The following is a 55,149-nucleotide window of genomic DNA, read 5'->3' on the forward strand; positions in this document are numbered from 1 at the left end:
GTTGCGCACCAGGACCGTGCCGAGGTAGAGGCCGGCGTCGTTGCCCAGCCAGGGCAGTTCCTCCGGGTCGTCGCGCCAGCGGGGCACCAGCTGGTCGAGGGCCGTCAACGAGGCGGGGCTGTCGTCCAGTTCGATGCCGTGCTCCCCCACCCGGACCCGGAGCAGCTCGCACTCGGCGAGCAGTTCGGCCACGCCCTCCGGATCGGCGTCGGCGGCGCCCGCGAGGCCCGTCTTCGGCGTCCCGTCGCGACGCTTACGCCAGTTGTCCAAGAAAGGGATGTTCATACCACTCAGAATCGCATCCCGGCGCGCCCGCGCACCACAGGGCGCGCGGCCTGTCGTTCGAGCGCCGAACACCGCACGGTCACCGCGCGTTCACGGAACGCGCCCGGGCCCCGGCTCAGAGGTCGAGGTCCACGACCACCGGGGCGTGGTCGGAGGCGCCCTTGCCCTTGCGTTCCTCACGGTCCACGTAGCTGTCCTTCACGGCGGCGGTGAAGGGGGCGTTGCCGTAGACGAGGTCGATGCGCATGCCCTTGTTCTTCGGGAAGCGCAGCTCGCGGTAGTCCCAGAAGGTGTACGGCCGGTCGTACTTCAGGGGGCGGGGCATGACGTCGGACAGGCCCTCGGCGCGCAGGGCGGCCAGGGCTTGGCGCTCGGCGGGCGTGACATGCGTGGCCCCCTCGAAGAGGGCCGGGTCCCAGACGTCCTCGTCGGTCGGGGCCACGTTGAAGTCGCCGAGCACGGCGAAGGGGGCCGCCCCGGCGGCGTCGGCGGCCACGGCCTCGCGCAGCGCCTCCAGCCAGCGCAGCTTGTACGCGTAGTGCTCGTGGGCGACCTCGCGGCCGTTGGGCACGTACACCGACCAGAGGCGCACCGGGCCGCACGTCGCGCTGATCGCCCGCGGCTCCTGCGCGGTCTCGTAGGCCGGCCCGCCGGGCAGCCCGAGGACGATGTCGGAGAGGCCGGCACGGGAGATCAGCGCGACCCCGTTCCACCGCCCGTTGGCGTTGACCGCGGACTCGTAGCCCGCCTCGCGGAGTGCGTCGGCGGGGAACTGTTCGGCGGTGCACTTGGTCTCCTGGAGGCACAGCACGTCGGTGCCGCTGCTCTCCAGCCAGGCCAGCAGCCTCGGCAGACGGGCGGTGATCGAGTTGACGTTCCAGGTGGCGATGCGCATGTACGCAAACCTAACGCCTGCCACTGACAGCCGCCGGGGCGGCGGCCGTCACAGGCCCGTCGAGTCGCCCGGCGTCATGCGGCCGTGGTCGGAGCCGCCCAGCTCACCGATCTGCCGGTCGTAGATCGGCCGGGCCAGGTCGGTGAGGAGCGCGTCGTGGATGTCGATCGCGCGGCGCGGCTTCACCTCGCGCACGTAGTCGATGACCTCGGAGATCTTGTTCCACGGGGCCATCACCGGCAGCAGCAGCGTGTCGACCGCCCGGCCGGGCACCGTCAGGGCGTCGCCGGGGTGAAAGACCTGGCCGTCGGCCAGGAAGCCGATGTTGGTGACGCGCGGGATGTCCGGGTGGATCACCGCGTGCAGCTCGCCGTGCACCTCGATGTCGAACCCGGCGGCCGAGAAGGTGTCGCCGTGGCCGACCGTGTGGACGCGCCCCGGGAAGGCCGCGCTCAGCCGCTCCGCGACGCTGCGCAGGGTCCAGACCCGGGCCGCCGGGTCGGCTTCGAGACCGGCCCTGATCCGCCCCTCGTCGAAGTGGTCGGGGTGCTCGTGCGTCACGAGGATCGCCTCGGCGCCGATCGCGGCGTCGCCCTCCGAGAAGCCGCCCGGGTCGATGACGAGCGTGCGCCCGTCCTTCTCCAGGCGGATGCAGGAGTGCGACTGCTTGGTCAGGGTCGGCGCGGTGTTCCCGGTGTGGCTGCTCATGGCTCCATCCTGCTACGCGGGCGGCGTGGTTTCCGCCCGAATCACCGACTGCGCGATCGTGAAGGCGGCGCTCGCGGCCGGAACCCCGCAGTACACGGCCGTCTGCATCAGCACCTCGCGGATCTCGGCGGGCGTGAGGCCGCTGCGGAGAGCCGCCCTGGTGTGCGCGGCCAGGCTCTCCATCCGCCCGGAGGCGACGAGCGCGGTGAGGGTGACGACCGAGCGGGTGCGCCGGTCCAGCCCTTCCCGGCTCCACACCTCGCCCCAGGCGTACCGGGTGACCAGCTCCTGGAAGTCCCCGGTGAAATCGTCGGCGGCGGCCAGGACCCCGTCCACCTGCGCGTCGCCCAGCACCTCGCGCCGCAACCGCATGCCCGGCGCGTACGGGTCGGGGCGCCCGCCGGCCACCGCCTCGGGGGCAGGCCCGGCGGGGGCGATCTCCGCGACGGGCTGGACGGGGGCGGTGAGCCGGGGCACGGAGTCGGGCATCGGGATGGCCGCCTGGGTGTCCTGCCAGGCGGTGGAGAAGTGGGTGAGCAAAAGATCGGTGACCGCCCCCGGCTGCTCGACGGGCGCCAGGTGCGAGGCCCCGGGCACCAGCGCGAGCCTGGCGTCCGGGATCCCGGCGACCAGGGTGCGCGCGTCGCCGGGCCCGGTCACCCGGTCCTCCGCCCCGACCACGACGAGGGTGGGGACGGGGATGCGGCTCAGTTCCGTACGGACGTCGAACGCTGCCAGGGCCTCGCAGGCGGCGATGTAGCACCCCGGGTCGGTGGTCCGCACCATCTGGACGGCCCACTCCACGATGGCGGGCTGCGCCGCGGCGAAGGCGGGCGTGAACCAGCGCTCGGGCGCGGTGCGCGCCATGGGCTCCAGGCCGTTCGTACGGACGATGACGCCGCGCTGCCGGAATTCGTCCGCGCTGCCGAACCGGGGCGAGGACGCCACCAGTGCGAGCGCGGCCACCCGGTGCGGGTGCCGCAGCGCCAGGTCCGCGCCGATCGCCCCGCCGATGGAGCACCCCACGTACCCGAACCGCTGGACCCCGACCCCGTCGAGCGTCGCGAGCAGCCGGTCACCCAGCTCCGCCACGGCGGTCGCGGGCCGGGCGGGGGCGCCGCCATGACCGGGGAGGTCGTACCGGAAGACTCTCCAGTGCCGGGTGAGCTCGGGTACCTGGCGGTCCCACATGTGCCAGGTGGTACCCAGTGAGGGGCCGATGACCAGAACCGGGGCGTCTTCCGGCCCGTCAAAGCGGTATTGCAGGGTGTTCGGCGGTGTATCACTCACGCCCCGCACCCTCTCACGTCTCACAAGATCTCACGCAGCCGGGGGAAGCCCGCCGCGATGCATCCGCGGCTCGGCCCGTCGAGCACTGCCGACGCCCTCATCGATCGATGATGCGCCTCCCAGGGGGCACGGGTCCCCTTGACGCAGCGGGTCCCGCCGGCCGCGCTCGCACCTGGTCGACGCGTCGACGCACCGCTTCCTTCGTCCGCGTTCTTCGACAGCCGCCTGCTGCCCAGGGCCGCGCCCCTCTCGCTTTCCGGGCCGGGCCGGCGACACCGCTATCGGCCTGGGCCGGGCCCTCGACGCGTGTGGGGTGGGGCGGAATCTACCGGTCCGCTGTTGTTGATCCGGTGATGTCTCCGGGTGAGCGAACGCAGTCCGTATCCGAGTGTCTTCCGAGCTCACCCACCCCGCGCACCCCGTGCACCGGCTTGACTCGCCGGCGGCGGCTCCGGTCGCTGGAGGCTCGAACCGGCTGCTACCTGTCCTGCCAGGCACCCACGGTCCTCAGGACCGCGGAACCCGTCCACACGATGGCGAGCACCCAGACCACGGGGCGGCCGCCGAACAGCGCCATGTAGCCGAGCCAGCCGACCCCAACGGCCACGAACAGCAAGCCGATGTTGGGAAAGGCGAAGAGGCCCGAGAGCCGCCCGCTCAGCAATGCCCACGCGCCGCCCACCAGGATCAGGCAGCCCAGCGCGAGCCACGGGAGAACCACCTGCTGCGAGGAGGGCGTGTAGAAGTCGACGTGGCCGCGCACCCTCAGCTCCACGACGTCCCCCCGCCACAGCCGGACTTCGGCGTGGTCACCCTCCCTGGCGTCGCGGTACGTCACCCACCCCACGCCCATCCAGGTCGTGCCCCCTGGCCGTTGGACCTTCAGGTCGTGGTTCGTCGTACAGGTCGTACCGCCGCCTCCTCCGCCTGCGGTGGTCCCCCCGCCAGCCGTTGCACCGCCGATGGCGCCACCGGCGGTGTTCATACCGCCTCCGGCCGTGCTGCCTCCGGTGGAGATGCCTACCGTCGTGCCGCCGCTCGTGCCATTGGACGTGCAGTGCTCACCCGTCCGCAGGTCGAGCACCGTGCCCGTCTCACGCCGCACGCACAGTTCCCCCTCATTCCCGTCCCCGTTCCGGCCCACGTCCTGGCAGACCGGTGCGTCGCGGTACTCCATGGTCGTTCCGTAGCCTTCAGCGACCTGCTGACCGCAGAGCAGGACTCCCCACCCGGCCGCGAGGACGAGCAGCCCCCGTAACCAGTGGGGCAGCCGCCCGCGGTACCAAACGTGGCCGTTCCCCCTGCTTTTCACCCAGCTGTCATCCCCGTTAGGACAAGTGCTCATGCGCCGGCCCCGCCACGGAACGGCATACAGGAGCCACACAGGCAGGTTGCCATTCCACCCACCCGCCCCTGTCGCAGCGCCGGGCGTCAGCTCCAGCCGCCGCAGAGCTTCAGTGCTGATGTGCCTGATGTGCCTGATGGCGCCTACGGCGACGCTTGGGCGGACATCCCCACGCCACCGGAACAAGCCCTCACCGCCCACCACGACGTGGTCGGTAACCTCCGCGCCCCTTGCACCGGGCCACCTTCGACCTCGCCCTGGCCCCCTGGGCGGCCGAGCCCACCGACCGCCCCCAGCACGCCGCCCGCACCACTGGGACCGCACTGGCCGTCTCCCGTCCGGTCAGCGCGTCGAACCGACGCCGCACCCGAGGTGAACGGCTGGTGGCAACGCCTCGCACGAGTCCGGCTCCGGACCGGCGCCGCCACGAAGCCGCGCCAGTGCCGGTCCGGACACAAAAGGGCTACTGGGCGGTGTAACCGCCGTCGACGGGCAGCGCGACGCCCGTGACGTAGCCGGAGCCGTCGCTGCAGAGCCACAGGACGGCCTGGGCGATCTCCTCGGCGGTGCCGAGCCGGTCGATGGCCTGGCCGGCTTCGGCCTGCTCGCGGTCGAGTTCGCCCTTGGCGGCCATGGCGTCGACCATGGGGGTGGCGATGGTGCCGGGGCAGACGGCGTTGATGCGCACCCCGCGAGCACCGTATTCGAGGGCGACGCTCTTGGTCAGGCCGATCACGCCGTGCTTGGTGGCGTGGTAGGCGGCGCGGCCCGGGTTGCCGACGAGGCCGCCCAGGGAGGAGCAGTTGACGATCGTGCCGCTGCCCTGGGCGCGCATGTGGCGCAGTTCGTGCTTCACGCTCGCCCAGATGCCGCGCAGGTTGATGTTCTGGACACGGTCGAACTGCTCGGCGCTCTCGTCTGCGGCGTCGGTGGGCGGGGGCATGATGCCGGCGTTGTTGTAGGCCATGTCGAGCCGTCCGAAGGTCTCCACCGTGCGGTCGACGGCCGCGGCCACCTGGTCCTCGTCGGACACGTCGCAGACCAGGGCGAGCGCCCGATGGCCGGCGTCGGTGAGCTCCTTCGCGGCAGCGGTGACGGCGTCCTCGTCGATGTCGGCGAGGCCGACGGCGGCGCCGGCTTCGGCGAAGGCGCGGGCGGTGGCCAGGCCCATGCCCGAGGAGGCGCCGGTGACGAAGGCGACCTGGCCGGTGAATTCGTAGGTGGGGTTCATACCGTTGTTGTCCCGTCGCGAAGTGGGAGTGGGCTGGGGTGGGGTCAGGGAGCGGCTTCCATGGTGATGCGACCTGCTCGCTCGAGCCGGTCGGCGCCCACGTCGAGGTGACCGAGGATGAGCAGGTCGGCCGAAGCGGCAGGCCCGTCCTGGTGGAAGAGCGCCAGATTGCCCCACGGGGCGTAGTAGGCGATGTCACCGGTCCTGGCCGCGGCCGGTTCGGGGGCGTCGACGGTGTCCAGCTTGCGCGGCAGGTCGGCGACCCGTTCGATGCCGTGGAAGTCCGTGAGGTCCAGGGCGAGCGGCAGCAGCTCGGCGAAGTCGCGGGCGGCAGGGCTGTCATTCAGGGTGGCCTCGACAGGGCGGCCGTCGAGGGTGACGCGGATGTCCATGGAGGTGCTCCTTCGGGTGGTGGAGGTCGGGGAGGCCGGTGCGGTGGGGGTTGTCGGCACCTGCCGCCCGGCGGGCTCCGAGGCGGAAGCCGTGGGGGCGGTCGGCGTGGCTTCCCGCGGGTCCCTGGAGCAGGCGGCCGCTGCGAGCAGCAGAGCGGCCGCGGAAGCGGTGCGGACCGGACCGCGAAGGACTGCGGAGCGCATGGGGAGCCTCCTGTGGCGTCGTGCGGCCATGGACGTGGGGCGGGCCCGTGGGTCAGAAGGCCGGGGCAGCGCTGTGCTCGGCGTCGGTCACGGGCGTCAGCCGGTGCACGACGTCGTGGGCGTGGTCGCCCTCGTCGATGGCCAGGTGGACCATCAGCCGGTTCGGAGCGGCACCGTGCCAGTACTCCTCGTCGGCCTCGAACAGGACGCGGTCGTCGCGTCGGATGACCTCGATCGGCCCGCCCCGGCGCTGGCGCAGGCCGATCCCCTCGGTGACGAAAACGGTCTGGCCGAGCGGGTGCCAGTGCCAGTGCGTGCGCGCGCCGGGCATGAAGTGCAACAAGTTCGCGGTGACCCGGTACGGGGCGGGCGCGCCGGCGAAACGGCGTCGATTTAGGCATCCCCGGTGAACCAGTCGTCCGGGCCCTCGACGGCGCTGATGAAGCTGCGGGTGATCTGCATGAGTGTTCCTTCGGGGAATGGGGGGCGATGCAGGGGGTGAGGAGCGTCTTGACGGCGCGGGGCGCGTCCATGGCCCGGTAGCCCTCGGCGACCTCGGAGAGGGCGAGGGCGAAGACCCGGCTCGGGGCGATCCAAGCTCCGCGCATGGGAAGGGCTCCTCTACGTGCCGTGGCAGGCGGCCGCCGGGATCCCGGTGCCGTCGCCGAGTGCTGGGCCGGGTGCGGGCCCGCCGTGGCGGCGGGCGGAAAGCACCACGTCATCCAGGTAACCCGCTCCCGGCGCCCGGAGCGAGGCACCATCAAAGGGTGTACTGCCAGTGCATCCCCGTGGCCGTGCACGGGACGTACCGTCGAACGTGTGGGCAACCAGGCAGAGGTCCGCGAGTGCCTGACCTCGCGGCGAGCGAGGATCACCCCCGAGCGGGCCGGGCTCCCCCGCAGGCCCGCGGCGCCGGGTCCCCGGACTGCGCCGCAGCGAAGTCGCGGCGCCGGCCGACGTGAGCGTCGAGTACTACGCCAAGCCGGAGCGCGGCAACCTCGCCGGCGTCTCCCCGGCCGTCCTGGAGGCCGTCGCCCGCGCACTGCGGCTCGTCGACGCCGAACGCGCCCGCCTGCTCCACCTGGCGCAGGCCGCCGACGGCTCCGGCGCCCTCGCCCGGCCCCGCCGCCGTGCCACCACCCGGCGTGGAAGCCGCACCACACACCAGTGACTGAGGGTCCCCGCCTGAAGGAGGGGCGGAGCCGTCCCGCCGGCGCATGGACGCCGGAGCCCCTCCGCGCCGAGCAGGGCCGGCGGTTCCGGCATCGCGACAGAGCCCCCTATGTGACGCCGCGTCATGTAGTCACTCATGGAACCGCTTTCTGCTGATCCCCGTCGCCGACTTGGCGTCAGGCAGAAGGAATCCAACCGCTCGGCCCGAGCTCATGGAGCCATGACGGTACGGGCCGTCCCGAGGAACGCCACGGACACCGCCTTCCGCAAGGTCAGCCGCGTGATCCGCACCAACCAGCTGCTGCGCCACCTCTCTGACGCCCCGCGTCGCCGGAGGGCGTGCATGAGGCAGGCGGCGGGGTGTCCCGTCTCGGCGGACCAAGTCGTGGCCGGCGTCTTCGTGGGGTTCACAGGTGATCTCGCCTGGTTGTGCCTGTTGTCTGCCCTCTGGCATCGGAATGAAGATGGGCACTAGGTGCCCATGGTGGTGGCTCTCGGAGGCAACTGCTCAAGTCGTCGCTGTTGGCCCGGCCCATCGGTCACTCAACGAACTCAGCAAGGTCCCCGGCCTCATAGATGAAGTCTGTGATGTAGAGGTGGTAGCGGAGTGTGCCGTGGTAGGCAGCGATCCGCTCGGCTGCAAGCGCTGCGACTTGCTGGGCGTGACCGAAGCGGATGACTGGGCCATCCGACGTCAGATGGACCAGCGCATAGAGCGCGATGGCGTCAAGGCTCTCAGCAAATCCGTCCAGGCCCTGCGCGCGCTCGGGCGGGGCCCCGAACTTTCCCTCTTGAGTTGTCGTGCCTTTGACCTGGACGAAGAGCCGTGTGGAGCCCTGCTTCGCGAGAAGGTCGGCGAAGCGGAAGTTCCTCGCCAGTTGGTTGAGGTTGACCACTTCCCAACCTGTGGCAACGAGCGCTGCCTCTGCTGCCGCTTCAGCCACCGCCCCCACTTGCGCCTTCTCCGCCGCACTTTGCATCGGCTTGGCCTCCCCCTGTTTTCCCAGAACGGCCGGGTGCCGCCCCTGAGTCGGTCAGTGTGCCCTGGAGCACTGACAGATCGGTGTGCGGTCCGACGGCCCTGCTTCCCCGTCCGCGCTCGCCGCTTCCCTGACCACCGAGTCGGCCCCGGCGGCGGGAGGGCCGGCCTGAGTACGGACGGCGCAGGCGAGGAAATGGACTCGCACCCGAAGAGTGTCCAGCGCAGGACCTACCTGAGCAGTTTTCTCCGTATGCGCCGGTCTGCGTACGTGGGTGGAGGGGCTTCGTGGGCGTCATGGGGAGAGGTCCCTTCTCGGCCAGGTGTTCGCTGGCCGTCGGGGGAGTGACCCGCGGTGCGTCCCGCGGCAACCCCGCTGCGGCACGCCTTCCAGACCGCATGCGCGCCCTATGAGGGCAGCGGTATGGCGAGCACAGCGAGCGTGAGGATCAGTGTGGTCTGGACGCCACCGAGGAGGACTGAGGCGCATCGGTGCTGCATGGGGGCGACGCGGGCAGCGCCCGGGGCGGCCATGTCTCCTCCCTGATATTTGACCGATCGGTTCATTATGTGGGCCTGCGGGAAGGGAGCCCGGTGGATTCGACAGATGCGAGTCAGTCCAAAAGAGACAGGGCCTGTTCGGCAGCGTCCCGCACCCGGCCGGGATCCATCGACGCCTTGCCGACGATCCGTACCCCCTGCAGCAGAACGAGCAGCATGCGGGCCAGCGCACGCGGATCGCGCCCCTCCGGCAACTCACCCTGAGCCTGGGCCCGCAGGAGCGCGGAGTGCAGCAGGGTCTCGACGTGTTCCCGGCTGATCTCGACCCGGCGGGCCGCCGCGGGGTCGTGCGGCGCCAGCTCAGCCGCGGTATTGGTGACGAAACAGCCGTTCAGCCGACCATCCGGGGAGGCTGCCTCCGCAGCGAAGCGGCGCACTACCGACCGCACCGCAGGCAGTGCGGGGCCCGGCTGGGACAACTCCGCAAGGAGCTCCGGGTCGCGCGACTCGGCGTACCGGTCCAGAGCTTTCAGGTGCAGCTCGTGCTTGGTACCAAAGGTCGCGTAGATGCCGGCGCGGCCGATGCCGAGGTACTCGACGAGATCCGCCAATGACGTGGCTTCGTAGCCGCGCCGCCAGAACAGCTCAAGAGCCGACTGCAGCGCGGCATCCGGATCGAATTCCTTGGTCCTGGCCACGCCGGATCCCTAAGCCCCGGACGTTCTTGGACCCGGCCGGCCCCGGCTCCCTGACGGCGCAGGGTCCGGCGCGCCGGGACCTGCGAGTGTCCGGGCACGGCTCAGGGTCCGGGCACGGCTCAGGGTCCGGGCACGGCTTACCGGCCTGCGGGGGCAGGCGCGGCGCGGCATGTCACCTCCGGGAGGAGCCGAGGTGCCAGACGCGGGCGTGGTCCAGCTTCACCGAGCCGTTCTCGGCGAAGACCTCCACTCCCCGGCTGGAGGGATCGGGGAAGACCTGGTCCGTGATCACCGCTTCGCCGTCGCCGCCGAAGACCTCGACGGACGACCAGTCGACGACGATCCGCAGCTTCACCTTGCCGTTCACGGCGTGCAGGGGCGCTCGCTGGACGCCGGCGAAGGTGTCGCTGAAGTCCACGGCGCCGGATCGGGTCCGGTCGACGTACAGCTGCTGCGTCGTGGTGTCGTATCCGATGACGGTCTCCTCTCCGTCGGCACCCGTGCGCACCTTGAGGCCGAACCGTTCGGCGTCCTCGAGGGAGAAGGTGGCCTCGATGTCGAGGGCCTTGCCCTCGGCGGCGCCGCGCCCCAGGGGCCGTGACGTGCTGGTCACCGTGGTGCCGGCCGACACCGCCGGGCGGCCCTCCCGCAGGGAGGCCAGGCTTCCCACCGGCTCGCTGGTCAGCTTGATCCGGCCGTCCACGGTGCGCAGGGCCATCTGGCGGGGGATGCTCTGTGCGCTGCGCCAGGGGGACGTGGGAATCGAACCGCTGTAGTCCCAGTTGTTCATCCAGCCGATCATGTTCCGCTTGCCACCCGGTGCGTTCTCCCAGGACACGGCCGCGTAGTAGTCCTTGCCGTAGTCGGCCCAGTCGGCACGCTGCACGGCGGACTCGGCGGGCGTCGCGGCAGCGGTGAACCGGTCGGCCATGATCTGGCCCCAGCCACCGGTGTTCATGTCGACGATCTGGATCTGCGCCTTCTTGCCGGCGTACGGGCGCATGTCGATGGAGGCCCAGTCCAGCGTCTCGCTGTTGGAGCCGGTGGCACTGCCGACGACCTTGCCGTCGACGACCAGGTTGACGGCCGTTTCCCGCGAAATGGGCTGGGCCCGGGTGTCGGAGACCACGATGTGGTCGACGTTGATGTGGCCCCAGCCACCCGTGTTCTCGTCGACGATCCGAATCTGCGCCTTCCTGCCGATGAGTTCGCGTACGTCCCATGAGTCCCAGTTGAGTGCCTCACCGTCGTGGCCGGTGGCGCTGCGCTGCACCTTGCCGTCGACGAGGAGTTCGATCGCGGTGGGCTCGGCCTGGCTTGCGGGATGGTTGCCGCCGCCGATGAGGAAGTCGATGTAGTTCCTGTCGATGGTGAATTCCGGCGAGGTGAGGCTGCCGGTCGTGGCGTCGCCGTTGAGGAACGAGTTGGCCAGACCATCGCCGAGGAAGCCGGTGACCTCCTGCTGGCCGGCGTGGCTGCCGGTGGCCGGGGCGGTTCCGAAGGCGTCGCCCGTGACCGTCCAGTTGCCGTAGGTGCCGCCTTCGAAGCCGGCGAGGACCGTCCCCTCGGGCACAGGTCCCCGTTCCTGCACGGTGCCCGCCTGGTGGGGGTGGCGTCCGCCGGCGATCTTGAAGTTGAGGTACGGGCTGTCGACGGTGAAGGGCGGGGAGGAGAGAGTGCCGGTGCCCGCGTCGCCCGCGTGGAAGCTGTTGGCGAGGCCCTTGCCCTCGTAGCCGCTCACGGGTCCCTGCCCGGTCAGCGCCCCGGCCGCCGGCCCCTGGCCGAATGCGGTGCCGGTGGTCGTCCAGGTTCCGAAGTCCGGGTCCTCGAAGTCCTGCATGACGGTGCCGGCGGGCGGGGTGTAGGAGCCCTTGTCGTCGGCGGTGAACTTCGTACCGTCGAAATCACCGACGAAGTACTGGGCGCCCGAGCCGCCGGCGATGCCGCCGGGATTGAGGTTGACGACCAGGACCCACTTGATGTTCTTCTTGTTCCCGTCGACCGCGAGGGGGAACAGGTCGGGGCACTCCCATACGCCGCCCGTCGCCCCGGCCGGCCCGAACTCGCTGAGCAGGTCCCAGCTCTTGAGGTCCTTCGAAGAGTAGAACCGCACCTTGTGCTCGGTGGAGAGGGACACCGTCATCAGCCAGCTCCGGGTCGGCGCGTACCACTGGACCTTGGGGTCGCGGAACTCCTTGGAGCCGATGTCGATGACGGGATTGCCGTCGTACTTGGTGAACGTGCGTCCGCGGTCGTTGCTGTAGGCGAGCGACTGGGCCTGGGTGCCGGTGCTCTTGTCGTAACTGGTGTAGATCGCCACCATGGGCGGGTTCTTCTTCGTTCCGAAGCCGGTGGTGTTGTTCCGGTCGATGACCGCGCTGCCGGAGAACACCATCTCCTCGTCGTCGTGGGACAGAGCGAGCGGCAGCTCCTTCCAGTGCATGAGGTCGGTGCTCACCGCGTGTCCCCAGGACATGTCTCCCCAGGCGTTTCCGTTGGGGTTGTACTGGTAGAAGAGGTGGTATTCGCCCTGGTAGTACACCAGTCCGTTGGGGTCGTTCATCCAGTTCTTCTGCGGCGTGTAATGGAACTGGGGCCGGTAGGTCTCGGTGTACGGCCGGGTTCCGGAGGCGACGGCCTGAGGTGCCAACGAAACGGCGGACATGGCGCAGACGGTCGCCGTCGCGGCGATCATCCGCATGCGGGCATGCCGGGATACGCGTCGTGAGGTCATGGTGTCTCCTGGGCTGCGGCCGTTTCCGCAGCCGGGTGGTTCCCGGCGCGGGGACGGAACGGAAAGAGAAGGCCCTGCCAACGCTGTGGCACCGCGTCGGCCGAGTGTCATCGTTGACTTATGTCAGCGATGACACCGGGTCGGGCCGATGATGGACGCATCACGGCCGACGCGTCAACGGCCGGGACGCGTTTCCCCCACCCGACCGGGCCGTCCGTCATACGACGATCTGCGGTGCGCCCTGCGGCAACTGACTCCGCCACGGGGGGTTCGGACCGGCGACCGCGCAGGTCAGCGCCGCGACATGGGCGGCGAACAGACAGGATTCCGCCACCTCGCCCAGACGGAGGCCGGTCAGCCGCCCCCCGAGAAGTCCCCGCGCGCCCAGGTGGTGCAGCAGACCCGCCGTGAAGGAGTCACCCGCCCCGACCGTGTCGACGACCCGCGCCGTCACGGCCGGCACGTGCACCCGCTCGCCGTCCAGCGAGACAAGGGCGCCCTCGGCGCCACGCGTGACCACGACGAGGCGTGCGCCCGCCGCGTGCCAGAGGTCGCACGCCTGCTCAAGAGGCGTATGTGGCAGCAGGAGCCCGAGGTCCTCCTCGCTCAGCCGCAGTATGTCCGCGAGGTCGCACCAGCGCCGCAGTTTCGCACGGTAGGTCTCGGGATCCACCAGCAGCGGCCGGACGTTGGGATCGATGCTGATGGTGGCCCGGGACGAGGCCGCTGCCAGGAACTCCTCCACCGCCGCCGCCCCCGGCTCCCGGACCAGGGCGAGCGAACCCGTGTGCAGACACGTGGTGGAGGACAGGTCCACACCGGCCAGTTCGGCGCTCGACCACTGCCAGTCGGCCGTTCCCTGCGCGTGGAAGGCGTACGCGGCCTGCCCTTCGGCGTCCAGCTCCGCCACCGCCAACGTGCTCGGCTCCGACGCCACGACGGCGTGCGACAGGTCCACCCCCGACGCCTCCAGGCGGTCCCGGAACAACCGGCCGAACACATCCCCGGACAGCCGCGCGAGGAAGCGGGACGGGGTGCCGAGGCGAGCCAGGGCCACAGCCGTGTTCGCCGGCCCGCCACCCGGCAGTACCTGCAGGTCGAGCTCGTGCGGAGCGCTTGCGGGCCGGGCGAACGCGTCCGCGACGCATTCGCCGAGGACGGTGATCTGACGCGGACTCATGGACTGCTCTTCTCTGACGAACGGACGGGCGAAACCGGGTACGTCGGGACACGGGCGTCATGGCTGTGGGTGGGCGACGGCCGGGGACGTTGCCGATTTGTGACAGCGGCAGGGCATTGACGTGCCCGGGAGACGGAGTCCATCATCCTCGGCAAGCAGTGTCAACGATGACATAAGTCAACGATGACACCCCGGGACGGCATGTTTCGATGCCGGCCGAGCCGCACGCGATCCCGCAGGAGCCGTTCATGCCTCGCACCACTCGTCCGACCACCTCCCTGATCAGAGCCGCCGCATGCCTGGGTATCGCGGCTCTCACCCTGACGGCCTGCGGATCCGGCTCCGGATCGGATTCCGCGGGCGACGGCTCGGGCAGCGTCAAGGTCGGCCTGATCACCAAGACCGACACCAACCCGTTCTTCGTGAAGATGAAGGAGGGCGCCGAGAAGGCCGCCAAGGACAGCGGTGCCCAACTGATCACCTCGGCAGGCAAGTTCGACGGGGACAACGCCGGGCAGGTCACCGCGATCGAGAACATGGTCGCCGCCGGGGTCAAGGGCATCCTGATCACCCCCAGCGACTCCAAGGCCATCGTGCCCGCCCTCGAGAAGGCCCGCGCCAAGGGGATTCTGGTCATCGCCCTGGACTCCCCGACCGACCCGGAGAGCGCGGTCGACGCCCTCTTCGCCACCGACAACCTCCGGGCCGGGGAACTGATCGGCGCCTACGCCAAAGCCTCGATGAAGGGCAGAACGGCCAAGATCGCCACCCTCGACCTGGCGCCCGGCGTCGCCGTCGGCGTCCAGCGGCACAACGGCTTCCTCAAGGGCTTCGGCATCGGCGAGAAGGACCCCGCCATCGTCTGCTCCCAGGACACCGGAGGCGACCAGGCCAAGGGTCAGACCGCGATGGAGAACTGCCTGCAGAAAGCGCCCGGCATCAACGTCGTCTACACCATCAACGAGCCGGCCGCCCTCGGCGCGTACACCGCGCTCAAGGCGAAGGGCCGGGAGAAGGACGTACTGATCGTCTCCGTCGACGGCGGCTGCACCGGGACGCAGGCGGTCAAGGACGGCAAGATCGCCGCCACCTCCCAGCAGTACCCGCTGAAGATGGCCGCCGAAGGTGTCGGGGCCGTCGTGAAGTACGCCAAGGACGGCAAGAAGGCGACCGGTTACACCGACACCGGCGTCAGCCTGATCACCGACAAGGCACAGGCAGGAGTCGCGTCGAAGGACACCGCGTACGGCCTGGACAACTGCTGGGGATGAGCCGCCCGCCTACCCGGCAGCCGCTGCCCGAACCCATGGACGGGGTGGCCGGCCCTGCCCCGACCGGGGACGGCCGCCCCCAACTGTCCTCCCTTGAGGACCTCTGCTTTTCCGACAAGGACTTCGCATGACAGCCACCACCGCGCCGTACGCCGAGCTGAAAACGCCGAACACGGCCCGCAGACTCCTCACCGCACCGACCACCGGCCCGCTGGCCGCGCTCCTTCTCGCCTGTGTGTTCTTCTCCCTGTCGACGGACCAGTTCCTCACGGGCGGAAACTTCTCGCTGGTCGTGCAGCAGGTCATGGTCGTCGGCACTCTCGCCATCGGCCAGACCCTGATCATCCTCACGGCCGGCATCGACCTGTCGTGCGGTGCCGTGATGGCGTTCGGCAGCATCGTGATCGCCAAGATGGCGGCCGAAGGCACCCTGCCCCCGCTCCTCGCCATCGCCACGGGCCTCGTCGTCTGCGGCGGCTTCGGCCTTCTCAACGGGCTCCTGGTCCAGAAGATCCCCCTGCCGCCGTTCATCGTGACGCTCGGCATGCTCAACGTGGCTTTCGCCCTGACGCACATCTACTCCGAAGAGCAGACCGTCACCAGCCTGCCCGGCCCGCTGACCGCCCTCGGAGAGACCTTCCCGCTCGGTCACACGGACATCACCTACGGCTCGCTGCTCACCATCGCCCTCTTCCTGCTCCTGGCCTACGCCCTCAGCAGCACCGGATGGGGCCGGCATGTCTACGCACTGGGCAACAGCCAGGAAGCCGCACGCCTCAACGGCATCCGCACCTCCCGTCTGACCATCGGCATCTACACCGTGGCCGGCGTCCTGTACGGCCTCGCCGCCCTGCTGCTCATCTCCCGCACCGGGGTGGGAGACCCGCAAGCAGGACAGACCGAGAACCTCGACAGCATCACCGCCGTGGTCCTCGGCGGTACCAGCCTCTTCGGTGGACGCGGTTCGGTTCTGGGCACCTTCATCGGTGTCCTCATCGTCGGTGTCTTCCGCAACGGCCTCCAGCTGATGGGGGTTGCCTCCATCTACCAGACCCTGATCACCGGGATCCTCGTGATCCTCGCGGTGACCGTCGACCAGATGTCCCGGAGGAAGGCCCGATGACCACCACCACTGCCACCCCCGTTCTCCAGGCCCGCGGCCTGGTCAAGCGCTACGGGCACGTCACCGCCATCGACGGCGCCGACTTCGACCTGATGCCCGGCGAGGTCCTCGCCGTCATCGGTGACAACGGAGCCGGCAAGACCAGCCTGATCAAGGCCCTCACCGGCGCGGTGACACCGGACGCGGGGGAAATCCGCCTCAACGGCGAACTCATCCGGTTCACCGGGCCGCAGAGCGCCCGCGCCCACGGCATCGAGACCGTCTACCAGGACCTGGCCGTGGCCGCCTCGATGGACATCGCCTCGAACATGTTCCTGGGACGTGAACTGCGCCGGCCCGGCGTCCTCGGCAGCGTCTTCCGCATGCTGGACAAGAAGCGCATGCGCCAGGAGGCCGCAGAGCACATGGCCGACCTCAAGATCGGACTGCGGTCGCTCACACAGGCGGTCGAAACCCTCTCCGGCGGGCAGCGGCAAGCCGTGGCCGTCGCGCGTTCCGTCGCCTGGGCGCGCAGCGTCGTCGTCATGGACGAGCCCACCGCCGCCCTCGGCGTCAAGGAATCGGGGCAGGTCCTCGACCTGATCCGCCGCGTCCGCGACCAGGGCATGCCCGTCGTCCTGATCAGCCACAACATGCCCCACGTCTTCGAGATCGCCGACCGGATCCACGTCCACCGGCTGGGCCGTCGCGCCGCCGTGATCAAGCCCTCCGACCACACCATGGCCGAAGTCGTCGCCATCATGACCGGCGCGCTGACCCTCGACGAGGCCGGAGGTACTGTCGTAGCGGATTCCGAGGCCGCCGAGGCAGCGGGAGTCCAGGCCATCTGACATCCGACGAAACACTCGAAGGTTCCGGCCGCGGCCTCGGCCGGAACCGACGAGCGCAGGGAGACTTCCGCTCCATGGCAGCGAACCGCCGCCCCACCCTGGCCGACGTCGCCCGAGAAGTAGGCGTCAGCGCCAAGACGGTTTCCCGGGTGCTCAACGAGGACGGACCCGCCTCGGCCCGGACCAGGGAACAGGTTCTGGCCGCCGTGGCCAAACTCGGCTTCCAGCCGAACCTCATGGCCCGCAACATTCGTGTCGGCGGCCCCGACACGACCATCGGGCTCGTCGTGCCCGACCTCGGGAACCCCTTCTTCGGAGCGGTGGCCGGTGGCATCGAGGACGTCGTACGGGACCGCGGCCTGACCCTGCTCATGGGGTCCTCCGCGGACGAACCCGCGCGCGAACGCATGCTGACCGACACGTTCCTCGCCCGGCGCATCAGCATTCTGATGGTGATCCCGTCCGTCGGCTCCGACCACTCCCACCTGCGGAGCCATCGGAGCACGGGGCTGCCCGTCGTCTTCGTCGACCGGCCGGGGGCCGGGCTGACCACGGACAGCGTCGTCAGTTCCAACCTCGCGGGCGCCCATGAGGGTGTCGCCCACCTGATCGCCCACGGCCACCGCCGCATCGGTTTCGTCGGCGATCTCCCCACCAACCTCTACACCCGCCGTGAACGCCTGGGCGGATACCGCTCGGCCCTTGCGGAGGCCGGCCTCCCGCAGGATCGCTCCCTGGTCATCAACGCCCATGACCAGCAGGCGGCGGCTGTCTGCACCTCCCGCCTGCTGGAGCTGGCGAATCCCCCCACCGCTCTGTTCGCCGGCAACAACATCGTCGCGCTGGGAGTGGTCGCCGAACTGGCCCGCATCCAGCGGAAGGACGTCGCCGTGGTCGCCTTCGACGACGTGCCGCTCGCCGAGGCCCTCGAACCCGCCCTGACCGTCGTGGCGCAGGACCCCGAAGAGATCGGCCGGAAGGCGGCGGAGACCGCCCTCGCGCGCCTGGACGGCGACCGTTCCCGCGCCCGCACCCTCACCGTCCCCACGCGGCTGATCGTCCGAGGGTCGGGGGAACTCACTGCCTCGTAAGGCGCGGGAGTACGGAGACGGTGGGGCGCGGCTCACGCCTGTCCGCCCGGATGCCCCGTACGCCGGCGCTCCTCGTCACGGCTTTCGCGGTGGAGGAACGGCGGGTACCGCAGTGCACCGGGCGGGTCAGACGTGCCCGGTCAGGCGGGGGAACAGTCGGTCGGCGCGGATACCCGGCCCGCGGCGGCCGGGTCTCTCACGGCGTCTGCCGGGGTCAGATCCCAGGCTTCGACCGCGAATTCACTGCGCAGTGTGCCCGTCGTACGGGCCTGGAGCCGCCACGGTCCTTCACCCAGTGGATAGAACCGCAGGGTGAGGACCTGCCCGTCGGCGAGGTAGATCTCGGCTATCGAGCGGTCCACGATCACGCGGAGTTCGACGGGGCCGCCGGAGCGCTTCATGGCTGGACAGGGCAGGCTGTACGAGCCGCCCCGGGCCCGTGTGTCGAGCGATGCGTGACTGCGGTCGACGGTGAGGTGCCCGGCCGCGGGGTCGAGATGGATATCGAGGTACTCGGAGCCGTCGGCTGCGGTGATCAGCCGCAGGCCGCTCGTCCCCGTGGCGTCGGGGACCAGGGCGGCGGTGAGGTCGAAGCTGGAGCCGACCTGGCCGAGCTCGATCGGCGCGGCCTGTGTGACGTGTCCGGTCCGGTGCAGTGCGCGCCCGCCTCGCAGGGCGAGGACTTCGCGAGCGGGGCGCTGGGCGACCCTTCCGTCGGCCGTCAGGTTCACCTCACGGGGTAGCGTGAGGACGCCGGCCCAGCCCGCCTCATGTGCCCAGGCGTCGTCGCGTGCCTCCCACGCCCAGGCCCACAGCAGCCACCGGTCGCCCCCGGGGGCCTTCAGCAACGCCGGGGCGTAGAAGTCGGGCCCGTGGTCCAGAGGGGCGGGGGGAGAGTCCGCTGCGAAGCGGCCGTCCTCCTCGCGGCCCGTGTGGACGGTGGTGTGGCTGGGCCCGTTCCGCGGGGTCCAGTCGCTGACGATCAGCACACTCCGGTCGCCGAACATCGCGTACTGCGGGCACTCCCAGCCGATCGGGCCGGTGCCGGTCGCGGCGTCGCTGCTGTGGAAGGGACCGAGGTAGGACCAGTTCTCCAGGTCGCCGGACTCGTACAGCAACGCTGCGGCGCGGCCGTCGTCGAGCGCGGAGCCGACCAGCATCCGCCAGCGGCCGGCCTGCCGCCAGACGTAGGGATCCCGGTACATGGTGGTGCCGGCGGGGGGCTCGGGGATGAGCAGGTCCGGGCGTTTGACCCACGTACGGCCGTTGTCCCGCGACTCGGCGGTGGTGATGGGCTGCCACCAGCGGTCGTTCCGGTGGGCGGAGTAGAAGGCCACCATCCGGCCGCCGACGGAGACGGCGTTGCCCGAGAAGCAGCCGTCGGCGTCGTCACCGTCGGGCGTGGGTGCGAGGGCGACCGGGAGGGGTTCCCAGTTGATCAGGTCGGGGCTGCGGAAGTGGCCCCAGTGCACGTTCGCGTGCTGCGGTCCGTGCGGGTTGTACTGGAAGAACACGTGGTAGTGACCGTTGTGGAAGACCAGCCCGTTGGGGTCGTTGATCCAGTCGCGGGGTGGTCGCAGATGCACGGCCGGGAGGTGGGGGTCGTAAGGCGACGCGGGCACACAGGGCCTTTCTCGGGGTGCGCGAAGCACACGGAAGCCATCAGGAGGAGGGGCGGGCGGCTCGGTGGCGCCGCGGATCAGCCCTTGACCCCGCTGGAGGCGATGCTGTTGACGAAGGAGCGCTGGAACGCCACGAAGAGCGCCAGAATCGGCACGGTGATCATGGAGGAGTACGCCATGATCTGGCCCCATCCCACGTTCAGCTGGAAGAAGTAGGAGATGCCCACCATCACCGGTCGCAGCTCCTCGCTCTGCACGACCATCAGCGGCCACAGGTAGGAGTTCCAGGCCGGCAGGAAGGTCAGGATCGCCACGGTGGCGACGGCGGGGCCGGACAGCGGCATGACGATGCGCCGGTAGATGGTGAACCAGCCGGCGCCGTCCACGATGGCTGCCTCGTCCAGTTCCTTGGGGATGCTCTGGAAGTACTGGTGGAAGAAGAAGACCGAGAAGGCGTTGGCGACGAACGGCAGGATCTGCACCTGGTAGGTGTCCATCCAGCCGGTGCTCCACTCCAGGTGGAATCCGTTGACGTTCAGCAGCGGCAGTTGGTTGACCCACCACACCAGCGGCAGGGCGAAGGTCTCGAACGGCACGATGAGAGTGGCGATGATCGCGGCCAGGACGAGCTTGCGGCCGGGCCACCGCATCCGCGACAGGGCGAAGGCGGCCATGCTGTTGACGACGATGCCGCACACCACGGTGATCGAGGAGATCAGCACGGAGTTCAGCAGGAACCGTGCGGCCGGGACTCGCTCGAAAACAGCTGTGTAGTTGTCCAACGACAGCGCACCGACCGGCAGGAAGGCGCGCAGGGAGTCCAGGTCTCCGAAGATCTGGTCGTCCGGCTTGAACGACGAGACGAACATGAAGACGAGTGGCAGTGCGAAGACCAGGGCCAGGACGATGCGGCCGGTGTGACCGCCGAGGCGCTTGAGGAAGGAAGCCATGTCAGTCCTTCTCCCGGGTCAGGAAACGCTGGACGAGGGACACGCTCAGGACGAGCACGAAGAAGATCAGCGAGACGGCCGCCGCGTAGGCGGTCTGCTGCTGGTCGTAGCCGCTGTGCACCGCCTGGTAGACGACGGTGGTGGTCGAGTCGAGGGGGCCGCCCTGCGTCATCACCCTGATCTGGGTGAAGAGACTGAGCGCCGCGATCGTGATGGTGACGAGCACGAACGTGCGGGTGGCGCGCAGGCCCGGCCAGGTGACGTGGAGGAAGCGGTGCCATCGAGTGGCTCCGTCGAGGTCCGCCGCCTCGTACAGCTCGGCGGGGATGGTCTGCAGGCCGGCCAGCCAGATGATCATGTGGAAGCCGACGCCCTGCCACACCGACATCAGGATGATGGCGGGCATCGCGGTGGCCGGGTCGCCCAGCCAGTCCGGCCCCTGGACCTGGCCGAGGGTGAGCGTGGAGAGGACGTGATTGACCAGGCCGTCCTCCCGGTAGAGGAAGGTCCACAGCAGGGACACCACCACCATGGAGGTGACGACCGGCAGGAAGTACACGGTTCGGAAGAAGTTGACGCCGCGGACCTTGGCGTTGACGAGCAGGGCCAGCACCAGGGCGAGTCCGGCCTGCAGGGGAACGACAACGGCTGCGAAGTAGGCCGTGTTGCGCAGGGACTTGTAGAAGGCCGGGTCCTGGAAGAGCAGGGTGAAGTTCCTCAGGCCCACGAAGCGGGCCGGAGTGGGTGAGACGAGCCTGGCGTCGGTGAACGCGAGCGCGAAGGCCAGAGCAACCGGTACAACGAGGAAGACGATCAGCAGCACGACGGCCGGGGTGGCCATGCCGAAGGCGGTGAAGCTCTCACGGCGACGGGCGTTGGTCGTTCGGGTTCGCCGGACCGGACGCAGCCGCTCGGGGGCTGCGAACATGGTGGGCACGGTATCTCCAGGGGATCGGTCCGGTCCGGACGGCGGGGTCGCGCCCGAACCGGACCGGACGGGTCAGTCGGAGTAGTAGTTGTTCGTCTTCAGGTTGTTGTCGATGCTCTTCGCGGCCTGGCCGAGAGCGTCCTTCGGGTCGGCGCCGGCCAGGATGTCCTTGGACGCCTTCTCGAACTCGGTGGAGATGTAGGGGTAGGCAGGGGTCGCGGGGCGCACCATGGCGTACGTGCGCGCGAAGTCGACGAGCACGTCGAACTTGCCGCCCGGCTGGTAGTCCGCGATCTGCTGCGCCGCCGCGTCGGTGGCCGGGATGGTGCTGGTGGCCTTGGCGTAGTCGACGAAGTACTTCGTCTGGCGGGAGAACTTCAGCCACGCCTGGGCGCCGGCCTTGTTGGAGCAGGTGGAGCTCATCCCCCACTGCCAGGAGGCGCCGCCGATCTTGGGCCCGTCACCGAAGTCCACGGGCGGGATGATCGCCAGGTCGTCGCCGAGCTTCTCGGCGTTCTTCGCGGCGTTCCAGCTGCCGTCCCACTGGAGGGCGGTCTTGCCGGCCAGGAAGTCCTTGTTGGGGTCGGCTCCGGACTTCTTCGCCATGTAGCCCTTGGCCACCAGCGAATGGAACCAGGTGGCCCACTCCACGGCCTTCTCGCCGTCGAGGGTCCCCGAGGCGGTCCGGTAGTCGCCGCGGTCGATCAGGTCCCCGCCGAAGCTCTGCAGCTGCGGGGAGTAGGCGTAGGACCACCACTCGCCGGTGCCGCCGGTGCCCATCTCCAGCGGATGGTCGAACTTTCCGCTCTTCTTGAGCTTGGCGAGCGCCGCGCCGAACTCGTCCTTGGTCCAGGGCTTGTCCATGGTGGGGACACGGACGCCGTTCGCGTGCAGTACGGACTTGCGGGCGAAGAAGGCCAGCGAGACGTCGTAGAAGCCGAACGCGTAGAGCTTGTCGTCGTACCGTCCGACGGTGCTGGCCAGCTGGCTGAGCACGGGCACTTCGCTGCCGGAGACGTCGATCGGGTCCAGGTAGCCGCCCCACGCCCAGTTCGCCACGTTGGGGCCGTCCACGTCGAGCAGGCAGGGCAGCTTGCGGGCGGAGGCCGCCGCGACGACCGAGTTGTTGTAGTCGCTCTGCGGGAACGCCTGCAACTTGACCTTGTACGTGTCCTGGGATCCGTTGAAGTCCTTGATGATCTTCTTCACGACATCGAGTTCCACCGAGTTTCCGGCGTTGTGCGTCCACAGGGTGAGCGTGTTGCCGCTGGCACCGGACGTGCTCGCGCTGCCGGACGTGCATCCGGCGACCAGTGCGGTCGCCGCTGTGACGGCTACACTGGCGGCAGCGAGGCGCCGTGTTCTGAACAGCATGAGGTTCCTCCATCTCACTGAGACGGGTCTTGCAGGACCCGCCCTCGGCGACCGGTTACGACGGTCGCTGTTCTTGGTGGCCGTCCCGCCACCCGCCCGGGACCATCGGTGCGGGCGGCGGGACGGCTGTCTTCTGTGCCGGAGTCAGCCGCCGGCGGGTGCGGCGAGGGAGGCGCGGCTCTGCAGCGGCATGGGCACGCGGTGCACGCCTGCTTCGAGCGGGCCCGGGCGGAGGATCAACTCCATCGCGAGGTGTCCGAGGCGGTAGTGCGGCAGCCGTAGCGTGGTAAGCGCCGGACGCAGCACGGAGGCGATGTCCTGGTCGTCGAAGGAGATGACCGACACATCGCCGGGCACCGACAGACCTGCCTCGCCGAGTGCCTGGTAGGCGCCGAAGGACACCCGGTCCGCCAGACACACCAGGGCGCGGGGCCGGTGGCCCGCCGCCAGCAGGGCGGACACCTCGCGGTGACCGTCGAGCGTGTCCCAGTCGCACTCGATGACGCCTTCCAGCCGTGCCCCGCCTTCGCGCAGAACCTCCTCCAGGCCGCGCATGCGCTCGTTGCCGGCGATGATTCCCTCCGGGGTGGCCGGAACGGCCTGGTGGCCGCCGATCGCCCAGATGCCCTCACCGTGACCGGCCGCGAGCAGCGCCCGGGCCGCGTCCCGTCCGGCCTCGAACTCGTCCGGGACGACGGAGGGGGCGTCGAAGTCGGGAGCCAGGCAGTTCAGCAGCACCACGCGGCGCCCGAACAGCTCCTTGGGCGGGGTCACGTACCGGGTGAACATGGATGCGTAGACCACGGCGTCGACCTGCCGGTCCAGCAGTGCGTGGACCAGGGACGACTCGGCGGCGCGGTCGCCGCCCGCCTCGGTGATGAACAGCAGGTGGTCCCGCTCCCGAGCAGCCTCCATGGCCCCGCGGATCACTTCGCCGGCGAACGGGGTCGTGGTGATCCGGTCCGAAACGAGCCCGATGGTCTGCGTGGACTTCGTCCGCAGACTGCGCGCCGTGACGTTCGGGCGGTAGCCCAGAGCTCGGGCGGCCTCCAGGACCCGTGCGCGCGAGGCGTCGGAGATGCGCATGTCGGTCCGGCCGGACAGGGCGAACGAAGCGGTCGTCGGCGAGACGCCCGCCTTCCGGGCGACGTCGGCCATGGTCACGCGGCGCTCGGGCATCGGGGAACCAGCTCCGTTCAGAAGCTAAATCGGATTAGCAAGGCGTGATGAGCGTGCTGCATCCGTCATGCACTGTCAACACCCCGGACATCTCGCCTGCGTAACGACGCCCTTATGTGCCGTTTCATGCGCCTACGGGGAACCAGGCAACGAACTCCGGCTGCGTTGGCCCTCGCTTTAACGGGCCGGGCGCACGAGCCATACCGGCCCATGGCCTCAACCGAATGGGCAGCCTGTCAGGTGAGGGACCGGCCACTCCTGGGTGCCTCCTGTGTGCACGCAGCCGGGGACACAGCGTCGCGGCCGGCCACCCCCGAATGACTGATCACCCGGCCGCCCCGGACCTGGGCACCACCGGACCCCCACGACGAGCGCCACTCCGTCCTGACCAACCCGCATGACAGAGCCCCGCCAGGCCGGCGGAGCTCTGTCATGTCACCTACGGCTCATGCGGCCATCACCGGGCGGCCCATGGGAGCCCTCGGCAGCACAGTCCCAAAGAAGGCGCTGCAAAGGATTAGTTGCAAAGAAAGGCTTGCAACCGATTCTTTGCATGGCTACCTTGGAGTCATGGAAGAACAGCCCGGCGGACAGATCCGCACTCTCGACGCCCGCTCACTGCGCGGGCTCGCCCATCCGCTGCGCATGCGGCTGCTGGACGCGCTGCGCTTCGACGGACCAGCCACCGCTTCACAACTCGCCGCGAAACTGGGCGAGTCGAGCGGGGCCACCAGCTACCACCTGCGGCAGCTCGCGGCGCACGGCTTCATCAAGGACGCCCCCGAGCACGGCAAGGGGCGGGAGCGCTGGTGGCAGGCGGCGAGCCAGGGGCTGACCTTCGACGACTCCCTGCTCAACCACTCCAGCCCGGAGGTACGCGGGGCCGCAGAGATGTATCTGCACGAGGTCGCGCACACCCAGGCCCGGGACCTGTCGACCTGGCTCGGCGACCGCAACGCCTGGCCCGAGGAGTGGCAGCGCACCTGGGACATGAGCAGCGCGACCCTGCGGCTGACGCCCGAACTCGCCGGGGAGCTCATCGGAAAGATGCACGCGCTCATCGACGAGTACCGCGACCGGATCACCGACGAGGACGAGGGCGACAGCGCCCGCGTACGCCTTCACAGCCATGCGTTCCCCCTCACCACCGAGTAAAGGAGAACCACCGATGCATCCCGACACCCACCTCGCCCTGCACCACGTCCGCACCGCCGAGCTCCACGCCGAGGCAGACCAGCACCGCCTCGCCGCATCCGCCCGGGTCCCCCGTGCTCTTCGCACCCGCCTCGGCTGGACCCTGATCGAGGTCGGCCTCCGCCTGACCACCTCACCCTCCCCCGCCCCGCCCCGGCCCGCCCTCGCCCTCCCGCAGGGCTAGCCCCGTGGTGGCGGTGCCCGGGCCCTCAGGGTGACCGGGTACAGTGCCCGGCGGCATTCCGGCCGCCCGAGGAGGGGAAACGTGACCGACACCAGTGAGGCCCGGTCCGCGGACGGCGAAGCGGCAGCGGGGCCGCCGAGCCGGGTGCGGCGCCTGATGCGTTACATCCCCCTGGTCGCCCCGGTCCTGCTGTGGGCCGTTCCGTGCTGGGTGCTGCTGTACGCCGGGCAGCACTGGCCGCTCCCCGTCACCGTGGGCGGCACCTGTCTCTTCGGACTCGGCCTCGTCACCATGCCGGTCGCGATGGTGCGGGGGCACGGCAGGCGGCAGGAGGACCGGGCGGCGATCGTCGGAGACAGCCTGCTCGGGTGCATCTGGGTGCTGTTCACCTGGTCCGTGCTGCTCGGCGTCCTGCTTCGGCTCGCCCTGACCGCGGCCGGGGCCGGCGACGGGCAGGACCGGGCCAGGATCGTCACCTGGTCGGTGCTCGCGGCCGCCGCCCTCCTGCTCGGCTGGGGTTACGCCGAGGCGCGCCGGGTGCCGAGGGTGCGCCGGGTCGAGGTACGACTGCCGCGCCTGGGGCCGGGCTTGGACGGGACGCGGGTCGCCCTCATCACCGACACGCACTACGGGCCGCTGGACCGGGCCCGCTGGTCGGAGCGGGTGTGCGCCGAGGTCAACGCGCTGGAGGCGGACCTGGTCTGCCACACCGGTGACATCGCGGACGGCACCGCCGACCGCCGCCGCGCCCAGGCCGCGCCGCTCGGCACGGTGCGCGCCGCCCACGCCCGCGTCTACGTCACCGGGAACCACGAGTACTACAGCGAAGCCCAGGGCTGGGTGGACCTGATGGACGAGTTGGGCTGGCAGCCGCTGCGCAACCGCCACGTGCTGCTCGAACGCGGCGGCGACACCCTCGTGGTCGCCGGTGTGGACGACGTCACCGCCGAGGCCTCGGGCCTGGCCGGTCACCGCGCGCATCTCGCGGGGGCGCTGGAGGGCGCCGATCCGGACCTGCCGGTCCTGCTCCTGGCCCACCAGCCGAAGTTCGTCGACCGGGCCGCCGAGGGCGGCGTCGACCTCCAGCTGTCGGGCCACACCCACGGCGGCCAGATCTGGCCCTTCCACTACCTGGTCCGCCTCGACCAGCCGGCCGTCGCCGGGCTGAGCCGCCACGGCGAGCGCACGCAGTTGTACACCAGCCGGGGCACCGGGTTCTGGGGTCCGCCGTTCCGTGTCTTCGCGCCCAGTGAGATCACTCTGCTGGTGCTGCGCTCACCGGAGGGGGCGGCCGGGCCCGCCGCGTCCTGACCCGCGTCCCGTCCGTGGCGCCGCTTGGCGCGATCTCGGCCGATCCAGCAGACTGCCTCCGGCGGCTGAGCAGGGGTGACGGGGGTGCCGGCGGTGTGACAGGAGATGGCGGCGGCCGAGATGGCGCCGGACAACCGGTTCGAGTGGTTCGAGCAGGTGGTGTCCGACGTCCTGCTGCCCACGGAGTTCCGTGCCGCTGACCCGGGCGGTTTCGACGCGCGGGGGCGGCATGTCGGTCTCGGGGCCGTACAGCCGGCGCGGTTCAGCTACGGGCCGCTGCGGGCGCGCAGGACCCCGGCGCTGATCCGGAGAGAAGATCCGGAGCAGTACCACTGGCGCTGGTGACCCGTGGTGCGGCGTGGTTCGCGCAGCAGGGCGGCGAGACCGAACTGGGCGCCGGCGGCATGGCGTTGTGGGACACCTCGCGTCCATACGAGTCGGGGTCGGGGACGGACGGGCGCGAGGTCGAGGTGCTCGTCCTCCAGATACCGAAGGCCCGGATGCCGTTGCCGTCGCAGCGGGTGGACCGGATCCTCGCACGGAGTGTCCCGGGCGACGCGGGGATGGCCGCGATCCTGGCCGGATTCCTGACGAACCTCGCCGCCACGGGCGCCGAGTGCACACCCCAACAGCTCGGCGTGCTCGGCGAGATGGCCGTGGACATGGCCGCGTCCTGCCTGGCCGACCGGATCGGCTCCTCCCCTGTGGAGGCGCCCGCCGAGCTGCGGGCGCACGACCTGCTGCGGCGGGTCAGCGCCTTCGTCGACCGCCACATCGGGGACCCCGGGCTGTCGCCGGGTCTCATCGCCGCCCGCCACCACCTGTCGCTGCGCAGCCTGCACGCCCTCTTCCGTGACCAGCCCGAGAGCGTCGCCGCGATGATCCGCCGTCGCCGGCTCGACGGCTGCCGCTCGGACCTGGCCCGCCCCGAGCTGCGCCGGCAGCCCATCCGGGCCGTCGCCGCCCGGTGGGGCTTCACCGACGCGACCGGGTTCAGCCGCGCCTTCCGTGCGGCGTACGGGGTGGCACCGCGCGACTACCGTGCGCACGCCCTGCGCTCGCAGGCCGGGGCGCCCTGCCCGGGCTGCGGCGAACCGCACGGGGCTGATCCGCTCTGCCCGTGACGCCCTCGGCGGTGACCGCCGCCGAGGGGCCCTCCGCCTACCGCCCCGACAGAGCTTGGCAGTACGTTGTTCCGCAACCCGCTTCCAATATCCGGAACAACCGTCGAAACGAGGCGCCCCGTGCACACCGTGACGTTCCTGACCATCGGCCAGTCCCCCCGCCCCGACCTCTCCGTGGCCGTCGAGGCGGAACTGCCGGCCACGGCCCGGATACGGCACGCGGGGGTCCTCGACGGGCTCGGCCGGGCGGAGGTGGAGGCGCGGTTCGGCGCGGCGCGGGGGCGGGCGACGCTGCTGAGCCGGCTGGCCGACGAAACCCCCGTGACGCTGGACGCCGACGCCGTCGGCGCCGGTCTCGTCGCCCTCGTGGAGCGGGTGGAGGCGGAAGGGGCGGACGTCGTGGTGCTCCTGTGCACCGGGGAGTTCCCGGGGCTGCGGACGCGGCGGGCGCGGCTGGTCGAGCCGGACGCGCTGCTCACGGGGTACGTGGGCGCGGCGCTGCGGGGCGGGCGGGTCGGGATCGTCGTCCCGCTGCCGGAGCAGGTGGCGGAGGCCCGGACGAAGTGGCGGGCGCTCGACCCGGCCCCGGCGTTCACCACGGCCTCGCCCTACGCCGACGACGACAGCGCCCTGCGGGCGGCGGCCCGCGCCCAACTGGAGGCGGGGGCCGACGCCCTGGTGCTCGACTGCATGGGCTACGGAACCAGGCACCGCGAGGCGCTGCGCGCGGCCGGGATCACGGTCCCGGTGCTGACACCGGGCGCGGTGGTGGGCGCGATGCTGGGGCCGCTGCTCGCCTGAGGGCCGGCCCCCGGGCCTATTCGGCCACGTAGCGCAGCCAGTACGGATCGCCGATCCGCTTCCCCACGCGCCGCGCGGCATCGCGCACCGCCCGTCCGAAGCGGGCCTCGTTCTCCCGGCGCAGGTCCGGGGCGGGCAGGGCGATCCCTATGCCGAAGACCTGTCCCGTATCGCCGTCCACGACGGCGGCGGAGATCCCGGCGACGTTCGGCACGAACTCGCCGCGGGAGGACTCCCAGCCGTCGGCGCGCACCCGGGCCAGGGAGGAGACCAGCTCACCGGGGGTGCGGGGAGCCGAGCCGGTGGCCTGTTCGAGGCGGGCGTCGACGAGCCGCAGCACCTGCGCGTCGTCCAGCCGGGCCAGCAGGGCGCGCCCCATGGAGCTGGCGTAGGCGGGCGCGCGGGTGCCGGCCGGGGTGTACGCCTGGAGGGCGCCGACCGTGCCGATGCGCATGTGCAGCACCAGCGATTCGGCGCCGTCGAGCACGTCCACGTAACCGGTGTAGCCGATGTCGGCGACCAGCCTGGCCAGTTCCTCCTCCAGGAGCGAGGCGGTGGAGCGGGAGGCGCGGAAGTGGTACGAGGCTTCCATGACGAGTTCGCCGGGCCGGTAGGCGCGGCTCACCGGATCGCGGTCCAGGAAGCCGTACTCGGCCATCATGCTCAGCGTCCGTGAGACGGAGCTCTTCGGCAGGTCGAGGGCGCCCGCCACGTCCGTCACGGTCAGGTCGCGCTGAAGGCGCGCCAGCAGCCGCAGGACGTCCCGCGCGTTGGCGAGTGTGCTCACCGTTCTCCTGCCTCCCCCGGACCCCGGGGCCCGTGCGTCCGATCGTAAGGGCCGCCCACATACCGAGACCGCCGCCCACCCCCTTGACGGGCGGGCGCACCCCCGGAGATGATCCAGCACATCCAGATATTCACACACGGTTCCATATTTTGGAACTCCTGGAGCGGCGGACACGCCGCCCCGCACGGAAGCACCGGAGATCCATGAGCACCGACGCGACGAACCGGGCCGTCACCGACGCCTCGCACCCCGCGGCCGAGGCAGCGCGCCATCCCCGCGCCCTCGCGCCCGGCAACCTGATCCTCACCGTGGTGCTCAGCGTGTTCGGCGCGGTCGTCGGCGTGCAGCTGCTCGCCACCCTCGGCGTCACGCCCAGCACCTCGCTGATCGGCGCGCTGGCCGCGATGACGCTTGCGCGCGTGCCGCTCGTCGCCTTCCGCGGCTTCCGCTCGGTCCACGCGCAGAACCTGGCGCAGACCAGCATCTCGTCGGCCACGTTCGGCGCCGCGAACAGCCTGTTCCTGCCGATCGGCATCCCGTTCCTGTTCGGCATGGACGACATGATCGTCCCGATGCTGGTCGGGGTCTCGGTCGCGATGCTGGTCGACGCCTGGCTGCTGTACCGCATGTACGACACCCCGGCCTTCCCCGCGAAGAACCCGTGGCCGCTCGGGCTCGCCGCCGCCGAGGCGATCAGGGCGGGCGACGAGGGCGGCCGGCGCGCCAAGGTCCTCGGGCTGGGCCTGGTGACCGGTCTGGTGGGCGCGGTGTTCTCGCTGCCGATGTCGGCGTTCGGCGTGGCCCTGATCGGCGGCTTCGGCGCGATGGCCGCGTTCGGCGTCGGCCTGCTGTTCACGCAGTACGCGGACCCGCTCTTCGGACTCGACCTGAACGCGATGTACCTGCCGCACGGGATGATGATCGGCGCCGGGCTCGTCGCGCTCGTCCAGGTCGGCCGGACCATCCTCGGCGCCCGGCGCGCCAACGCGGCCGAGGCCCGCTCGGCCGGTGTGCCCGAGGGCGCCGAGGAGGGCGCGCGGCGCCTGGGCCGCTCGATGCGGCTGGGCCTCGGCGCCTACCTCGCCATCTCGGTCCTGCTGGCCTTCGCGACCGGCGCCGCCACCCACATGAGCCCGGGCATGCTGATCGGCTTCCTGGTGTACGCGACCGTCGCGGCGTTCCTGCACGAGCTGCTGGTCGGCATCGCGTCCATGCACTCCGGCTGGTTCCCGGCCTTCGCGATCGCCCTGATCACGCTGCTGCTCGGCATCCTCATCGGCTTCCCGCCGGAGGCGCTGGTCGTGCTGTCCGGCTTCACCGCCGCGACCGGCCCGGCCTTCGCGGACATGGGCTACGACCTCAAGACCGGTTACCTGCTGCGCGGCGAGAACGCGGACCCGGCCTTCGAGCTGGAGGGCCGCCGCCAGCAGCTGATCGCCGCGATGATCGGCTTCGGCGTCGCGATCGTCGTCGTCCTCGTCTCGTACCGGATGTTCTTCGACAACGGGCAGACCGCCCCGATCGACGCCGCGTACGTCGCCGCGATCAAGGCCGGCCCGTCCGTCGAGACCGCGAAGCATCTCGCGCTGTGGGCGATCCCGGGCGCGATCGTGCAGCTCGTCGGCGGGTCGAAGCGTCAGCTCGGCATCCTGCTCGCGACCGGGCTGCTGATCACCACCCCGATGGCCGGCTGGATGGTCGCCGCCGGCATCGCCGCCCGCGTCCTCGCCCCGCGCCTCCTCGGCCGGGACGTCAAGGGCGACCTGGAGGTCTTCGCCGGCGGTGCGATCGCCGGCGACGCCCTCTACTCCTTCGGCAACGGCGTGTTCAAGGCCGTCAAGTAGCCGACCCCCTTCTCTGCCCTCTCGTACACCCGCACTGCACCACCCTGGGAGAACCCCGTGAAGCGACAGCTGACCCATGACGACATCCGCGCGGCCGTGTACGGCGGTGCCGTACTCGGCGGAGGCGGCGGCGGGTTCGTGGAGCGCGGTCTGCGCACCGCCGAGCTGGCCCTCCAGGTCGGCACCCCCGAGCTGTGGAGCGCCGACGAGTTCGCGGACGGCGACCTGACCGCGACCGTGGCCCTGGTCGGCGCCCCCGCCGCGCCCGACCCGCAGGTGCTGCCGACGCACCTGGTGCGCGCGCTGGAGCTGCTGCGCCGCGAGCTGCCGGGCGACCTGGTCGCGCTGCACACGAACGAGAACGGCGCCGAGACCACGATCAACGGCTGGTTCCACTCCGCGCTCACCGGCCTCCCCGTCATCGACCTGGCGTGCAACGGCCGCGCCCACCCCTCCAGTCAGATGGGCGCAATGGGCCTGCACCGCCGCGAGGGCTACCGGTCCAGCCAGGGTTACGCGGGCGGCAAGCCGCACACCTACGTCGAGGGCGCCGTCTCCGGCGGCCTGGACGCTACGTCGAACGTGGTCCGGCGCGCCTCCGTCGAGGCGAACGGCTGGGTGGGCGTCGCCCGCAACCCCGTCGAGGTCGGCTACGCGGTCCGCAACGGCGCCCCGGGCGCCATCTCGTTCGCCATCGAGCTGGGCCACCGCTTCCTGGCCGAGGGCCCGGCCGGCGCGGCCCGGCAGCTGGGCGGCGAGATCGCCGCTTCGGGGACCGTGCGCGAGTACCGCTGCGAGCAGCGCGAGGGCCTGGACGTCGGCGTCGCCGTCCTCAACGACGCGGCGGGCACCACGCTGCACTTCGTCAACGAGTACATGGCCCTCGACCTGGCGGGCGAGCGCCGGGCCGCGTTCCCGGACCTGATCACGACGTTCGACGAGGCGGGGCAGCCGCTCGCCTCCGCCGATGTCGAGGTGGGCAAGCGCATCGAGGTCCTGGTCGCCCCGGCGGAGAACCTGCTGCTGTCCCCGACGATGTACATGCCCGAGGTGTACGCCCCCGTCGAGGCGCTGCTCGGCATCGAGTTCGCCCCTGCCGCGAAGGCGCTCGCCCATGTCTGAGCCGTTCCTCGCCGACCCCGGCCCCGTACGGGAGTTCTGCGACGCGCGGTGGGAGACCGAGATCCTGCCACTGGTCCGGGACCACATCCGGGTCCCGGCGGTCAGCCCCGCGTACGACCCGGAGTGGGAGGCCCGCGGCCACCTGGACCGGGCCGTCGACGCGGCGGCGGGCTGGCTGCGCGAGGTCCCGCTGCCGGGTCTGCGCACCGAGGTCCTGCGTGCCCCGGGCCGTACGCCCCTGATCTTCTTCGAGGTCCCCGGCACGGGCACCCGGTCCGACGAGACCGTCCTCTTCTACGGCCACCTCGACAAGCAGCCCGAGGGCGAGGGCTGGACCGGGGGCCGCACCGCGTGGGAGCCGTCCTCCGACGGCACCCGGCTGTACGGGCGCGGCGGCGCCGACGACGGGTACGCGCTGCCCGCCTCGGTGACCGCGATCCGGGCCCTGGCCGACCAGGGCGCGGCCCGGCCCCGGTGCGTCGGGGTGTTCGAGGCCGGGGAGGAGTCCGGCAGCCCGGACCTGGACCACTGGTTCGGGGTGCTGGCGGACCGGATCGGCGAGGTGGGCCTCGTGGTCTGCCTGGACTCCGGCGCGGGCGACTACGAACGGCTGTGGCTGGTCACGTCGTTGCGCGGGGCCTGCGGCGGCACGCTCGACGTGCGGGTCCTCGGCGACGGCGCGCACTCCGGGGACGCCGGAGGCGTGGTGCCCTCGTCGTTCCGGGTGCTGCGGCAGCTGCTCGACCGCGTGGAGGACGGGGCGACGGGCACGCTGCGCCCCGCCGTCCTGCACGGCGAGATCCCCCCGGAGCGCCGTGAGCAGACCCGCGAGGCGGCGGCCCTGCTCGGCGACGGGGTCCGGGAGCGCTTCGACTGGCACGGGGACACCTCGGCCATGGCCGACGACCCCGGGGAGCTGCTGCTCAACCGGGCGTGGCGCCCCAGCCTGGAGGTCACCGGCGCGGACGGGCTGCCCCCGGTCGCCTCGGCCGGCAACGTACTGCGCCCGCGCACCCGGGTGAAGCTGGCGCTGCGGCTGCCGCCGACGGTGGACAGCGCGGCGGCCGTCGCGGAGCTGGGCAGGCTCCTGGAGGCGGACCCGCCGTACGGCGCGACGGTCCGCTTCACGCCCGACCGGGTCCTCGCGGACGGCTGGCACGCGCCCGCCGAGGAGCCGTGGCTGAGCGCCGCGCTGTCCGCGGCGAGCCGGGCCTGCTTCGACGGGGCGGACGTCGCCCGGATCGGGCAGGGCGGCACGATCCCGCTCATGGGGAAGCTGTCCCGCCAGTTCCCCGGGGCCCAGTTCCTGGCGTGCGGAGTGCTGGGCCCGGGGGCCAACGCCCACGGGCCGAACGAGTCGCTGCACGTCCCGTACGCGCGGCGGCTCACCGCGAGCCTGTCCCTGACCCTGAACGCCTTCGCCGTACGGGAGCGGACCACCGGGTGAGGGGGTGTCACACCTTCTTCAACGACGTGAGGTGGGCGAAGACGACGACGTTGGCCGAGTAGCCGTCCTTCTTGTTGAAGCGTCCCCCGCACGTCATCAGGCGGAGTTCCGGGCGGCCGGTGCTGCCGTACACCTTGTCGTCGGGGAACTTGTCCTTCGTGTACGTCTCGACCGCGTCGACCGTGAACGCGGCTTTCCGCTTGTCGGCCCGGGTGACGGTGACCTTGTCGCCCTTGTGCAGGGCGTTGAGGTTGAGGAAGATCGCCGGTCCGGTCTCCGTGTCGCGGTGGCCGACGATCAGCGCGGTGCCCTGCTCGCCGGGTGAGGGCCCGTCGCGGTACCAGCCCACCTCCCTGGGTGTGCTCATGGGCGGGGCCCCGAGGTGCCCCTTCTCGTCGAGCCCGAGGCCGGTGACCGGCGCCTCGATGAAGATCGCGGGCACCGCGACCTTCACCGGCCGCGACGGGGACAGGGGTGCGTGCGGGACCGGCCGGTCGCCGCCGCCCGCGGCGTCGTTGCCGTGGGCGGCGGCGACCGGATCGTCGGACGAGTCGGAACTCGCCCAGACGATGCCGGTCACCAGCGAGGAGGTCACGCACAGCGTCATCGTGAGACGACAAGCCCGGCTCGGGCCCCGTCGGCGTCTTCTGCGCGGGTTATGCCTCGTTGCGGGCACGGCGGCGTGCGGCTCGGCGGACCATGATCAGCCCGGCGGCTCCGGCGGCCCCGGCCGCCAGCGCGGCGGTGGTCGCGACGTTCGAGTCGCTCTCGGAGCTGACGCTCTCCATGTCCGGGACGCCGCCGCCACCGGCGGGCACGCCGCCGGACGGCTGCTCGTAGCCCGCCTCGGAGTCCGAAGCGGCCGAACCGCGCTCGCTGCTCCCGGCGGAGCCGTTGTTCGCGGAGCCGTTGTTGGCGGCCGGCTTGGTGCAGTTGACCTTGAACGCCTTGTTCTTCGGGCCGGACGGAACGATCCACACCAGCTGGTACGTGCCCTCGGGAAGCAGGTACTCCTGGCTGCGCGCCGTGCCGTTCACCAGGGGCAGGGTGCTGGCGAGGGTGTCCCCCGGGGGCGTGGTCGGGGGCTGTGCGGTGATGGTCCACGGCACGGCCCGCATGTCGCCGAAGTTGTCGGCCTGGAGGACGAACTTGCAGACCTCGTTGCCGTCGCCGCCGCGCGCCGCCCAGCCGCCGGGGCGGATGTCGATGTCGCCGCTGTCGCCGGGGGCGGCGAAGGCGGCCGACGCCCCGCCCAGGGTGGCAGCGGCGGCGGCGACCGCGGCGGCCGCGACGGTGCCCGCGCGGACGCTGCGGGCACGGACAGAAGCGGAAATACGCATGCTGAACTCCTTCGAGCCGGGATGATTGTCGTACTGATCAATCGATCGACCTAAGAGATGCCATGACGCACGGGATAAATGCCACGTAACACTCTGATAAGTGCGACAAGTACCCTGAGTAGCCGATAGCGGTCCGACCCGAAGAGCCCTTCGGACACGAGACCGGGGCGCCCGAGGGCGCCCCGGTCTCGGCCGCCGCACCCCGCCTGCGCTGCTCGGCGGCGTACAGCAGTCGCGACGTCCGTCAACCGCTGCTGCTCGCGGATCTCCTCACCGCCGGACCGACACCATGAGCGGGCCCGAAGACTCCTGGTCCCCTGAGTTCGTCGAAGCCGACCTCATCCCACCGGACGCCTTCTGCGCCGACCGGGACAACTCCCTCGCTCAGGCGACCGGGACATCGACGCCCTCTGGTTCACGGCCGGGACGGCAGGCCGACGGTCCGTCCCTCCGGAACCCGGGCCTCGCCCTGGGCCTCTCCCCCGCGGCGGCTGAGCGGCCGCCCCTCACACCCCCACCCCCAGCAGTTCCCCGAACGCCGTGGTCCCCTCCGGCGTCACCTTCACCGCGCGCCCCGAGCCGACGCGCCGCACCCACCCGCGGTCCAGGGACGCCGCGCACAGCGCCGCGCCCAGGGCGCCCGCGAGGTGCGAGCGGCGCTCGGTCCAGTCCAGGCAGGTGCGGACGAGGGGGCGCCGGGACCCGGCGGGCTGCCGGTAGTCCAGGGTGTCGGCCAGCCAGGCCCGGCCCGCCGGGGTGACGGCGATCCCGGAGGCGGTGTCGACCAGGCCGCGCGCGCTCATCGCGTCCGCCAGGGCCACCCCGAGCCGGCCGGCCAGGTGGTCGTAGCAGGTGCGCGCCCGGGCCTCGGCGTCCTGGCGGACCGCGGCGCGCAGGGTGCGGGGGCGGGGCGTGCCGGCGGCGTAGCCGGCGAGCGCCTCGGTCAGCGCGGCCGCCTCCGGGCCCGCGAGCCGGACATAGCGGTGCCGGCCCTGGCGCTCCTCGGTCAGCAGGCCGCCGGCCACCAGGCGGGAGATCTGCTCGCTGGCGGTGGACGCGCCGACGCCCGCGTGCCGGGCCAGCTCCCCGGAGGTCCAGGCCCGCCCGTCGAGCAGCGCCTCGCAGAAGGCGGCGCGGGTGCGGTCGGCGAAGAGGGCGGCGGTGTCGGCGAGAGTGGACATGGGTCCATGGTGGCGCAGCGACGGTTCGGCGGGGGCCGAAGTGTTCCGGGCCTACGGTCTGAGTCATGAGTCACACGACGACACACGAGTTCCGCCGGTACGCGGAGATCCGGGCGGCCCTCGCCGACCCCGCGCTCGTCCCTCCGGCGCCGAGCCCCCTCGGCGGGGCGCCCGGTGCGAGCGTCGCCTGGCTGCGGGCCGCCGTGGCGAGGTTCGCCTCCGGTGAGCCGCACCGGCGGCGGCGGGCCCTGGTGGAGGCCGAACTCGCCCGTCTGTCCCCGGCCGGTCTGCACCGGGCGGCCTCGGCGGCCGACGGGGACGGCGATCCGCGGACGCGCGTGGTGAGCAGCCTGGCCGCCGCGCTGGACATGCCGGAGCCGGAGCGGATCGCCCGGGAGATGGCGGTGGTCGCGGACGCGTACTTCGGCGAGGACGGCGGGACCGAGGCCGACCTGGCCGTCGCCCGGCTGGTCGCGCTGCTCGCGCCGGGACCGGCGGACGAGGCCCGCCTGGAGGCCGTCGCCAACCGCATCGGACTGCTGGCCCAGGCGTGCGCCGCGACCGCCACGCTGGTGGAGGCCGTCACGGCGGCCGGGGCCGGGGTGCCGACGGCCCGGGTGCTGCGGCACGATCCGCCGGTGCGGGTCATGCGCCGGGTCGCCGTGCGCGCCACCCGGGTCGCCGGACGGGAGATCGCCGAGGGCGACGAGGTCCTGCTCGATCCGGTGGCCGCCCAGCAGGACCACCCCGTGCCGCTCACCTTCGGCGCGCCGCCCCGGGTCTGCCCGGGCAGGGCGCACGCCCTCGCGCTGACCGAGGGTCTGCTCGGGCGGCCGATGACGCCGTTCGCCCGGCTCCACCACCGGCGAAAGGCCCTGCTGCTGCCCAACGCCTGGGACCACGCGTCGGCCGCCGCGCTGGCGGCCGAGGGGTTCGAGGCGGTGGGGACCACCAGCCTGGGCGTGGCGGCGGGGCTCGGTCTGCCGGACGGGGCGGCGGCGACCGAGGAGGCGACCGTGGACCTGGCCCGGCGGCTCGGGCGGGGGTCGTTCCTGTTCAGCGTGGACGCCGAAGGGGGGTTCAGCGACGACCCGGCGGAGGTCGCCTCGTTCGCGCGCCGGCTGTACGAGGCGGGGGCAGCCGGGATCAATCTGGAGGACGGCCGGGCCGACGGCACCCTGGCACCGGTGGAGCTGCACGCCGCGAAGATCGCCGCCGTGAAGGAGGCGGTGCCCGGGCTGTTCGTCAACGCCCGCACGGACACGTACTGGCTGGGGGTCGAACAGGAGCGCACCGCCGGCCGTCTCGCGGTCTACGAGCAGTCCGGTGCGGACGGGGTGTTCGTGCCGGGTCTGTCGGACCGGGCGGGGATCGCCGCGCTGACCGCCGTCCTCCTGACCCCGCTGAACGTGCTGTACAGCCCGGCCGGGCCCGGCATCGACGAGCTGAGCGCTCTGGGGGTGCGCCGGGTCAGCCTCGGCTCGCTGCTCTATCGGGAGGCGCTGGCCGGTGCCGTCTCCACGGCAGCCGCGATCCGGGACGGCGGCCCGGTGCGGGGCGGAGCGCTCCCGTACGCCGCCGTGCAGGCGCTGGCACCGGGCGACGGGTCAGGGGGTCGCGGCCGAGACGACGTAGACGACCGGTGACATCGGGTCCGTCATGTCCACGGTGATGTCCTGGGTGGGGCGCGGGTCCTTGTTGGTGTGCGTGGTGCCCGCCCAGGAGACGCCGTCGCCGAAGTACCAGCCGGCGATCTCGGTGTCGCGATGGCTGATCGTGACCTTGCCGAGCTCCAGGGCTGCGCGGCCGGTGCCGATGTCGTTCAGGAAGGCGTCCAGGCCGTTGGACGTCGTGCGGAACTGCACGTACATCCGGCTGGCCTTCCAGTTGTTCGTCTCGTAGTACTGGACCTCGGTCGCGTAACCGGGGATCGGGACCTCGAAGATGCGGCGCAGCATCCGGGAGGGCCAGCCGGGACGCAGCCCCTGCGCGGCGGCCTCGGCGGCCTTGTCCTCGCCGGAGCGGCGGCTCTGGCCCGCCGAGATCAGCAGGTATCCGGCGGGGACGCCGATGAGCAGCACGATGATCGTCGCCGTGATCAGGCGCCGGCGGATCAGCCGGCGGCGGGTCTCGGGGGGCGGCCCGTCGCCCTCGTCCCGCGGCGGGGACTGGCGCGGCACGACGGGGTGCTCGGCTGCGGTCATGGGTGTGGGGCCCCTAGGAAGTGCGGGTGTTGCGGTTGCTGCGGAGGGTGCTCGTCGCCTGGTCGTAGATCTGCGCGTACCGCTCGTACCGCTCGACGCGGCGGCGGTTGGTGCGGCGGAAGCGCCTCGCGACCAGCCGGGCGAGGTCCGCCGCGCCGACCATACCGGCCTCCGGGCCGAGCTGCGCCTTGGTGATCCGGGCCTCGGGGCGGTAGCCGCGGCCGGTGAGCTGGCGCTTGAAGGCGTCCCGGGCCGGGCCGATGAGCAGGTCGTCGGCGGCGCTGACCCCGCCGCCGATGACGAAGCAGGAGGGGTCGAGCGCGGCGGCCAGATTGGCGATGCCGACGCCGAGCCACTGGCCGATGTCCTGGAGGAGCTCGACGCACATCGCGTCGCCCTCGCGGGCCAGTTCGGTGATGAGCGGTCCGGTGATGTCCGGGACGTGGCCCTTGACGCGCTCGATGATCCCGTGGGCCACCGGCGAGTCGGCGACGGCCAGCTCGCGGGCCTCGCGGACCAGGGCGTTGCCGGAGCTGTACTGCTCCCAGCAGCCCCGGTTGCCGCACGGGCAGCGGTGGCCGCCGGGGACGACCTGCATGTGGCCGAACTCACCGGCGACGCCGTACTTGCCGCGCTTGACCTGGCCGTCCTCCAGGATCGCGCCGCCGATTCCGGTGCCGAGGGTGATCATGACGAGGTGGTCCTCGCCGCGCCCCGCGCCGAAGCGCCACTCGGCCCAGGCGGCGGTGTTGGCGTCGTTGTCCACCATGACCGGGACGACGAGCCTGGAGGCGAGGGCGTCGCGCAGGGGCTCGTCGCGCCACGCCAGGTGCGGGGCGAAGAGGACCTTGGAGCGGTCGGCGTCGACCCAGCCGGCCGCGCCGATGCCCACCGCGTGCACGTCGTGCCGGTCGGAGAGGTCGAGGACCAGCTCCACGATGGTGTCCTCGACGACCTTCGGGCTCTTGGACTTGTCCGGGGTCTCCGTGCGCACGGTCTCCAGGATCGTGCCGTCGGCGTCCACGACGCCGGCCATGACCTTGGTGCCGCCGATGTCGATGCCGACGGTGGGGACCCGGGGCGCCGTGAGGTGCGAGCGCCTCTCCCGGGTGCCCACGGTCCGCAGGACGGTCGCGCGGGCGGAGCCGCGGTGTGCGAAGTCGCGGTACGTGCTCATCGTCCCTGGGTGTGGATTGGGGTGACCGGGTCAGGAGTGATCCCGGTGGCGGACGGCGCCCGTCTGCCCCGATTCTGCCACCCCGGGAGCGGCGCGGGCGCCGGGCGCCTTCGCTACACCGTGTCTCCGGAGGTGCGCTCGAGCTCGTGGCTCAGCTCCTCCAGCTCGCTGCCGCCCGCCATCTGCCGGGTCAGTTCGTCCAGCGTGACGCTCTCCTTGGTGTGGCTGCCGGCCATGGCGCCCCGCTTCAGGAGGACGAACCGGTCACCGACGAGGTACGCGTGGTGCGGGTTGTGCGTGATGAGGACCACGCCGAGACCGGCGTCCCGGGCGGCCGCGATGTACTTCAGGACGACCCCGGACTGCTTGACGCCGAGCGCGGCCGTCGGCTCGTCCAGGACGAGGACCTTCGCGCCGAAGTGGACGGCGCGCGCGATGGCCACGCACTGCCGCTCGCCGCCGGACAGAGTGCCGATGGGCTGGTCCACGTCGCGCAGGTCGATGCCCATGCGGAGCAGCGCCGAGCGGGTCGTCTCGCGCATCAGCTTGACGTCGAGGCGCTTGAAGGGACCGGCACCGGTGGTCGGCTCGGAGCCCAGGAAGAAGTTGCGCCAGACCGGCATCAGGGGGACGACCGCGAGGTCCTGGTAGACGGTGGCGATGCCCCGGTCGAGGGCGTCGCGCGGGTTGGCGAGGGTGGTCTCCTCACCGTCCACCAGGAACCGCCCGGCGTCGTGCCGGTGCAGCCCCGCGATGATCTTGATGAGGGTGGACTTGCCGGCGCCGTTGTCACCGAGCACGCAGGAGATCTCGCCCGCGTGCACCTCCAGGGAGACGCCTTCCAGCGCCTTGATGTTGCCGTAGTACTTGGCCACGTCGTCCAGTTCGACGAGGGCCTGCCGGCCGGTTTCCTCGGGCCCTTCGGGGGCCTTGGGGGCCGTCATGTCGTCGCCTCCGCGCGCTTGCGTACCCATGCGTTGAGCAGGGTGGCCAGGAGCAGCATCGCTCCCAGGAAGAACTTGAACCAGTCCGGGTTCCACTCCGCGTACACGATGCCCTTGCTGGTCATGCCGAAGATCAGGGCGCCGACCGCCGAGCCGATCGCGGAGCCGTACCCGCCGGTGATCAGGCAGCCGCCGATGACGGCCGCGATGATGTAGATCAGCTCGTTGCCGACGCCCTCGCCGGACTGCACGACGTCGTAGCTGAACAGCAGGTGCTGCCCGGAGACCCAGGCGGCGAAGGCGACGCCGAGGTAGAGCCCGATCTTGGTGCGGACGACCGGGACGCCGACCGCGCGGGCCGCGTCCGCGCCGCCGCCGACGGCGAAGATCCAGTTGCCGAAGCGGGTGCGGAGCAGGATCCAGGTGGCGACGGCCACCAGTCCGGCCCACCACAGGAGCGTCACCTTGAGCTCGACGCCGCCGACGGTCCAGTAGGAGGCGAAGAGCTTGCGGGCGGAGGGGAAGCCCTCCATGTCGCCGATGCCCTTCGTGGAGACGGTTCCGCTGATGAGCTTGGTGAGGCCCAGATTGAGCCCGGTCAGCATCAGGAACGTGCCCAGCGTGATGATGAAGCTGGGCAGTTTCGTGCGGGTCAGCATGAAGCCGTTGAACGCGCCGAAGGCGAGCGTGACCAGCAACGACACGAAGACGCCGACCCAGACGTTGGCCGTCATCTGGTAGCTGAACATCGAGGAGACCAGCGCGGAGCTGGTGACCATCACACCGGCCGACAGGTCGAACTCGCCGCCGATCATCAGGAGCGCGACCGGAGCCGCCATGATCCCGATGGTGGAGGCCGCGTACAGCACGGTCCCGAAGCTGGTGACGCGCAGGAAGCTGTCGGCGACGACCGCGAAGAAGAGGAAGACGGCGAGCGCGCCGACGACCGAGCCCAGCTCCGGGCGGCCGAGGAGCTTGCGCAGCGGTGAGGTGCGCAGCAGCCGTTCGTCCACGACGGCGGTCGATCCGGGCCCGGCGGTCATCGGGTGCCCCGGTCGGCGTACTCGGCGAGCGTTCCGGCGTCCTTCGCGGTGATGATCTGCGGGCCGGTGAGGACGGGGCGGCCGCCGCCGAGGACGTTGCGGTTGTAGCGGTAGAGCCAGAGCAGGTCGACGGCCTCGTAGCCCTGGAGGTAGGGCTGCTGGTCGACGGCGAAGCCGAGGGTCTCGGACTTCAGCCCGGCGGCGACGGTGGCGTTGAGGTCGAAGGTGTCGACCTCGGCCTTGCTGCCGGCGGTCTTCTTCGCCTTGACGGCGGCGTCCGCGAAGGGCGCGCCGAGCGTGACGACCGCGTCGATGTCCTTGTCGGACTGGAGCTTCGCCTCGATGGACGCCTGGACGTCGGGCATGTTGGTGCCCTCCACGTACAGGTTCTGCATCTCGCCGTCGAAGGTCTTCTTCGCGCCGGCGCAGCGCTGCTCGTGGCCCACGTTGCCCTGCTCGTGCAGGATGCAGAGGGCCTTCTTGCGGCCGCGCTTGTTCAGCTCGTCGCCGACGGCCTCACCGGCGATGGACTCGTCCTGGCCGATGTGGGTGAGCGCACCGTACGCCTTGGACTCGGCGGAGCCGGAGTTCACCGTGATCACGGGGATGCCGGCGCGGACGGCCTTGGCGACGACGTCCTTCATGGCGTCGGGCTTGGCGAGCGTGACGATCAGCCCGTCGACCTTCTTGTCGATGGCCGCCTGGACCAGCTGGGCCTGCTGCTGGCCCTCGTCGCTCTTCGAGTACAGGAAGTTGATGTTGTCCTTCTTGGCCGCCATGTCGGCGCCCTTCTGGACGATGTCCCAGAAGGTGTCGCCGTCGCCCGAGTGGGTGACCATGGCGAAGGTCCAGCGGGGCGTGTTCACCGCGGCCCGGCCTTCGGCAGCGGCCTTGGCCGCACGCTCCTCCGCCCGCTTGCCGCCGGTGCTGCTGCATCCCATGAGGGACACCCCCAGCACCGCCGCAAGCACGGCGCCCATCGCACGTACCCCTGTCCGAACCCTTGCCACGACGCCGTGCCCTTCTTGTGCTGCTCGCTGTGCTGCTGCCGGTGGAGCCGGGGCCCTGTGGTCCCGGCCCGGCTGGGCAAGTATCCCCGAGCCCGCGCCGCCGCAACCCGGAGGGGCACGAAGAGGCCGGCGGCGCGTCGCTCACCAGCGCACCGGCAGGCGGCGCACCCCCCGGATCAGTGTGCCGGGCAGCCAGTCGAACGGGGCGGCCTCCGGGTCGGCCGCGAGGCCGGGGCAGCGTTCGAGGAGGGCGCGGATGGCGATGCGGCCCTCCATCCGGGCCAGCGGGGCGCCCAGGCAGAAGTGGATGCCGTGTCCGAAGGCGAGGTGGCCGCGGGGGTCCCGGCGGATGTCGAAGCGCTCCGGCTCCGGGTAGCGGGCCGGGTCGCGGTCGGAGCCCGCGAGGGAGACCAGGACCGCGTCGCCGGCCCCGATGGTCCGGGAGCCGACCTCGACCGGTTCCCGGGCGAACCGGAGGGTCGCCGTCTCCACGGGACCGTCGTAGCGGAGCATCTCCTCGACCGCGCCGTCGAGCAGGGAGAGGTCGGCGCGGAGCGCGGCGAGCTGGTCGGGGTGGGCGAGGAGGGCGCGTACACCGTTGGAGATGAGGTTGACCGTCGTCTCGTGGCCGGCGACGAGCAGCAGGAAGGCCATGCCGACCAGTTCGTCGGGCGACAGCGCGTCGTCGTCCTCGTGGCGGGCGGCGATCAGAGCGCTGAGCAGGTCGTCGCCGGGTGAGCGGCGCTTGTCCCGGATCAGCTCCGTGAGGTAGGCGCCCATGGCGCGGACCGCCTCGCCCTCCTCCACCGGGTTCGCGGGGACGACGACGCCGCTGGACAGCTTGCGGAAGGCCGACCGGTCCAGGTCGGGGACGCCGAGCAGTTCGCAGATCACGGTCATGGGGAGCGGGAAGGCGAGCGCGTCCACGAGGTCGGCGCGGCCCCCGGGGACCATCAGGTCGAGGAGTTCACCGGTGATCTTTTCGACGCGGGGGCGCAGCGCCTCGATCCGGCGGGCGGTGAACTCGCGGGCGACGAGCTTGCGCAGCCGGGTGTGGTCGGGAGGGTCCGTCTCCAGCATGTTCGCGTTGATCGGGTCGCCGCCGGTCTCGCCGGGCAGCGCCCGCCAGTCCTTGCCGAAACGCTGGTCGGCCAGGACGGCCCGGCCCTCGTCGTAGCCGACGACGAGCCAGATGCCGTCGAACTCGTCGGTGCGGACGAGGTGGACGGGTCCGGCCGCGCGCATCCGCTCGTAGTACGGGTACGGATCCGCGGTGAAGTCGGCCAACCCACTGAGATCCACATCGACGTCGGTCATGGGCCCGCCCTCCCGGTCGTGTCGAGCCGGCTCCGAGGGACCGGCCCGTTCAGCGTAGGCCGGGATGCCTGCGGGGGACGGGGGGCTTCAGGCCGGATTCGATCAGCTTTCGTCGTCCAGGAGTCCGGCGTCGTGGACGATCAGGGCGATCTGGACGCGGTTGTTGAAGCCGAACTTGGCGAGAATGCGGGAGACCTGGGTCTTCACCGTGGCGACGCTGAGGTAGAGCGCCGCGGCGATCTCCGCGTTGGACCGGCCCCGGCCCACGGCGACGGCCACCTCGCGCTCCCGGTCCGCGAGCAGCGCGATCCGCTCGCGCGCCCGGGCGGCCCGGTCGACGCGTTCCTCCTGCCCGGCGCCCGCCGCCCGGGCCATGAGCTGCCGGGTGACGGCGGGTGAGAGGACCGGGTCGCCGGCCGCGACCCGGCGCACCGACTCAACGATGCGGGCGGGCGGGGTGTCCTTGAGGACGAAGCCGGCGGCACCTGCGCGGATGGCGCGGAGCACCTGCTCGTCGGCGTGGAAGGTGGTCAGGACGACGATCTCCGGCGCGTCGGGCCGGGCGCGCAGCGCTTCGGTGGCGGTCAGGCCGTCCATGACCGGCATCCGGATGTCCATCAGGACCACGTCGGGCCGCAGCCGGTCGACCAGCTCCGCGGCCTCGCTGCCGTCGGCGCCCTCGCCCACGATGTCGATGTCGTCGGCGCCGCCCAGCATCAGGGTCAGCCCGGCCCGGACGAGCGGGTCGTCGTCGATGATCAGTAGCCGGACAGGCGCGTCGGTCATGACGCCCACGGTAGCCAGGCCCGCACCGCGAACCCGCCGCCGGGGGCGGGCCCGTGGTCGAGGCGGCCCCCGGCGAGGGTGGCCCGTTCGGTGAGGCCGATGAGCCCCTGGCCGGAGCCGGGGACCGGTGTGAAGGGTGCCGTGGGGGCCGGGTTGCGCACGTCCACGGTGATGCCCTGCCCGGGTCCGCCGGTGACGGCGACGGTGACCTCGGCGCCGGGGGCGTGCTTGCGGGCGTTGGTCAGCGCTTCCTGCGCGATGCGGTAGACGGTGCGCCCGGAGGCGGCGGGCACGGCGCCGGGGTCGGCGAGGCGGTTGTCCAGGGTGACCGCCATGCCCGCCTCCCGGGACTCGGCGACGAGGGCGTCGAGGGTGGCCAGGGTCGGCTGCGGGCGGTTGCCGTCGGTGTCGCGGGGGCCGCGGAGTACGCCGATGATCTCGCGGAGGTCCTGGAGCGCCTCGTGCGCGCTGTCCCGGATGACCCCGGCGGCGCGGGCGACCTCGGCCGGGGGCGCGTCGGGCCGGAACTCCAGGGCCCCGGCGTGGACGCTGAGCAGGGTCAGCCGGTGGGCGAGCACGTCGTGCATCTCCCGGGCGATCTCCTCACGGGCGAGCCGCTGGGCCTGCTCGGCGCGGAGGGCGGCCTCGGTCTCGGCGCGGACGGCGCGCTCCCGGAGGGAGACGACGAGCTGGCGCCGGGAGCGCACGATCATGCCCCAACTGAGGACGAGCAGGATCAGCAGGAGCCCGATGACGGTGGACGCCAGGAACGAGGAGTTCGGGTCCGGGCGCAGGTACGGCTGTACGGGGGCGACGGCCAGGGCCGCCACGCCGACGAGGGCGACCGGGCGGAACGGCCGGTGGACGGCCACGCTGAACAGCGCGACGAGCAGGGCGCCCGCCGCGACCGGTTCAATCGTGGACAGCAGGGTCAGGGCGACGGCGAGCCCGGCCGGCCAGCGGCGCCGGAACCACAGGGCGCAGCAGGCGGCGGCGCCGACGAGGGAGTCCACCAGCACGAAGGTGTCCGATGTGGTGGGGTCGGCCTCGATCGCGGCGAGCGTCGCCAGGCCGATGGCCGCCGCGCAGAGGAACGCCGTGAGGTCGACGGCCCAGTCCCGCACGGTGCGGCGGGACCGGCCGCGGTCGCCCGGCAGCTCGGGTCCGGCCATCGCCGAGGGCAGCAGCCAGGGGTACTCCGTACGCGTCATGTCGACAAAGCTACGCACGTGCGCGGCGGGATCCGGGGGTCCGGGGCGCGGGAGCGACCAAAGTCGCGGAGGCGGAGACTTTCGGACCCGGCGGGCAGCCCACCGGCCGACGCGGCGGCGCCGTCCCGGCGGCCAGGCTCGGGGCCATGAAGAAATTCTGCGAGACGGCCGGCTTCCTGGTCTTCGTCCAGGGGGTCGCCGGACTGCTCCATGTGTGGTTCGACTGGTTCCGCTTCTTCAACCTGGTGCAGCGGCTGCCGTTCGCCGCCGAGTACCCGCTCTTCGTGTCGATCGTGCTCGTGGTGGCGGGGGTCGCCGTCATGGTCGCGGCGGACGCGATCAAGGAGTGAGCCGGTCAGGGCGCACCCTGGTCCGCGCTGCGCCGCCCCCAGGCCGTTCCGGCCAGCACCAGCACGGCGCCCGCCGCCCCGGCGACGCCCAGGCGCTCGCCGCCGATCGCGATGGCGGCGGCGGCCCACAGCGGTTCCGTACCGAGCAGCAGGCTGACCCGGGACGGCGAGGTCCGGCGTACGGACCACATCTGCACGAAGAACGCGAAGAGCGTGCAGAACACCGAGAGGAAGAGCAGCCCGGCCCACTCCCGGGCACCGAATCCGGCGGCGACCGTCCAGGGTGCCGCCCCTGTCCCCGGCGCGGCGGCCAGCAGGGCGAAGACGGCGACGGCGCTGCCGAGCTGCACGGTCGTCAGGGACAGCGCGTCCGCGCCCTCGACCGACTTGATACGGGCCATGAGCAGGACGTGCAGCGTCCGGGCGAGGGCGGCGACCAGCATGAGCAGGTCACCGGCCGAAGGGCTGGTGAAGCCGCCGCCCTGAGTGAGCAGCACCACCCCGGCCACGGAGAGCCCGGCGGCGGCGAGGAAGGACCCGGTCGGCCGGGTCCGGGTGACGGCGGCCTCGGCGAGCGGGGTGAAGATCATGGTGAGGCTGATGATGAGCCCGGCGTTGGTCGCGGAGGTGTGCACGATGCCGTACGTCTCCACCAGGAAGATCCCGCTGAGCACGAGGCCCAGCAGCCCGGCGCCCCGCCACTGCGCCGCGCTCAGCGTGCGCAGCCTGCGCCACCCGGCGACCGCGAGGACGGGCAGCACGACGGCGAACCGCAGCACGAGCACGGCGACGACGGTGTGCGGAGTCGTGATGCCCTTGGCGGCGAGATAGCTGGATCCCCAGACCACCGCGACCAGCAGGACGGGCAGATCGGTGAGCCAGGCCCGGCGCGGCGGGGCGAGCAGGGGGGCGGGGACGGCGGCGGAGGACAACGGGGCTCCTGCTCTCTCCACAGGGACGACGTGGAGACGGCACCGGCTCGCACTGGGGAAGATCACGCTACCGGGCGCCCTCCTAGAATGACGAGCCCCCGGACGCGCCCCACGCGGGCCGCCCGCACCTCATCGGAGCACGGAGTCACCGGATGGCCGGAAATCGCCAGGACGGCAGGGTCGAGCGCGGCAACCGCACCCGGCAGCTGGTCCTCGCCCGGGCCGCGGCGGTCGCCTCGGTGGAAGGGCTCGACGGGCTGTCGCTGGGCCGGCTGGCCACGGATCTCCGGCTGAGCAAGAGCGGGGTGTTCGCGCTCTTCGGCTCCAAGGAGGAGCTTCAGCTGGCGACCGTGCGGGCCGCCGCCGCGGTCTACGACGAGCATGTGGTGGTCCCCACGCGTGAGACGCCCGCCGGGCTGGGCCGGGTGCGCCGGATGTGCGAGTCCTGGATCGCCTACTCGCGGGACCGGGTCTTCCCCGGCGGCTGCTTCTTCTACGCGGCACTCGCGGAGTTCGACGCCAGGGAGGGCGCGGTGCACGACGCGCTGCTGACGGCGCAGACGAACTGGTTCGCGTTCGTGGAGGCGCGGATCGTGGAAGCGCGGACACTGGGCGAGATCCGGGAGGACTGCGACGCGGCCCAGCTGGCCTTCGAGATCATCGCGTTCCTTGAGCTGGCGAACGGCGACTCCGTGCTGCGTGGCAACGCCGAGAGTTACGCCAGGGCGTGGCGCGCGATCCTGGGGCGGCTCCGGGCGGTCGCGGTGGACGCGTAGCACGCGTAGGAGCGGGTACGACCCGGCCAAACTAATAGCACGATCGTTCGTCTACTTGTAGGGTCATGGGCATCCGCCGCGGGGACCCGCGGTGGACGGCCCCGCGCACCAGGAGGAGATCGACCGTGCCGCAGATTCTCTGGAGCACCCGATGGCAGCCGGGTCCCGCCGCCCGGGCCGTGGAGCCCGGCGCCGAGGTGGTCGTCGGGGTCACCGAGTTCGTGACGCACCGCCCGTGGCGCACGTTCTCCGTCGGCACGGCGGGCATGCGGCTGCGCCGCACCTGGCCCCGGACGCCCGGCGCGGTCGGCATGTGGCTCTGGGTGGACATGGGCCCCCGGATGAACCGGTCCGGTTCGATCACCGTCTGGACGGCCCAGGAGCACCTGATGGGTTTCGTCGCCCGCCCCGACCACCGTGAGATCGTCCGCGCCCACCGGGACGGGGGCGCCCTGCGCTCGGCGACCTGGACGGCCCCTTTCACCAGCCACTCGGCGGTGTACGACTCCGCGTGGCGGCTGGTGTCCGGGGCGGCACCGTGGCCCGTGGACACGCCCTGACCTGTCTTCCGCCTACGAAGGGACCATCCATGGACATCATCGAGCTGGACCGGATCGCGGTGCTGGAATCCGTGCGCCTCGTCGGCCGCGCGGGCCCCGACGACTGGGACCGCCCCACCCCCTGCGACGCCTGGACGCTGCGCCGCCTGGTGGAGCACATGGGCACCCAGCACCTCGGCTTCGCCGCCGCCGCGCGGGGCGAGGGGGCGGACGCCGCCGCCTGGGCGCACCGGGCGGCCGGGGACGATCCGGTGGCCTGGTACCGGGGGACGGCCCGGACCGTGCTCGACGCGTTCGAGCGGCCGGGGGCGGCCGAGCGGCGGTTCGCGCTGCCGGAGATCAACACGGGGACGACGTTCCCCGGGGCCGTCGCGATGGGGTTCCACTTCATCGACTACGTCGTGCACTCCTGGGACGTGGCCGCGTCGCTCGGCCTGCCCCTCGCGCTGCCGGAGGAGGTGGTGGCGGCCGCCCTGCCCCTGGCGCTGCGCGTCCCGGACGGGGTCGCACGGGAGCGCCCGGGCGCCGCCTTCCGGCCATCGCTGCCGACGGCAAAGGGCGGCCCGCTCGCCCGCGTACTGGCGGCGCTCGGCCGCTCGCCCGACTGGCGCTGATGGTGCACGGATTCGGCGTCCGTTTCCCGCCGGTCCCCGGGGCGCCGAACGACTTTCCTGGTTCCTGTCAGCACGACCGGCAACGGACAGGAACCACGATGAACAGCACCCCTCCCCTCCCCCGCACCGCGCTCGTCACCGGCGGCAGCCGGGGCATCGGCGCCGCGACCGCCCTGCGGCTCGCCCGGGACGGCGCCGACGTGGCGCTGACCTACGTACGGCACGAGAGCGCCGCCGAGGAGGTCGTCGCCGCGATCGAGGCGACCGGCCGCCGCGCGGTCGCGCTGCGGGCCGACTCGGCCGACCCGGAGGCCGCCGCCTCGGCGGTGCACCGGGCGGCGGAGGAGCTCGGGCGGCTGGACATCCTGGTGAACAACGCCGGGATCGGCGTCCTCGGCCCCATCGGCACCCTCACGCCCGCCGATGTGGACCGGGTCCTCGCCGTGAACGTCCGGGCGGTGTTCCTCGCCTGCCGGGCGGCGGCCGAGGTGATGGAGCGCGGGGGCAGGATCATCTCCCTCGGTACGGCCCTGAGCCGGCACGCGGGCGGACCCGGAGGGACGCTCTACGCGATGAGCAAGTCCGCGCTCTCCGGCCTGACCAAGCCGCTCGCCCGCGAACTGGGCCCGCGCGGCATCACGGTCAACCTGGTCCAGCCGGGCGCCGTGGACACCGACATGAACCCCGCCGACGGCCCCTTCGCCGAGGGCCAGCGCGCGGCCAACGCGCTGGACCGGTTCGGCACGGCGGAGGAGGTCGCCGCGCTGATCTCGTACCTCGCGGGCGCGGAGGCCGCGTTCGTCACCGGGGCCGAGCTGGTCGTGGACGGCGGTCACGCCGCCTGACGCCGCCCTGCCGCCCGGCGCCTCCCCGCCTACGCTGGGCGGGGAGGCATGCCCCGTAACGGCAATGAGGAGAAGGGACGACCATGTCCGGTATCCCGGCGCACACCCTGAACGACGGCCGTACGATCCCGGCGGTCGGGCTCGGTACCTACCCGCTGGACGACGACGCGGCGGAGAAGGCCGTCTCCGGGGCCCTGGACCTCGGCTACCGGCTCGTGGACACCGCGCTGAACTACGGCAACGAGACCGGGACCGGGCGCGGCATCGCCCGCAGCGGAGTGCCACGCGAGGAGGTCTTCGTCACGACCAAGGTGCCCGGCCGGCACCACGGCTACGAGAAGACGCTCGCCTCGTTCGAGGAGTCCCGGAGCAACCTCGGCCTGGACTACGTGGACCTCTATCTCATCCACTGGCCGCTGCCCAAGGTAGGGCTTTACGTGGACACCTGGCGGGCGCTCATCAAGCTGCGCGAGGACGGGCTCGTCCGGTCGGTCGGGGTCTCCAACTTCACCGCGGAGCACCTGAGGCGGCTGGAGGAGGAGACGGGCGTGGTGCCCGCCGTCAACCAGATCGAGCTGCACCCCCGGCTGCCCCAGGAGGAGCTGCGCGCGGTGCACGCGGCGATGGGGATCGTCACGCAGAGCTGGAGCCCGCTGGGGCGCGGCCGGGACCTGCTGGCCGACCCGGAGGTGGTGGCGGTCGCCGAGGCGCACGGCGTCACCCCGGGCCAGGCGGTGCTGCGCTGGCACACCCAGCTCGGGGCGGTACCGATCCCGAAGTCGGCCGATCCGGGGCGGCAGCGGGAGAACCTGGACCTGTTCGGGTCCGAGCTGACGCCCGAGGAGCTGGGGCGGATCTCGAACGGGCGGCGGGAGCGGTTCGGCGGGGACCCCGAGGAACACGAGGAGTTCTGACGCCCCCGTGCTCCTCGGAGTGCGGGGCGGTCAGCCGCCGAGCTCCGCGTGGCGGGCGGCCAGCCGGGCCGCGCCGCGTGCGGTGAGCGAGCCGAAGAGGCGGAGCCGTGAGATTCCGCCGTCCGGGAAGATGTCGATCCGGACCTGGTTGGCACGCACCGCCTCCGGCAGGACGAAGCGGTGGTCGGTGTCGGGCTGGAGCCGGGTCCGGGGCAGGAACTCGGTCCACTCACCGGTCTCCCCGTCCCGGGCGGTGAGCCGCGCCCAGCCGGCGGCGTTGCCCTTGAGGCAGGCGGTGTCGATCCCGACGGCGCGGATGTCCGCCTCTTCCACCAGGTGGTAGTGGATCCAGTCGTTGCCCCGGTCGCGTCGGCGGCGGGTCTCCCAGCCGTCGTCCATCGTGTGGGAGCGGCCGGGCTGGATGGTGTTCGTCGCCGGGGAGTAGAAGCGGTCGGAGGCGTCCTCGACCCGGCCGCCGTTCTCCAGGGCGACGACGTCGAACGTACCGAGCGCGGCCAGCCAGGCGGGGTCCGGGGCGACCTCGCCGTAGACCCTCAGGCGGGCGATGCCGCCGTCCGGGTGCTGGTTGAGCCGCAGGTGTGTGAAGCGGCGCTCCACGTCGACGGCGAACCCGTTGGCCGCGTGGCCGCCCACGGCGGTGCGGGGGACGAGCGTCGTCCACTTCACGTCCGGGGCGAGCAGTTCTTGCGGCGAGGGCGAGCCGGGCAGCGAGACGGCCTCGACGGAGACGGCCTGCGGGTAGTTGCCGCGGAAGTGGGCGGTGTCCACGACCAGGCCGCGCACGATGCCGGGGGCGCCGAGCCGGATCAGCGCCCAGTCGTGGTCCTCGTCCACCGGGTGCGGCCGCGCGGCGCTCGCACCGCGCCGGCGGCGGGTCTCCCAGCCGTCCATGATCTTGCCCTTGTGCCCGAAGCGCTCCGGGTCGAAGTGTGCGGGCTCCGGCTTGAGCAGGTTCTCGCGCTCGGCGAAGAACTCGTCGTTGGCCGCGATCACGCCCGCCCCGAGCCGCCGGTCGGCGAGGTCCACGAGGTGGGTGAAGGGGTGGTCGGCGGTGCGGTAGTCGGCGTACGGGTCGCCGCCGCCGTACGGGTTCGCGTCGCCGGTGAAGTGCGCTGTCGCCGTCATGCCTGGGGGTCCCTTGTCTGGAGGCGGCCGGTGGGTTCGGAGAGGACGCCGTCGGCGGCGATGCGTACGCCGCGCAGCCAGGTCGAGCGCACCACGCCGTGCAGGGTGCGGCCGGCGTACGCGGTGACCTGGTTGCGGTGGAAGAGCTCGGCCGGGTCGACGGTGAAGGTGGCGTCGGGCGCCAGGACCGCGAAGTCGGCGTCGCGGCCCGCCTCGATGGCGCCCTTGTGGTGCAGCCCGGCCAGGGCGGCGGGGGCGGCGGACATCCAGCGGGCGACGTCGTCCAGGGTGTGGCCGCGCCGGCGGGCCTCGGTCCAGATGGCGGGCAGGCCGAGCTGGAGGGAGGAGATGCCGCCCCAGGCGGAGGCGAAGTCCGGGGTCTTGAGGTCGGTGGTGCACGGCGAGTGGTCGGAGACGATGCAGTCGATGGTGCCGTCGGCCAGTCCCTGCCACAGGGCGTCCTGGTTGGCGGCCTCCCGGATCGGCGGGCAGCACTTGAACTCGGTGGCCCCGTCGGGGACCTCCTCGGCAGTGAGGGTGAGGAAGTGCGGGCAGGTCTCGACGGTGAGCCGGACGCCCTCGCGCCGGGCGGCGGCGATCAGCGGCAGCGCGTCGCTGGACGACAGGTGCAGGACGTGGACGCGGGCGTTCAGCCGCCGGGCGTGGGCGATCAGGCCCTCGATGGCGGTGTTCTCCGCGTCGCGCGGCCGGGACGCCAGGAAGTCCGCGTAGGCCGGTCCGGCCTGCTGCGGCGCGGAGGCCAGGTGGTGGGGGTCCTCGGCGTGCACGATGAGCAGCCCGCCGAAGCCGGCGATCTCGGCCATGGACCGGGCCAGCTGCTCCTGGTCCAGCTCGGGGAACTCCTCGACGCCGGACGGCGACAGGAAGCACTTGAAGCCGAACACCCCGGCCTCGTACAGCGGGCGCAGGTCCTTGACGTTGGTGGGGACCGCGCCGCCCCAGAAGCCGGTGTCGACGTGCACCTTGGGCTCGGCGACGCCCTGCTTGACCCGCAGGTTCCCGACCGTGGTGGTGGGCGGCAGCGAGTTGAGAGGCATGTCGAGCAGCGTGGTGATGCCGCCGGCCGCCGCCGCGCGGGTGGCGGTCCAGAAGCCCTCCCACTCGGTGCGGCCGGGGTCGTTCACGTGGACGTGGGTGTCCACGAGGCCGGGCAGGAGGACGTCGTCCCCGAAGTCCTCGACGCGGGCACCGGCCGGGGCCTCGGTGTCGTACGGAAGTACGGCGTCGATGGTCCCGCCGGTGACGGCGACCGATGCGGGCCGGGTCCCCTCGGGGGTGACGACGCGCGTCGAGCGCAGTAGCAGCTTCACGTCCGGACCGGACACCGGTGCTCCTCACGTCGCAATTTCAACGAACTGTTGAAGGAGTCTTCACTCGGGAACGCGACCCGTCAAGACCTCACCCTCGCACCCGGGCGCATCCGGAGCCGCACTGGAGGTTTCCACGAAGTAAAAGGTCAATTTCGGACTGCGGAACGTAGAATGGGCCAGGTGCCGCACGGCCGGAGCGCCGCGCGGCCTGCGGACACCCGGACAAACGGGCGCTGACCGGCCACGACAGCCCCCGTCGACTGTGGGCCGGTCGGCAAGGGCCCGGTAGGCTGCTGCCTTGCTCCCCCGCTTCGAAAGGACCGTTGACGTGCCGCCGTCCCACGCCAGCACTTCCGACTCCAAGCCCGCCGGTTCCAGCGGTGGTGTGCAGTCCCTTGAGCGCGCCTTCGACCTGCTGGAGCGGATGGCCGACGCGGGGGGCGAGGTCAGCCTGAGCGAGCTCTCCGCGAGCAGCGGACTCCCGCTGCCCACGATCCACCGCCTGATGCGGACGCTGGTCCTGTGCGGTTACGTACGTCAGCAGCCGAACCGGCGTTACGCACTCGGCCCTCGCCTCATCCGCCTCGGCGAGTCCGCCGCACGGCTGCTCGGCACCTGGGCGCGCCCCTACCTGGCCCGGCTGGTCGAGGAGACCGGCGAGACGGCCAACATGGCGCTGCTCGACGGCGACGAGATCGTGTACGTGGCGCAGGTGCCGTCCAAGCACTCGATGCGCATGTTCACCGAGGTGGGCCGCCGGGTGCTGCCGCACTCCACGGGCGTCGGCAAGGCGCTGCTCGCGCACACCCCGCCCGACGAGGTGCGCGCCCTGCTCGCCCGCACCGGGATGCCCGCCGCCACCGAGAAGACGATCACCACGCCCGACGGCTTCCTGGAGGCGCTGGAGCAGGTGCGCCGGGTGGGCTACGCGGTGGACGACAACGAGCAGGAGATAGGGGTCCGCTGCCTGGCGGTCTCGGTGCCCGACTCCCCCACCTCCGCCGCCATCTCGATCTCCGGCCCGGCGGGCCGGGTCACCGAGGCGGCCACCGAGCGGATCGTGCCGATCCTCCAGCAGGCGGCCAGGGAGCTGTCGGACGCGCTGGCGAGCAGCGGCGCCGCGGGCTGAGAGGCGTTGAGGCGGGCCCGGACCTCTCGGAGGTCCGGGCCCGCCCGCGTTTCAGGCGAGCGCCGAGGCCGTGAGCCGCCCGTCCAGCATGGTGACCGTCCGGTCCACGCGGTCCAGGTGGGCGCGGTCGTGCGTGACCAGGACCGTCGCCGTGGACCGCTGCCGGGTCAGCGTCACCAGCAGGTCCAGGACGGCCGCGCCGCGCTCGTGGTCGAGGGCGCTGGTCGGCTCGTCCACGAGCAGCAGGGCCGGGTCGTTCATCAGGGCCCGGGCGATGTTGATCCGCTGGCGCTGCCCGCCGGAGAGCTGGTGGGGCCTGCGGCCGGCCTGCCCGGCGAGGCCGACCGCTTCGAGCAGGTCGAGCGCGCGGGCCCGGGCGGCACCGGCCCGGCCGCCCGAGAGATGCGTCATGACCTGGAGCTGTTCGACGGCGGTGAGGGACGGGAGCAGGTTGGGCTGCTGGAAGACGATGCCGACGTGCTCCCGCCGCAGCGCCGCCTTCTCCGCGCGCCCGAGCCCCGTGGTGTCCGTACCGGCGACGA

The 55,149-nt window shown here is 71.9% G+C and carries 53 protein-coding genes and 2 pseudogenes (2 of these 55 running past the window's edge); 22 read left to right on the forward strand and 33 right to left on the reverse strand.

Going from position 1 to position 55,149, the window contains the following annotated elements; genetic code table 11:
• From ACLQ2N_RS05665 to ACLQ2N_RS05700, 8 genes are all read right to left on the reverse strand, one after another.
• On the reverse strand, positions 1-285 hold the 5' portion of the coding sequence (locus ACLQ2N_RS05665; protein WP_425809658.1) for a DUF6278 family protein. Its footprint begins 156 nt before the window's first position; the window shows 285 of its 441 coding nt (coding positions 1-285); the start codon lies at positions 283-285; its stop codon lies beyond the left edge, outside the window.
• Positions 286-400: 115 nt separating this feature from the next.
• On the reverse strand, positions 401-1,180 hold the full coding sequence (locus ACLQ2N_RS05670; protein WP_425809660.1) for an exodeoxyribonuclease III: 780 nt from the start codon (positions 1,178-1,180) through the stop codon (positions 401-403).
• Positions 1,181-1,228: 48 nt separating this feature from the next.
• Positions 1,229-1,888: an MBL fold metallo-hydrolase gene (locus ACLQ2N_RS05675; RefSeq protein WP_425809662.1), complete on the reverse strand. Its 660-nt coding sequence runs from the start codon at positions 1,886-1,888 to the stop codon at positions 1,229-1,231.
• 12 nt (positions 1,889-1,900) lie between these two features.
• Positions 1,901-3,178: an alpha/beta fold hydrolase gene (locus ACLQ2N_RS05680; protein ID WP_425809664.1), complete on the reverse strand. Its 1,278-nt coding sequence runs from the start codon at positions 3,176-3,178 to the stop codon at positions 1,901-1,903.
• Positions 3,179-3,656: 478 nt separating this feature from the next.
• A complete protein-coding gene (locus ACLQ2N_RS05685) occupies positions 3,657-4,355 on the reverse strand; it encodes a hypothetical protein (RefSeq protein ID WP_425809666.1) in 699 nt (232 codons plus the stop codon).
• A gap of 631 nt (positions 4,356-4,986) precedes the next feature.
• Entirely contained in the window at positions 4,987-5,754 is a 768-nt protein-coding gene (locus ACLQ2N_RS05690; RefSeq protein WP_425809668.1) for an SDR family NAD(P)-dependent oxidoreductase, read from the reverse strand.
• A 44-nt stretch (positions 5,755-5,798) separates the two neighbouring features.
• Positions 5,799-6,146 carry a cyclophilin-like fold protein gene (locus tag ACLQ2N_RS05695; protein WP_425809670.1) on the reverse strand — a complete coding sequence of 116 codons (348 nt, stop codon included), beginning with the start codon at positions 6,144-6,146 and terminating at the stop codon, positions 5,799-5,801.
• 256 nt (positions 6,147-6,402) lie between these two features.
• The gene (locus ACLQ2N_RS05700; RefSeq protein WP_425809672.1) at positions 6,403-6,681 is read right to left on the reverse strand and encodes a hypothetical protein; all 279 of its coding nucleotides are present in this window, start codon (positions 6,679-6,681) and stop codon (positions 6,403-6,405) included.
• Positions 6,682-7,169: 488 nt separating this feature from the next.
• On the opposite strand from ACLQ2N_RS05700, the pseudogene ACLQ2N_RS05705 reads away from it, so the two are divergent.
• A pseudogene (locus ACLQ2N_RS05705) lies at positions 7,170-7,550 on the forward strand (transcriptional regulator); the annotation flags it as partial.
• 512 nt (positions 7,551-8,062) lie between these two features.
• On the opposite strand, the gene ACLQ2N_RS05710 reads toward ACLQ2N_RS05705, so the two are convergent.
• From ACLQ2N_RS05710 to ACLQ2N_RS05725, 4 genes are all read right to left on the reverse strand, one after another.
• Positions 8,063-8,503 carry a hypothetical protein gene (locus tag ACLQ2N_RS05710; RefSeq protein WP_425809674.1) on the reverse strand — a complete coding sequence of 147 codons (441 nt, stop codon included), beginning with the start codon at positions 8,501-8,503 and terminating at the stop codon, positions 8,063-8,065.
• Positions 8,504-9,116: 613 nt separating this feature from the next.
• Positions 9,117-9,701, reverse strand: coding sequence for a TetR/AcrR family transcriptional regulator (locus ACLQ2N_RS05715; protein WP_425809676.1), 585 nt, complete (start codon positions 9,699-9,701; stop codon positions 9,117-9,119).
• Positions 9,702-9,873: 172 nt separating this feature from the next.
• Positions 9,874-12,435 carry a GH32 C-terminal domain-containing protein gene (locus tag ACLQ2N_RS05720; RefSeq protein WP_425809678.1) on the reverse strand — a complete coding sequence of 854 codons (2,562 nt, stop codon included), beginning with the start codon at positions 12,433-12,435 and terminating at the stop codon, positions 9,874-9,876.
• A gap of 217 nt (positions 12,436-12,652) precedes the next feature.
• Positions 12,653-13,615, reverse strand: a complete 963-nt coding sequence (locus tag ACLQ2N_RS05725; RefSeq protein ID WP_425809680.1) for a carbohydrate kinase family protein — start codon at positions 13,613-13,615, stop codon at positions 12,653-12,655.
• Positions 13,616-13,863: 248 nt separating this feature from the next.
• Here ACLQ2N_RS05725 and ACLQ2N_RS05730 point away from each other — a divergent pair, with 248 nt between their 5' ends.
• The 4 genes from ACLQ2N_RS05730 to ACLQ2N_RS05745 all read left to right on the forward strand — a co-directional run bounded on the left by ACLQ2N_RS05730 (position 13,864) and on the right by ACLQ2N_RS05745 (position 17,930).
• Positions 13,864-14,886 carry a sugar ABC transporter substrate-binding protein gene (locus ACLQ2N_RS05730; protein WP_425809682.1) on the forward strand — a complete coding sequence of 341 codons (1,023 nt, stop codon included), beginning with the start codon at positions 13,864-13,866 and terminating at the stop codon, positions 14,884-14,886.
• A gap of 127 nt (positions 14,887-15,013) precedes the next feature.
• Entirely contained in the window at positions 15,014-16,009 is a 996-nt protein-coding gene (locus ACLQ2N_RS05735) for an ABC transporter permease (protein ID WP_425809684.1), read from the forward strand.
• A complete protein-coding gene (locus ACLQ2N_RS05740; RefSeq protein WP_425809686.1) occupies positions 16,006-16,839 on the forward strand; it encodes an ATP-binding cassette domain-containing protein in 834 nt (277 codons plus the stop codon). The genes ACLQ2N_RS05735 and ACLQ2N_RS05740 overlap by 4 nt, the downstream gene beginning before the upstream one ends.
• Before the next feature lie 74 nt (positions 16,840-16,913).
• Positions 16,914-17,930, forward strand: a complete 1,017-nt coding sequence (locus ACLQ2N_RS05745; RefSeq protein WP_425809688.1) for a LacI family DNA-binding transcriptional regulator — start codon at positions 16,914-16,916, stop codon at positions 17,928-17,930.
• Between the two features lie 140 nt (positions 17,931-18,070).
• Here ACLQ2N_RS05745 and ACLQ2N_RS05750 read toward each other — a convergent pair whose 3' ends face one another.
• The 5 genes from ACLQ2N_RS05750 to ACLQ2N_RS05770 form a co-directional block, all read right to left on the reverse strand.
• Complete coding sequence (locus ACLQ2N_RS05750) at positions 18,071-19,516, reverse strand: glycoside hydrolase family 32 protein (protein WP_425809690.1); 1,446 nt, start codon at positions 19,514-19,516, stop codon at positions 18,071-18,073.
• A gap of 113 nt (positions 19,517-19,629) precedes the next feature.
• Entirely contained in the window at positions 19,630-20,502 is an 873-nt protein-coding gene (locus ACLQ2N_RS05755; RefSeq protein WP_425809692.1) for a carbohydrate ABC transporter permease, read from the reverse strand.
• A gap of 1 nt (position 20,503) precedes the next feature.
• Positions 20,504-21,430, reverse strand: a complete 927-nt coding sequence (locus ACLQ2N_RS05760; RefSeq protein ID WP_425809694.1) for a carbohydrate ABC transporter permease — start codon at positions 21,428-21,430, stop codon at positions 20,504-20,506.
• Positions 21,431-21,502: 72 nt separating this feature from the next.
• A complete protein-coding gene (locus ACLQ2N_RS05765) occupies positions 21,503-22,804 on the reverse strand; it encodes a sugar ABC transporter substrate-binding protein (protein WP_425809696.1) in 1,302 nt (433 codons plus the stop codon).
• A 144-nt stretch (positions 22,805-22,948) separates the two neighbouring features.
• Positions 22,949-23,983, reverse strand: a complete 1,035-nt coding sequence (locus ACLQ2N_RS05770) for a LacI family DNA-binding transcriptional regulator (protein WP_425809698.1) — start codon at positions 23,981-23,983, stop codon at positions 22,949-22,951.
• Positions 23,984-24,553: 570 nt separating this feature from the next.
• Between ACLQ2N_RS05770 and ACLQ2N_RS05775 the strand changes: the two genes are divergently transcribed.
• The 6 genes and pseudogenes from ACLQ2N_RS05775 to ACLQ2N_RS05800 all read left to right on the forward strand — a co-directional run bounded on the left by ACLQ2N_RS05775 (position 24,554) and on the right by ACLQ2N_RS05800 (position 28,597).
• Positions 24,554-25,138 carry an ArsR/SmtB family transcription factor gene (locus ACLQ2N_RS05775; protein WP_425809700.1) on the forward strand — a complete coding sequence of 195 codons (585 nt, stop codon included), beginning with the start codon at positions 24,554-24,556 and terminating at the stop codon, positions 25,136-25,138.
• A gap of 13 nt (positions 25,139-25,151) precedes the next feature.
• Positions 25,152-25,361 (forward strand): hypothetical protein, encoded by a 210-nt coding sequence (locus ACLQ2N_RS05780; RefSeq protein ID WP_425809702.1) that lies wholly within the window; start codon positions 25,152-25,154, stop codon positions 25,359-25,361.
• An 81-nt stretch (positions 25,362-25,442) separates the two neighbouring features.
• Complete coding sequence (locus ACLQ2N_RS05785; RefSeq protein WP_425809704.1) at positions 25,443-26,672, forward strand: metallophosphoesterase; 1,230 nt, start codon at positions 25,443-25,445, stop codon at positions 26,670-26,672.
• Positions 26,673-26,792: 120 nt separating this feature from the next.
• Positions 26,793-27,292: pseudogene (locus tag ACLQ2N_RS05790) on the forward strand (cupin domain-containing protein); the annotation flags it as partial.
• Positions 27,293-27,334: 42 nt separating this feature from the next.
• The gene (locus ACLQ2N_RS05795; RefSeq protein ID WP_425810216.1) at positions 27,335-27,796 is read left to right on the forward strand and encodes a helix-turn-helix domain-containing protein; all 462 of its coding nucleotides are present in this window, start codon (positions 27,335-27,337) and stop codon (positions 27,794-27,796) included.
• 120 nt (positions 27,797-27,916) lie between these two features.
• On the forward strand, positions 27,917-28,597 hold the full coding sequence (locus ACLQ2N_RS05800) for an AroM family protein (RefSeq protein ID WP_425809706.1): 681 nt from the start codon (positions 27,917-27,919) through the stop codon (positions 28,595-28,597).
• Positions 28,598-28,613: 16 nt separating this feature from the next.
• On the opposite strand, the gene ACLQ2N_RS05805 is transcribed toward ACLQ2N_RS05800, so the two are convergent.
• A complete protein-coding gene (locus ACLQ2N_RS05805; RefSeq protein ID WP_425809708.1) occupies positions 28,614-29,384 on the reverse strand; it encodes an IclR family transcriptional regulator in 771 nt (256 codons plus the stop codon).
• 203 nt (positions 29,385-29,587) lie between these two features.
• Here ACLQ2N_RS05805 and ACLQ2N_RS05810 point away from each other — a divergent pair, with 203 nt between their 5' ends.
• Genes ACLQ2N_RS05810 through ACLQ2N_RS05820 form a run of 3 tightly spaced genes read left to right on the forward strand, consistent with a single transcriptional unit; the run spans position 29,588 to position 33,797 of the window.
• Positions 29,588-31,228 carry an OPT/YSL family transporter gene (locus ACLQ2N_RS05810; RefSeq protein ID WP_425809710.1) on the forward strand — a complete coding sequence of 547 codons (1,641 nt, stop codon included), beginning with the start codon at positions 29,588-29,590 and terminating at the stop codon, positions 31,226-31,228.
• A 57-nt stretch (positions 31,229-31,285) separates the two neighbouring features.
• Positions 31,286-32,350 (forward strand): DUF917 family protein, encoded by a 1,065-nt coding sequence (locus tag ACLQ2N_RS05815; protein WP_425809712.1) that lies wholly within the window; start codon positions 31,286-31,288, stop codon positions 32,348-32,350.
• Positions 32,343-33,797: a M20/M25/M40 family metallo-hydrolase gene (locus tag ACLQ2N_RS05820; RefSeq protein WP_425809714.1), complete on the forward strand. Its 1,455-nt coding sequence runs from the start codon at positions 32,343-32,345 to the stop codon at positions 33,795-33,797. The genes ACLQ2N_RS05815 and ACLQ2N_RS05820 overlap by 8 nt, the downstream gene beginning before the upstream one ends.
• A gap of 7 nt (positions 33,798-33,804) precedes the next feature.
• Here ACLQ2N_RS05820 and ACLQ2N_RS05825 read toward each other — a convergent pair whose 3' ends face one another.
• The 3 genes from ACLQ2N_RS05825 to ACLQ2N_RS05835 form a co-directional block, all read right to left on the reverse strand.
• Positions 33,805-34,404 carry a class F sortase gene (locus ACLQ2N_RS05825; RefSeq protein ID WP_425809716.1) on the reverse strand — a complete coding sequence of 200 codons (600 nt, stop codon included), beginning with the start codon at positions 34,402-34,404 and terminating at the stop codon, positions 33,805-33,807.
• Between the two features lie 49 nt (positions 34,405-34,453).
• Complete coding sequence (locus ACLQ2N_RS05830; protein WP_425809718.1) at positions 34,454-35,137, reverse strand: hypothetical protein; 684 nt, start codon at positions 35,135-35,137, stop codon at positions 34,454-34,456.
• A gap of 506 nt (positions 35,138-35,643) precedes the next feature.
• The gene (locus ACLQ2N_RS05835) at positions 35,644-36,318 is read right to left on the reverse strand and encodes an ArsR/SmtB family transcription factor (RefSeq protein WP_425809720.1); all 675 of its coding nucleotides are present in this window, start codon (positions 36,316-36,318) and stop codon (positions 35,644-35,646) included.
• Positions 36,319-36,383: 65 nt separating this feature from the next.
• On the opposite strand from ACLQ2N_RS05835, the gene ACLQ2N_RS05840 reads away from it, so the two are divergent.
• Positions 36,384-37,964: an isocitrate lyase/phosphoenolpyruvate mutase family protein gene (locus tag ACLQ2N_RS05840; RefSeq protein ID WP_425809722.1), complete on the forward strand. Its 1,581-nt coding sequence runs from the start codon at positions 36,384-36,386 to the stop codon at positions 37,962-37,964.
• On the opposite strand, the gene ACLQ2N_RS05845 is transcribed toward ACLQ2N_RS05840, so the two are convergent.
• From ACLQ2N_RS05845 to ACLQ2N_RS05880, 8 genes are all read right to left on the reverse strand, one after another.
• Complete coding sequence (locus ACLQ2N_RS05845; protein ID WP_425809724.1) at positions 37,926-38,522, reverse strand: hypothetical protein; 597 nt, start codon at positions 38,520-38,522, stop codon at positions 37,926-37,928. The genes ACLQ2N_RS05840 and ACLQ2N_RS05845 overlap by 39 nt on opposite strands.
• 13 nt (positions 38,523-38,535) lie before the next feature.
• The gene (locus tag ACLQ2N_RS05850; RefSeq protein ID WP_425809726.1) at positions 38,536-39,699 is read right to left on the reverse strand and encodes an ROK family glucokinase; all 1,164 of its coding nucleotides are present in this window, start codon (positions 39,697-39,699) and stop codon (positions 38,536-38,538) included.
• A 113-nt stretch (positions 39,700-39,812) separates the two neighbouring features.
• Entirely contained in the window at positions 39,813-40,643 is an 831-nt protein-coding gene (locus ACLQ2N_RS05855; protein ID WP_425809728.1) for an ATP-binding cassette domain-containing protein, read from the reverse strand.
• The gene (locus ACLQ2N_RS05860; RefSeq protein WP_365687168.1) at positions 40,640-41,686 is read right to left on the reverse strand and encodes an ABC transporter permease; all 1,047 of its coding nucleotides are present in this window, start codon (positions 41,684-41,686) and stop codon (positions 40,640-40,642) included. The genes ACLQ2N_RS05855 and ACLQ2N_RS05860 overlap by 4 nt, the downstream gene beginning before the upstream one ends.
• Positions 41,683-42,666 carry a sugar ABC transporter substrate-binding protein gene (locus ACLQ2N_RS05865; protein ID WP_425809731.1) on the reverse strand — a complete coding sequence of 328 codons (984 nt, stop codon included), beginning with the start codon at positions 42,664-42,666 and terminating at the stop codon, positions 41,683-41,685. The genes ACLQ2N_RS05860 and ACLQ2N_RS05865 overlap by 4 nt, the downstream gene beginning before the upstream one ends.
• A 171-nt stretch (positions 42,667-42,837) precedes the next feature.
• Positions 42,838-44,013 carry a cytochrome P450 family protein gene (locus ACLQ2N_RS05870; RefSeq protein WP_425809733.1) on the reverse strand — a complete coding sequence of 392 codons (1,176 nt, stop codon included), beginning with the start codon at positions 44,011-44,013 and terminating at the stop codon, positions 42,838-42,840.
• Between the two features lie 102 nt (positions 44,014-44,115).
• Positions 44,116-44,799, reverse strand: a complete 684-nt coding sequence (locus tag ACLQ2N_RS05875) for a response regulator (protein WP_425809735.1) — start codon at positions 44,797-44,799, stop codon at positions 44,116-44,118.
• Complete coding sequence (locus tag ACLQ2N_RS05880) at positions 44,796-46,010, reverse strand: sensor histidine kinase (protein ID WP_425809737.1); 1,215 nt, start codon at positions 46,008-46,010, stop codon at positions 44,796-44,798. The genes ACLQ2N_RS05875 and ACLQ2N_RS05880 overlap by 4 nt, the downstream gene beginning before the upstream one ends.
• Before the next feature lie 146 nt (positions 46,011-46,156).
• Between ACLQ2N_RS05880 and ACLQ2N_RS05885 the strand changes: the two genes are divergently transcribed.
• The gene (locus ACLQ2N_RS05885) at positions 46,157-46,360 is read left to right on the forward strand and encodes a hypothetical protein (RefSeq protein WP_425809739.1); all 204 of its coding nucleotides are present in this window, start codon (positions 46,157-46,159) and stop codon (positions 46,358-46,360) included.
• Between the two features lie 5 nt (positions 46,361-46,365).
• Here ACLQ2N_RS05885 and ACLQ2N_RS05890 read toward each other — a convergent pair whose 3' ends face one another.
• Positions 46,366-47,292: a DMT family transporter gene (locus tag ACLQ2N_RS05890; RefSeq protein ID WP_425809741.1), complete on the reverse strand. Its 927-nt coding sequence runs from the start codon at positions 47,290-47,292 to the stop codon at positions 46,366-46,368.
• Between the two features lie 152 nt (positions 47,293-47,444).
• Between ACLQ2N_RS05890 and ACLQ2N_RS05895 the strand changes: the two genes are divergently transcribed.
• The 5 genes from ACLQ2N_RS05895 (at position 47,445) to ACLQ2N_RS05915 (ending at position 51,001) form a co-directional block, all read left to right on the forward strand.
• Positions 47,445-48,068, forward strand: a complete 624-nt coding sequence (locus ACLQ2N_RS05895) for a TetR/AcrR family transcriptional regulator (protein WP_425809743.1) — start codon at positions 47,445-47,447, stop codon at positions 48,066-48,068.
• Between the two features lie 125 nt (positions 48,069-48,193).
• On the forward strand, positions 48,194-48,628 hold the full coding sequence (locus ACLQ2N_RS05900) for a hypothetical protein (RefSeq protein ID WP_425809745.1): 435 nt from the start codon (positions 48,194-48,196) through the stop codon (positions 48,626-48,628).
• Between the two features lie 29 nt (positions 48,629-48,657).
• On the forward strand, positions 48,658-49,242 hold the full coding sequence (locus ACLQ2N_RS05905) for a TIGR03086 family metal-binding protein (protein WP_425809747.1): 585 nt from the start codon (positions 48,658-48,660) through the stop codon (positions 49,240-49,242).
• Between the two features lie 98 nt (positions 49,243-49,340).
• Positions 49,341-50,087, forward strand: a complete 747-nt coding sequence (locus ACLQ2N_RS05910; RefSeq protein ID WP_425809749.1) for an SDR family oxidoreductase — start codon at positions 49,341-49,343, stop codon at positions 50,085-50,087.
• 83 nt (positions 50,088-50,170) lie between these two features.
• The gene (locus ACLQ2N_RS05915; RefSeq protein WP_425809751.1) at positions 50,171-51,001 is read left to right on the forward strand and encodes an aldo/keto reductase; all 831 of its coding nucleotides are present in this window, start codon (positions 50,171-50,173) and stop codon (positions 50,999-51,001) included.
• Between the two features lie 30 nt (positions 51,002-51,031).
• On the opposite strand, the gene alc is transcribed toward ACLQ2N_RS05915, so the two are convergent.
• Both alc and allB read right to left on the reverse strand, forming a co-directional pair.
• The gene (gene alc / locus ACLQ2N_RS05920; RefSeq protein ID WP_425809753.1) at positions 51,032-52,147 is read right to left on the reverse strand and encodes an allantoicase; all 1,116 of its coding nucleotides are present in this window, start codon (positions 52,145-52,147) and stop codon (positions 51,032-51,034) included.
• A complete protein-coding gene (gene allB, locus ACLQ2N_RS05925; protein ID WP_425809755.1) occupies positions 52,144-53,493 on the reverse strand; it encodes an allantoinase AllB in 1,350 nt (449 codons plus the stop codon). Before allB ends, alc begins: the two co-directional genes overlap by 4 nt.
• Before the next feature lie 313 nt (positions 53,494-53,806).
• On the opposite strand from allB, the gene ACLQ2N_RS05930 reads away from it, so the two are divergent.
• Positions 53,807-54,607: an IclR family transcriptional regulator gene (locus tag ACLQ2N_RS05930; protein ID WP_425809757.1), complete on the forward strand. Its 801-nt coding sequence runs from the start codon at positions 53,807-53,809 to the stop codon at positions 54,605-54,607.
• Positions 54,608-54,658: 51 nt separating this feature from the next.
• Here the strand turns inward: ACLQ2N_RS05930 and ACLQ2N_RS05935 are convergent, their stop codons facing one another.
• A protein-coding gene (locus tag ACLQ2N_RS05935) for an ABC transporter ATP-binding protein (RefSeq protein WP_425809759.1) crosses the window boundary here: on the reverse strand, positions 54,659-55,149 show its 3' portion. The gene runs 190 nt beyond the window's last position; 491 of the gene's 681 nt are visible here — the last part of the coding sequence; the start codon falls outside the window, past its right edge — the gene reads right to left on this strand; it ends in the stop codon at positions 54,659-54,661.

Origin of the sequence: Streptomyces sp. DT224, assembly GCF_049844595.1 — a bacterium.
Lineage (GTDB): Bacteria > Actinomycetota > Actinomycetes > Streptomycetales > Streptomycetaceae > Streptomyces.

Bases quoted from the DNA above. Each gene is read 5' to 3' on its own strand.
- ACLQ2N_RS05670 (WP_425809660.1), bottom strand. From the start codon at position 1,180: ATGCGCATCGCCACCTGGAACGTCAACTCGATCACCGCCCGTCTGCCG.
- ACLQ2N_RS05675 (WP_425809662.1), bottom strand. From the start codon at position 1,888: ATGAGCAGCCACACCGGGAACACCGCGCCGACCCTGACCAAGCAGTCG.
- ACLQ2N_RS05685 (WP_425809666.1), bottom strand. From the start codon at position 4,355: ATGGAGTACCGCGACGCACCGGTCTGCCAGGACGTGGGCCGGAACGGG.
- ACLQ2N_RS05690 (WP_425809668.1), bottom strand. From the start codon at position 5,754: ATGAACCCCACCTACGAATTCACCGGCCAGGTCGCCTTCGTCACCGGC.
- ACLQ2N_RS05695 (WP_425809670.1), bottom strand. From the start codon at position 6,146: ATGGACATCCGCGTCACCCTCGACGGCCGCCCTGTCGAGGCCACCCTG.
- ACLQ2N_RS05700 (WP_425809672.1), bottom strand. From the start codon at position 6,681: ATGCCCGGCGCGCGCACGCACTGGCACTGGCACCCGCTCGGCCAGACC.
- ACLQ2N_RS05710 (WP_425809674.1), bottom strand. From the start codon at position 8,503: ATGCAAAGTGCGGCGGAGAAGGCGCAAGTGGGGGCGGTGGCTGAAGCG.
- ACLQ2N_RS05720 (WP_425809678.1), bottom strand. From the start codon at position 12,435: ATGACCTCACGACGCGTATCCCGGCATGCCCGCATGCGGATGATCGCC.
- ACLQ2N_RS05725 (WP_425809680.1), bottom strand. From the start codon at position 13,615: ATGAGTCCGCGTCAGATCACCGTCCTCGGCGAATGCGTCGCGGACGCG.
- ACLQ2N_RS05730 (WP_425809682.1), top strand. From the start codon at position 13,864: ATGCCTCGCACCACTCGTCCGACCACCTCCCTGATCAGAGCCGCCGCA.
- ACLQ2N_RS05735 (WP_425809684.1), top strand. From the start codon at position 15,014: ATGACAGCCACCACCGCGCCGTACGCCGAGCTGAAAACGCCGAACACG.
- ACLQ2N_RS05740 (WP_425809686.1), top strand. From the start codon at position 16,006: ATGACCACCACCACTGCCACCCCCGTTCTCCAGGCCCGCGGCCTGGTC.
- ACLQ2N_RS05745 (WP_425809688.1), top strand. From the start codon at position 16,914: ATGGCAGCGAACCGCCGCCCCACCCTGGCCGACGTCGCCCGAGAAGTA.
- ACLQ2N_RS05755 (WP_425809692.1), bottom strand. From the start codon at position 20,502: ATGGCTTCCTTCCTCAAGCGCCTCGGCGGTCACACCGGCCGCATCGTC.
- ACLQ2N_RS05760 (WP_425809694.1), bottom strand. From the start codon at position 21,430: ATGTTCGCAGCCCCCGAGCGGCTGCGTCCGGTCCGGCGAACCCGAACG.
- ACLQ2N_RS05765 (WP_425809696.1), bottom strand. From the start codon at position 22,804: ATGCTGTTCAGAACACGGCGCCTCGCTGCCGCCAGTGTAGCCGTCACA.
- ACLQ2N_RS05770 (WP_425809698.1), bottom strand. From the start codon at position 23,983: ATGCCCGAGCGCCGCGTGACCATGGCCGACGTCGCCCGGAAGGCGGGC.
- ACLQ2N_RS05775 (WP_425809700.1), top strand. From the start codon at position 24,554: ATGGAAGAACAGCCCGGCGGACAGATCCGCACTCTCGACGCCCGCTCA.
- ACLQ2N_RS05780 (WP_425809702.1), top strand. From the start codon at position 25,152: ATGCATCCCGACACCCACCTCGCCCTGCACCACGTCCGCACCGCCGAG.
- ACLQ2N_RS05795 (WP_425810216.1), top strand. From the start codon at position 27,335: ATGGCCGCGTCCTGCCTGGCCGACCGGATCGGCTCCTCCCCTGTGGAG.
- ACLQ2N_RS05810 (WP_425809710.1), top strand. From the start codon at position 29,588: ATGAGCACCGACGCGACGAACCGGGCCGTCACCGACGCCTCGCACCCC.
- ACLQ2N_RS05820 (WP_425809714.1), top strand. From the start codon at position 32,343: ATGTCTGAGCCGTTCCTCGCCGACCCCGGCCCCGTACGGGAGTTCTGC.
- ACLQ2N_RS05825 (WP_425809716.1), bottom strand. From the start codon at position 34,404: ATGACGCTGTGCGTGACCTCCTCGCTGGTGACCGGCATCGTCTGGGCG.
- ACLQ2N_RS05830 (WP_425809718.1), bottom strand. From the start codon at position 35,137: ATGCGTATTTCCGCTTCTGTCCGTGCCCGCAGCGTCCGCGCGGGCACC.
- ACLQ2N_RS05835 (WP_425809720.1), bottom strand. From the start codon at position 36,318: ATGTCCACTCTCGCCGACACCGCCGCCCTCTTCGCCGACCGCACCCGC.
- ACLQ2N_RS05840 (WP_425809722.1), top strand. From the start codon at position 36,384: ATGAGTCACACGACGACACACGAGTTCCGCCGGTACGCGGAGATCCGG.
- ACLQ2N_RS05845 (WP_425809724.1), bottom strand. From the start codon at position 38,522: ATGACCGCAGCCGAGCACCCCGTCGTGCCGCGCCAGTCCCCGCCGCGG.
- ACLQ2N_RS05850 (WP_425809726.1), bottom strand. From the start codon at position 39,699: ATGAGCACGTACCGCGACTTCGCACACCGCGGCTCCGCCCGCGCGACC.
- ACLQ2N_RS05855 (WP_425809728.1), bottom strand. From the start codon at position 40,643: ATGACGGCCCCCAAGGCCCCCGAAGGGCCCGAGGAAACCGGCCGGCAG.
- ACLQ2N_RS05860 (WP_365687168.1), bottom strand. From the start codon at position 41,686: ATGACCGCCGGGCCCGGATCGACCGCCGTCGTGGACGAACGGCTGCTG.
- ACLQ2N_RS05865 (WP_425809731.1), bottom strand. From the start codon at position 42,666: ATGGGCGCCGTGCTTGCGGCGGTGCTGGGGGTGTCCCTCATGGGATGC.
- ACLQ2N_RS05870 (WP_425809733.1), bottom strand. From the start codon at position 44,013: ATGACCGACGTCGATGTGGATCTCAGTGGGTTGGCCGACTTCACCGCG.
- ACLQ2N_RS05875 (WP_425809735.1), bottom strand. From the start codon at position 44,799: ATGACCGACGCGCCTGTCCGGCTACTGATCATCGACGACGACCCGCTC.
- ACLQ2N_RS05880 (WP_425809737.1), bottom strand. From the start codon at position 46,010: ATGACGCGTACGGAGTACCCCTGGCTGCTGCCCTCGGCGATGGCCGGA.
- ACLQ2N_RS05885 (WP_425809739.1), top strand. From the start codon at position 46,157: ATGAAGAAATTCTGCGAGACGGCCGGCTTCCTGGTCTTCGTCCAGGGG.
- ACLQ2N_RS05895 (WP_425809743.1), top strand. From the start codon at position 47,445: ATGGCCGGAAATCGCCAGGACGGCAGGGTCGAGCGCGGCAACCGCACC.
- ACLQ2N_RS05905 (WP_425809747.1), top strand. From the start codon at position 48,658: ATGGACATCATCGAGCTGGACCGGATCGCGGTGCTGGAATCCGTGCGC.
- ACLQ2N_RS05910 (WP_425809749.1), top strand. From the start codon at position 49,341: ATGAACAGCACCCCTCCCCTCCCCCGCACCGCGCTCGTCACCGGCGGC.
- ACLQ2N_RS05915 (WP_425809751.1), top strand. From the start codon at position 50,171: ATGTCCGGTATCCCGGCGCACACCCTGAACGACGGCCGTACGATCCCG.
- alc (WP_425809753.1), bottom strand. From the start codon at position 52,147: ATGACGGCGACAGCGCACTTCACCGGCGACGCGAACCCGTACGGCGGC.